Below are 57,671 nucleotides of genomic sequence, written 5' to 3' on the forward strand. Positions count from 1 at the left end.
TACTTCCGTACGACAGACATCACAGGTGCAGTAGAGTTACCTGAAGGTGTAGAAATGGTAATGCCAGGCGACAACTTGAAGTTTGTTGTAGAGCTAATCAACCCAATCGCGATGGACGAAGGTTTACGCTTCGCAATCCGTGAAGGTGGCAGAACTGTTGGCGCAGGCGTAGTATCAAAAATTATCGATTAATTTTTGATTAGCCAAGCTAATTAAAGAAAAGGGTCGCAATTGCGACCCTTTTTACATTTAAGTTCTGGCAGCTGAGCGGTGTTCCGTGAAGACCGAACAGGTAAAGAAAATAGTCCTAGTGGACTATTTTTAGTGAGTGAGGGTGAGGAGCTCTGCGACGAAGCTGAGAGTCGTACAGTAGGTGCTGGTGTTGTATCTAAGATCATCGACTAATATCGATATCTAGTTCACACCGAACATCTAAAGAAAGGTCGCGTAAGCGGCCTTTTTTTTTAAGACCACCGAACGGCGTGAAGACCGAGCACGTGTAGAAATTGGTCACAGTTGACCAATTTAAGTAAGCGAGGGTGAGGAGCTCTGCGACGAAGCTGAGAGTCGTAAAAGATAAAAGGGGTCAGGTACAATTAACCTTGCAATTAAATTGTACCAGGCCTCTTTAATTATTAATTACATGAAAGTATACACTTGAATGTTATTTGCAGATTCTAGTATTTCTAATAATCTGGATTGTCCTTGAATATACTTATCTCCCTCATCGGCGCGTTGCCACATGTCATTAGTTACATTGTGATAAAAAGCCACATAAGGTGTGTCAAATTGAATAACGTTTGTGACCTTTGTTATTTGCTCAATCGAAATATTTGGCTTGATGACGAGCTTTGCATAATGCCTAATGGTTGCTAAAAGTTCCTCGGTAAATTCGATTTTTGTGGCAATTGTTAAGTAATTAAGTACTTCTTGTTGTGTTAAATAACGTTCATTTTGCGTGTCGTAAATGAATAACGCAGGGAAGCTACGGTTTTTTCCGCTTTCTTGTAATTCATAAATATTATTAAGTTCTTGCATCGGCACTTTAATATGATCAGCCTGCGCTGAGTTAAAACTAAACAAAAAAATCAATAGTAGTGTAGATAATCGTTTCATAATTAAATCCTTTTAGTTTTATTAGTAGCTGGTTAAGCTTTTAAGTTACATGCCTTTACATTTAAGTGCTTTATAAATACATGTACAATCAAACTTGTATTTAAAAAATTTATCGGTTTAAGGTGAATGTTTATAGTTGAACTAATACCACGTTTTTATAACTTTAACTTTGCGTACAATTTATAACCTACACACCCAGTAACTATTTTGTCAACTAAATCTTTCGTACTTATTACTTGCCTGAAAAAAAGAGCATCGAAGGGCTCTGAATAATTTAAGGGGTCAGGTACAATTAACGCTTAAATTGTACCTGACCCCTTTTATCTCATTTATCTTAAACGTTGAAGTTGCTCTTGTAGGTGCTCTTTTTCAGAGGCATTTTTACTAAGTGAATGTGCGGTTTTTAAAGAATGAGTCGCTGCTTTTAACCGATGGGTGTGTTTGTATAAATACCCTAAAGCAATATAGTAAGGTGCGTAGTTTCTAAGGTTTTCTTGTATTGAAAGGAGTTTATCTTCCGCTTTGTCCCAGCTACCTACCTGCATCAATGCAACAGATTGATTTAAAATCGCAACGGGTGAATATTCATAAGACAATAATTTATCGTAAAGAAGAATAATTTGTTGCCAATCAGTCGCTTGATAATGTGAAGCCTGACTGTGCAAACCTGCAATAGCTGCTTGTATATGGTAAGAAGTAGGTCGGCCAAGTTTCAAAGATTTTTGTAGTAAAACATCTGCTTCCTCAACCATGGGATGATCCCATTTAGAACGATCTTGATTTTCTAAAAGAGTGATCTTTTCTGTTGCTCTCGCAGGTGCTCTTGCCTGAATGAATAACATAAGTGCTAATAAGGCAAGACTTGAAGCATTACCCCTGTAGGTTCTGCAAATGAGTCTCATTAGGTAGATTGCTTGCTTACATAGTGCATTTGATACCAATATACGCCCTGAACTACCAAAGTAGCCCTCATTAAACATTAAATATAATACTTTAATGACAGCATTTAATCGTATCGGTAAATGCGATTGAGTGGGTAAGCTGAAATCAATACTATTTGCTCTAAGTTTACGTTTAGTGCGCGTAATGCGTTGCTCTAATGTTTTGTCACTAACTAATAAAGCTCTTGCTATGCTTGTGTTGTCAAAACCCATAACCCATTTTAAACAGAGCGCTAGTTGATTCTCCTGTGAAATGCTTGGGTGGCAGCAGGTAAATATTAGCCCTAAAGTTGCGTCATCATATTGGTATGCCGTTTCGATAGGATCGGCTTTATCAAGATGTTCAAAATAGTCAGGTTTATGCTTTTTTACTTCATCGAGAATATGATTAGTTGCGACTTTAATAAGCCAAGCTTTGGCATTGAAAATATTTTCTGTTTGACTCCTCTCAAAGGCTTTCATACAAGCATGCTGTAATGCGTCTTCAACTTGTTGAATATCATGGAAGCGTTTGTTGAGGACCGCAAATGCGGTCCCGTAAGTTGTTCTAATAACTGATTCGAACGATTGCATTATTCAAACTTCATGACTGGCCTTACTTCTACACAACCATCCTTAGCCGAAGGAATTTTAGCTGCAATGCTAATAGCCTCATCTAATGTTGCTGCTTCAATAAGATAATAGCCGCCTAGCTGCTCTTTAGTCTCAGCAAATGGTCCGTCAGTTGTTAAGGTTTCGCCATTACGCACTCTAACGGTTGTTGCCGTTTCTGATGGCATTAAGGCTTCACCACCAATATGATTTCCTGTAGCTTCGATGTCATCGGTAAACTTTCCGTACTCTTCGATTAAAGCTGCCTCGGCTTGTTCATCACGTTGAGCTGCGAGTGCTTCAGATTCGAAAATTAAACATAGGTATTGCATTATCTTCTCCTTAAGTATTGTAATTAAAGAGCGAAGTGATTGCTCTCAACTATAAGACGATTATCTTAATCATTTCCCGACAACTATATTATATTTTTTTTAACGGAAAAAAAGAGCACCGAAGTGCTCTTTGAGAATTTAAGGGGTCAGGTACAATTGACGCTTTAATTGTACCTGACCCCTTAATCCATATAACTTTAATTGTACCTGAGCCCTTTAATCCTTGTTGTTTAAAATCCATTCAGACAATAAACGTACACCATAGCCTGTACCGCCTTTTGGTACTTCACCTTTATTAGATGAGGCTAACGCGTTACCTGCAATATCAATATGTGCCCATTTTACATCACCGGTGAAGTGTTGTAAGAAAGTAGCAGCAGTTGTTGCTCCGGGGCCACCTGTGCCTGTATTTCTTAAATCAGCAATATTACTTTTTAACATATCGCCATAGCCTAGCGGCAAGCGCCATAAGTTTTCATTGACTTGTTTGCCAGCAAAGGTGAGTTGTTTAACTAATTCATCGTCTTCAGAAAAAACCGCTGCATAATCATTACCGACAGCACGAACCTTGGAACCTGTTAATGTTGCTAAATCAACCAAAATGCTTGGGTTATATTTCTCACGTGCATACCACAGAGCATCAGAAAGTACTAAACGGCCTTCCGCATCAGTATTCGTGATCTCTACCGTTAGACCTTCAGCAGTACGTAAAACATCGCCAGGCGCTACTGAATTTTCAGAAACCATATTGGCTGCCATTGCCATAATGGCTACAACGTTAACTTTTTCTTCATTTAATGCTAGTGCTTTTACCGTACCTAGGGCTGCAGCAGCACCAGCCATATCAACTTTCATATGTGCAATAGAGCTGTGAGTTTTTATGTTATAACCGCCCGAATCAAAGGTGATACCTTTACCGGCTATAGCAATTGGTGCATCGCTGCTGTTCTTATAATGTGCGATAACTAAACGAGAACCATCAATACTTCCGCGGCCTACTGCTTCCAAGGCACCCATACCAAGCTTTTTAATCTCTTTAGGGTCAAGCACTGTCACTTTTACCCCTAATTTTTTAAGTTTTTTCGCTTCTTTTACGAAATCTACAGGCGTTAATTCTGTTGCAGTTTCACTCGTTAAATCACGAGCCAAAAATACCCCTGATTCAATATTGTTTAATGGCTTATATGCTTTTGCTGTGTCACTACCGTTATCTACGTCAAAGTAAAAAGATTTTTCTTGGCGTTTTTCTTTTCGGTACTCGTCAAAACGGTAAGCTCTAAGGCTGATACCATGGGCAATAAGCGCGGCAGTTTCTGCATTGTTTTCACCTACATTATCTGCTGCAACCGTGATGTTCTTGATGTGTTTTTGTTCTAACTTACCTGATAGATTTCCACCAAGTTTGGTTGCTTTATCTTTAGATAAGGCTTTATCGCCAGTGCCAACAACAATAACACGTTGGTAATCCAGGTTATTGGGCGCTAAAATTTCAACCATTGAGCCGTAGTCACCTGAAAAGTCAGCTGCAGCTATCGCCTTTTCTAGTTGACCATTTGTTTTTGAATTGAAGGCTTGAAAAGAACTGGTTGCAGAATCTTTAGCATGAAATACAACTAACGTATCAGTTGATTGTTTAACTGTTGTTTCAAAAGTAAAAGATTCTGCACTTGCTACGGCAGAAGCGCCTAATAATGATAGGCTAAAAGCTAATTTAGTGAGTTTAGTTGGCATGAAATGTCCTTGTTATTAATGGTTATTTATCTGTGAGTTTTATTGATAGTATTCTATCTAAGCTTGGATTAGTAGATTAGTTAGATGCGATAAACATCGGATTATTTACGACAGTATGATGTTGTAATTTTGCTAACGTGACTGTAAAGATCGTAATCGACTTACAAAAGTATTAAATTTAAGCGAGCAAGGCTCGCTTAAGTGGATGATGTTCATTGATATCAATGAACATCATCTATTTTAAAGTTAGCGAGACGAGCGCTAAACAAGTTGCTTTAGAAAGCGTGCGGTATGTGATGTTTTATGTTTAGCGACATCTTCTGGCGTTCCTGCAGTAAGTATTTCACCGCCACCTGAACCACCTTCTGGACCAAGATCGACAATCCAATCTGCGGTTTTAACCACATCAAGGTTATGCTCAATGACTACAATGGTATTACCGTGATCACGTAAGCGGTGTATTACTTCGAGCAACTGTTTAATATCGTGAAAATGTAAACCAGTGGTAGGTTCATCTAAGATATATAGTGTTTTGCCAGTATCACGCTTAGATAATTCTTTCGAAAGTTTAACCCGTTGGGCTTCACCGCCTGAAAGTGTCGTGGCTGATTGGCCTAATTTAATATAGCTTAAACCAACATCCATTAATGTTTGCAATTTGCGTTTAACTGCAGGAATAGCAGAGAAAAATTCAAAGGCATCTTCAATGGTCATGTCGAGCACTTCGTGTATATTCATACCTTTGTATTTTACTTCTAACGTTTCACGGTTATAGCGTTTACCTTTACAAACATCGCAAGGTACATAAACATCAGGTAAGAAATGCATTTCCACTTTTATTACGCCGTCACCTTGGCAGGCTTCACAACGACCACCCTTAACGTTAAAGCTAAACCTACCTGGCTTATAACCGCGTGAACGTGCTTCTTGAGTGCCAGCGAAGATATCACGCACATTGGTAAAAATACCGGTATAGGTAGCAGGATTTGAGCGAGGTGTACGACCGATTGGGCTTTGGTCAATATCAATCACTTTATCCAATAATTCTAAACCATTAATTGATTGATAAGGTGAGGGCTCAGAAGTGGTGGCTCCGTTTAATGCCGTATGGGCTAATTTGTATAACGTATCGTTGATCAAAGTCGATTTACCTGACCCCGAAACACCGGTAACACACGTCATCAAGCCAATAGGAATAGTAAGATCAACATTTTTTAAGTTATTACCACTAGCACCAAGCAATGATACAACTTGTGTTTTATCAAAAGGAGTTCGCTTTTGAGGAATAGCTATTTTCTCTTTTCCAGAAAGATATTTACCTGTTAATGAGTCTTCACTGGCTAAAATATCATCTACCGTACCAGAAGCGATAATATTACCACCGTGTACACCAGCTCCTGGGCCAATATCAATGACATGATCAGCTGCGCGGATTGCGTCTTCATCGTGCTCAACGACAATGACTGTATTGCCAAGATCACGTAGGTGAATAAGCGTGCCTAATAAGCGTTCGTTATCACGTTGATGTAGCCCGATTGAAGGTTCGTCAAGCACATACATTACACCCATTAAACCCGCACCTATTTGGCTAGCTAAGCGAATTCGTTGTGCTTCACCGCCCGATAACGTGTCTGCACTGCGAGAAAGGTTTAAATAATTTAAGCCTACATTGACGAGAAACCCTAAACGATCATTAATTTCTTTAAGAATTTTTTCAGCAATTTGTCCTTTTTGACCTGTTAATTGTAATCCTTGGAAAAAAGCCAATGCATCAGCGGTTGATTTTTCAGTAATGTGATGCAGTGGCGTATTGTCGATAAATACGTTTCTTGCTTCTAAGCGTAAGCGTGAACCATCACAATCTGGACAATGTTGACTGTTTAAGTATTTCGTTAATTCTTCTCGAACTGCATTAGATTCAGTTTCACGATATCGACGATCCATATTATTAAGAATACCCTCAAACGGGTGTTTTCTAATGACAATATCACCGCGATCGTTCATGTACTTAAATTCAATTTGTTCTGTGCCACTGCCGCGAAGCACGATATCTTGGTGCTTTTTGCTGAGAGACTGAAAAGGTGCGTCTACTGCAAACTTATAGTGTTCAGCAAGTGCTTGTAGCATCTGAAAATAATAGAAGTTTCGTTTGTCCCAGCCTCTAATTGCACCGCCTGATAAACTTAATTCAGGGTTGGTTATAACGCGGTTAGCATCAAAGAATTGTTGCGTGCCTAAACCGTCACAGGTTTGACAAGCACCGGCAGGGTTATTGAATGAAAAAAGTCTAGGTTCTAATTCTTGCATGCTATAGCCACAATGTGGACAAGCAAAATTGGCAGAAAATAACAGCTCTTCTTTGTCAGGCTCATCCATAAAGGCGACCTTAGCTGTGCCAGCCGTTAGCCCTAGCGCTGTTTCAAATGATTCAGACAGACGTAATTGAATGTCTTCACGTACTTTTAATCGGTCAACAACAACTTCAATGGTATGTTTTTTATGTAATTCTAACGTGGGTGGATCAGATAAATCGCAAACCTCACCATCAATACGAGCACGAATATAGCCTTGTGCAGCTAGGTTATCTAGTAACTTAACGTGTTCACCTTTTCTGTTTTGTAAAACAGGGGCGAGTACCATTACCTTGGTACCTTCTTCTAATGCCAGTACCTTGTCTACCATTTGCGAAACGGTTTGTGCCGACAATGGTTGGTGATGGGTGGGACAACGAGGATCACCTACCCGGGCGAAAAGTAACCGTAGATAATCGTATATTTCAGTAATAGTACCTACTGTTGAACGTGGATTGTGCGAGGTTGATTTTTGTTCTATGGATATTGCAGGCGATAAACCTTCAATATGATCAACATCGGGCTTTTCCATCAACGAGAGAAACTGACGAGCATAGGCTGATAGTGACTCAACATAGCGGCGCTGACCTTCAGCGTATAAAGTGTCAAAGGCTAATGATGACTTACCAGAGCCTGAAAGGCCTGTAATGACGATAAGTTTATCTCTGGGTAGATCTAAACTGATATTCTTCAAATTATGGGTACGTGCACCACGAACTTCTATTTTTCTCATAATGTTCCAACAGTAAATCGCAGCCAAACATTATGGCATAAGTTGCAGGTGAACTGCATTAATAATATCCATTTTTGTTACGTGAATAGCCGTGGTAAACTAGCGCGGTTTTCGTTATCTAGTCAGGTAGTTTGTTGTAAATATGGGTCACTCAGGATTAAATCAGATCGAGAAAAAAGCGGCATTTTCATTAGCTGCTGTGTTTGGCTTGCGTATGTTGGGCCTTTTTATGATCCTGCCTGTTTTTGCAATTTATGGTGAACAGTTAGTCGGTTTTAGTCCAATTTGGATTGGACTGGCGATAGGTGCATATGGCTTAACACAAGCGTTATTACAAATACCGATGGGCATGCTGTCAGATAAGTATGGCCGAAAGCCAGTGATACTGGGTGGTTTGATGGTGTTTTTACTGGGTAGTATTGTGGCTGCTATGTCAGAGACCATATATGGCGTTGTATTAGGTCGGGCACTTCAAGGTATGGGCGCAATTGCCAGCGCTGTGCTCGCGCTAGCGGCTGATCTAACTCGCGAAGAGCAGCGCCCTAAAGTAATGGCCACCATCGGCATGTTTATTGGTTTATCTTTTACCGCTGCGATGATTGTAGGGCCTATTGTGGCAGAATCTTTTGGTTTGTCTGGGCTATTTTGGTTTATTGCTTTTTTGACAATTGCGGCCATGATGATGATCCAATTTATTGTCCCGTTTTCCGTTAACAAAGCGCCTCGTGGAGATAATGTTGCTTTACCCGCGCAACTAGGCAAGCTCATACGTGAACCTCAGTTATTTCGATTAAGCCTTGGTGTGTTTATTTTGCACATGGCACTTACTGCGTGTTTTGTTACGTTACCAAAACAATTTGTGCAAGCAGGGTTGATGTTAGAAGATCATTGGCAATTGTATTTACCGGCGCTACTTGGTTCGTTCTTTTTAATGGTACCGTTTATGATCTTTGCCATTAGAAAGCAAAAAGAAAAACAGATGTTTGCGAGTGCGGTTCTATTGTTAAGTGCATCGTTACTGTTTTTTTGGTATTTACCTTCAACATTATTAGTTTTAACGATTCTCGTGGTGTTATTTTTTACTGCCTTTAACTATTTAGAAGCGACCATGCCTTCGCTGTTATCTCGTCTTGCTCCAGCAGGTCAAAAAGGTAGTGTGATGGGCGTATATTCAAGTAGCCAGTTTTTTGGAGCTTTTGCTGGCGGCTTTTTAGGTGGCGCAATTGCATCAACATTTGGTGAAGCGATGATTTTCTTAGTCATGGCTTGTTTCGGGCTATTATGGTTTATTGCAGCTACGGGTATGAAGCCACTTAAAAAGTCAAAAAGCTATAGTTTTGCTACCACTATTAACAACGAGCAACAAGCGAATGATGTTGTTAGTCAGTTGGTGGTTTCCCCGGGGGTTATTGAAGCTACCTTAGTGCATACTGAATCAGTAGCTTACTTGAAAGTTGACGATAAAATCGCAGATTTGGCGCAGATAAAATTATTGTTGAAACCACCAGTTAATGAATAAAGCGTTTAATTCTATTGTAATATTCTCTCTTGTTTTATTTTTCGTTATCCAGTACGGTTAGGTAACTGCAAATAGGAAGCAGAATAACATTAATAAAACAAGGAGCTGTCATGTCCTATAAATCTTTATTTATTACCTGCCTTTTTTGTATTACTTTCAGTTCGTTTTCAGCTTTAGCTGATAGACTTACGGGTGTCTTAGAAGGTACGTACCTTGCTGTATCAGGCCATAGCACGTCAAGAGAAGTTAGCCGCTTAACCATGGGGGAGTCTCCTCGACAGGTTGGCAAGTATAAGTTGGTGCTTGTCCGTGAAGGTTGGAAAGACCTTTCGAAAGAAGACAAAAAGCGCATCCGAAAACGATTAGTGATCAAAGGCGAATTTACTGGTGTGATGAATATGTCAACTCACACATTAAATCATACACTGGTTAACCAAGATAAATCAGGCACACTATATTCACATGGCGATTATTTAATACCTGAACAAGGTGATGCATACTGTAGTAACGGTGTACCTTTAGCAGGTATTGAGCATATCAATTTTGTTAACGGTTCAGGAATTTATCGGCATTTAATCGCAGGAAAGCTGCAATTAAAAGCACAAGTAAACAATTGCCCAACAGCAGAAAATTTTTTACAAAATGAATTTACCGTTATTGTTGGAAATGGCAGCTTAACCTTTGCTGCGGCTAGTGAATAATCACGGTAGTTCTTTGGTGAGTGATTGAATAATGGTCATTACACTATGCTGATAATTTCATCATGCATGTTGTTTCCGCCAATACCTACAATCACTTCATCTCCTTCTTCTTTGCCTATTAAAGCCGCACCAATTGGAGATTTAGGCGTAATAATAATCGTTGTTTGATTGGGTGCCTTAACTGTTAAGCCTCCTCCAGCTGGACTAATGAAGTAGTAATGCTTTTGGCTTGAAAGCTGTATTAAAGACGCCATTGCTATCGTGTGATGTGGTTCAATGATCAAATTTGATACTTGGTTAATGGCTAACGATAGTTCGTTTACGCGACGAGAGTGCCCCTCAGCTAGGTAACTTGCTTCTATTGCTAAGGTATCATATTGAGTTTCAGCCACTGATTGATCGTCAATGGCTGCCAGATGGGCGTTTTTTGCTGCCTGCTTTGCTGCTTCTAAAGCATTCGCTAATTGAACTAATAATGCTTGCTTAACTGTTTTTTTCTGAGAGATATCCATAGGAAAACCGTGTAGTTCACTTATTAGCCGATAACGTGACTTGTAAAAATAATGTTAGTTTTTTTATTGTTTTCCATGCTTTGGGCACTAAAATGCGCGTCCTTTTGAGTAGACATTTTGTTTGCAAAGGGAAGAATCAATTATAAAGGATATTCCATGAAAAAAATAACATTAGCCTCATTATTCTCATTATGTGCTTTTACCGCTTCCGCTGAATGGTCTGGCGGCGTTGGCTATGCAAATTTATCAAATGAAGACATCAGTCTTGGGGCGTTAGTAGGTGAAGTCGCTTATAACGCACATAAAGTAGAAAAGTTCTCTTTGATCACAGGTTTACGATACGGCATAGGCATTCAAGATGATAGTGTTCGCTATGCCAATACAACGATAGATATTGAATTAGATCGCTTTGTTGCTATCGATGTAAAAGTACAGTTTGCCCTTAATGAGCAAGTGTATGCGTATTTAATGCCTAGTTACGGTAATGCAAAACTTTCTGCATCAGCTGTTGGTGAGTCAGTTTCTGATGATGAATGGGAGTTTGGTTATGGCGGTGGTATTGGATATCAGTTTAATCAGCAGTCAGCGATTGAAGCGAGCTATCAACAGTTTGATGATACTGATGTGCTAGGTGTGAGCTATACCTTTAAATTTTAGGGTATTAAAATATTTCCTCTATTAAACGAGACTGTATGTTAAAAAGGGCTAACGCGTTGTTAGCCCTTTTTTGTGATTACAAAGAAACCATCTGACAGGTGTCAAAATAAAGCTTGAAATTTAATCGAACAACTACTACCTTATAACAACTGGTTAGACCTTTAAGAGATGCATCATGCCAAAAAAATCCCCTTTTCCACATATTTTTCAACCCTTAGATCTTGGTTTTACGACATTGTCGAATCGTGTACTGATGGGGTCGATGCATACCGGCTTAGAGGAAGAAAAAAACGGCTTTGATAAGTTAGCTGCTTTTTATCAAGAGCGTGCAAAGGGTGGTGTGGGCTTAATTGTCACTGGTGGTATCAGCCCTAATATTCGAGGGCGACTTGCCCCTTTTGGCTGCCAATTAAGTTATTTCTGGCAGGTAAATAAGCATAAAAAAGTAACGGAAGCTGTACATAAATATCCGACTAAAATATGTTTACAACTTTTACATGCCGGACGTTATGCTTATCACCCATTTAGTGTTTCAGCGAGTAAACTCAAAGCGCCAATAAATCCGTTCACGCCAAGCAAAATGTCAGTTAGACAAATTAAATCAACCATTAAAGATTTCGCGCATTCTGCAAAGTTAGCTGCCAAGGCTGGTTATGATGGCGTTGAAATTATGGGATCAGAAGGTTATTTAATTAATCAATTTAGTTGTGTACGTACCAATAATCGCTCAGATGAATGGGGCGGCTCAATTGAAAATCGTATGCGATTAGCCTGTGAAATTGTTAAAGCAGTTCGAGCAAAAGTGGGTGAAAAATTTATCATTATATTTCGTTTATCTATGCTGGACTTTGTCGAAGGTGGAAATGAATGGCAAGACGTAGTGACGATGGCTAAAGCCATAGAAAAAGCAGGTGCAACCATCATAAATACGGGTATTGGTTGGCACGAAGCGCGTATTCCTACTATTTCAACTTCAGTACCAAGAGCCGCTTTTACTTGGATCACGGAAAAAATGAAACAAGAGGTTTCCCTACCGTTAGTGACAACTAACCGTATAAATACGCCCGAAGTCGCAGAAAAAGTGCTTGCAGAAGGGCAGGCTGATATGGTTTCTATGGCGCGACCATTTTTAGCTGATGCAGAGTTTGTAAACAAGGCGGCGGCTAATCATAGTGATCATATAAATACCTGCATTGCTTGTAATCAAGCGTGTTTAGATCATGTATTTAAGCAACAGCGCGCTTCTTGTTTAGTGAATCCGCAGGCGTGCTATGAAACAGAACTTGTGCTTACAAAGGCACAAACAGTTAAAAAATTAGCCGTTATTGGTGCAGGGCCAGCAGGTTTGGCATTTAGCGTTTATGCATCGCAAAAAGGTCACCAGGTTACATTATTTGATCAGGCTGATGAAATAGGTGGCCAATTTAATGTCGCCAAACAAATCCCCGGCAAAGAAGAGTTTTATGAAACATTGCGTTATTTTAAAGTACAGTTGGAAAAGCATAATGTTGCATTAGTGTTAGGTGAGCAACAATCGGTTGACAGCATCGCCAAACAAGGATTTGACGAAGTGATTTTAGCCACCGGTATTACTCCTAGAAACTTGTCTATAGAGGGGGCAGATCATCCTAAAGTGCTTAATTATTTACAGGTCATAAAAGAAAAAATGCCTGTTGGAAATAAAGTTGCCATTATTGGGGCGGGTGGTATTGGCTTTGATGTTGGCTGTTACTTAGCAGAACAACATAGCTTGTCGAATGACGCAGATGCTTGGATGAAAAACTGGGGTGTTGATAAACAATATAATCAGGCAGGCGCATTGTTATCAAATGCTGCTCATCAACGTACTGAGAAAGAAATTTATCTATTACAGCGTAAAACCTCTAAGGTTGGTGCGGGTCTTGGTAAAACCACGGGTTGGATCCATCGAGCAACATTAAAAAATAATGGTGTTAAAATGTACAACGGAGTGTCGTATGAAAAAATTACTGACCAAGGTCTACATATTACGCATGAGGGACAAGCAAAAATTCTGGATGTAGATAATGTGATTGTTTGTGCAGGACAAGAACCACAAAGGCAGTTATATGATGGACTGAAAAACGCCAGCATCACTACCCACCTTATTGGCGGTGCTGATGTTGCAGCCGAACTTGATGCCAAGCGGGCAATTCGTCAAGCGCTAACACTTGCTATCACCGTATAATGTAAAGCAGTGATTATTTTCGCTGCTTACACCATCATTGTTTACCTGTGAGTTGAGGAGCAGCCGCTAATACTTGCGTTGGCCATGTTAGATTAATACACTCCACACATTGAATATTACCTAGTGGCCAACAGATTTTATGCAAATTAATGCGATTGAACTTCAACAGCAAGATATTAATGTTATTCCGTCGGCTAAAGCGTTTGCTGGGGTGTTTAATAACTTAATTGCTCAAGCGAAAAATCGTATTGTTATTTCAGCGTTATACCTTGAAAATGATCAAGCAGGTCAAGCTGTTTTGATGCAACTCGTTGCAGCCAAACAAAAAAATCCTACTTTATCTATTTCTGTTATTGTAGATGACCACCGTGCTCGCAGAGGGCGGATTGGTGATAAAACAGCTGCTGGCAATGTTGTTAGTTACCAAGCTTTATGCCGCAAATATGACGTTGATATTGCCTTTTACGGTATACGAGTTAAAACGCGCGAGATCATGGGAGTAATGCACCTTAAAGGCATGTTTTTTGATGATATGGTGCTTTATAGTGGAGCAAGCATTAATAATGTTTACTTACATCAGCATTCCCAGTATCGCTTAGATCGTTATTATCAAATAAAGAGCAAAGCTTTAGCTGATAGTATGTGTGATTTACTACTCACAAAATTAATCGGTAAAGGACTAGCAAGCTCGTTGTTAGACTCAACAGTCGTTGATAAATCACAATTAAAACAGTTAAGTCAGCGTACTTTTTCAATGCTACGTCATGCTCAATATCAACTTCCAAAGCAATCAAAAGAAGCTGAACTTTCGGTAACGCCTATTCTTGGATGTGGCAAAAAGCATAACGCCTTAAACGATTTATCATTATCGCTATTAAATGAGAGTAGCCGTTCTGTAGTGTTAATTACGCCTTATTTTAATTTACCTAAAAAGATGATTAAAGCTATTACGCTCGCAATGCAACGTGGGGTGTCAATTAAGATTATCGTAGGTGATAAAGTCGCGAATGACTTTTTTATTGCCGATGAAAATGCCTTTTCAACGATTGGAATTATCCCGTATTTATATGAAAAATTATTACGTCGTTTTGTTAAAAAATATCAAGAAGATATCAGTCAAGGGAAGTTAAACATACATGTGTGGCAAGATGGCGATCATTCTTTTCATGCTAAAGGTATGATTGTTGATGATAAATATCATTTACTTACCGGCAGTAACATGAATCCTAGAGCGTGGAATCTTGATTTAGAAAATGCGATTTTATTGCAAGATCACCAAAAAGTGATGATGAAAACTATCAGCCAAGAACTTGATAATATCTTGAAAAATACCCGAAAAATCACCGATGCGAGTATGCTTGATGAAGAACGACAATACCCAGAAAAACCTAGAAAAATGATGAAGAAACTGACTTTTTCTAGAATTGATCGAATATTAAAACGTTTCCTTTGATAAGTAAAATCTCTTACCTTATAACTGAATATTACTTCCGCCTACAGTGAACTGTGGTAACGTTAATTAAAATCAGTCACTTAAATAATATATATGAATTATAAACAGCTAGTTATCGGTAAATTTATTCTCTTAAGTTCTTTAGCATGTACAGCAGGAACAGACACCACAGACTGGATGCCCGAGCAAAGTTTCACTCAAGGTGTTGAAGGGCCTGCAGTTGATCAATCTGGTCACTTATATGCCGTTAATTTCGAAAAGCAAGGCACTATTGGTAAAGTTACCGCAAGAAATAATGCCATGGTTCATATCACATTAACTGATGGCTCTATTGGTAATGGTATTCGTTTCGACAAAGCTGGAACCATGTATATTGCTGATTATGTTAACCATAATATTCTAGCGTTAGAGAAAAATAGCGAAGATGTTAAGGTTTATGCTCATAATGATCAGATGAATCAACCTAATGATATCGCCATTATGGATAATGGCATTTTGTTTGCGAGTGACCCAAATTGGGCGGAAAACTCAGGTAATCTTTGGCGTATCAATACTGATGGTTCAACCTCATTACTGGAAAAAGAGATGGGTACCACAAATGGTGTTGAAGTAAGCCCAGATAATAAAACCTTGTATGTGAATGAAAGTGTACAACGAAATGTTTGGCGATATGACCTAGATGCTAAAGGGAATATTAGTAATAAAACGCTTTTTCATCATTTCGAAGACCATGGAATGGATGGCATGAGAACCGATAAGGCAGGTAATCTGTATATTGCTAGATATGGTGCCGGTGTTATTGCGGTTCTATCACCAAAAGGTAAGTTGATTAAGACAATTAACTTAACAGGCCAGCATCCAACGAACATCGCCTTTGGTGGTAAAGATGGTAAGCAAGTGTTTGTCACCATGCAAAAACGAGGCGCGATAGAAACGTTTAATAACGATATTGCAGGTAGAAATTATTAGGCTCGCGTAATTTCTTGGATAAGCGAAATAAGAAACCCCAGCAAAAGTGCTGGGTTTTTTGTTGGTTTTAGTTTTAATTGTGCCACCAATTAAAATGGTAGTTTACGTGTCGAAAATGACAGAGTGTGTGAGTGAGTCACACTCCAACACTTGGTTTTGATTGACAAAAACACGAATTAATTCAAAGAGCGGAAAAAGTTTATTTACACTTCTTTCGTAAATTGTAAATAAAAACAATAATTGCACCCAATTTATCCTCATTTTTGACACTTTTTGATGTTCATATCAAATTCAACTCCTCGTTCAACACACTCCAATTTGGATATTGTTCACAACCGAAGTGCATTAATTTACCGTTGAAATTTTCTTGACCAGCCCCGCAGATGTGGTCATCTATCAAAATGTCACCAATAAAAAGCCCTTTGTTTGGACTTATGATCAGATTTTCTGTATATCGAGAACCTAAGTGCTCTTCGATCCATACTCTTTTTTCTAGGTAACATAACGGATTTTTGATACTTGGGGCAGTGAGAATATATATGTCAAATTTCAATGATGCATCTAGAGTTTGTAAAGTCTCGATAGCATCTTTTACGGGAGCTAGTTTTCTAAAAAAATCAAATTGCGATTGGGGGTAGCGTATTTCTGGATTATTTTTCAAAGCTTTCTGATAAGCGCTGCTGTAATCGCAAATAACGTCATCCATATCTACGAATAGCCGCTTCATAAAATTACTCGCTTAGCATTCGTTTCACAGATAAGTTCACTCTCGAAATTCAATTTAAAGTCATACTGAATAAGGCGTCGAACAGCTAAATCAGAAAATAGTTTTTTGCTACACAAAAATGCAAAAAGATAGTTAAGTAATTCATTAAGATACGGAAGGTGAGGTTTTAGCTCATCTTGGCTCAGTTCATCAGATTCAGTTATGCGTAAAACATTTATCAATTGATTTACATCTTGTATGTTCAAATAGAATTTTTTCTTACAATCAATGTTAACTGAATTAATTACTATGTTGTAATTACCAAATTCTGAAAAGGCTTTAGCTGGTATTTCTGAACTTATTTTTAGTACATTATTTGGGGAAGATCACTTATGATGAATCAACTGACCTAGAAGCACTGAAACGTAAGGGATCACCTTTATTAAAGTATGCGGTGGAAAGTAAGTTTTAATACTTGCTGTCCACCTCAGGGCGTGTTGTTATATTTTAATTAAATCAACAAGACGTTGTGTAATGCCCCTTTCATCTGAGCCACCCGTGTCAGTTGGTATCCCACTTGTCGGGGTTATTGTGACCTCGATATTACCAATTTCATCTTTAATTTCTCTCAGCTTCTCTTGGAAGTCTCTTTGATGGCTTTCTAAAGCTGCTTCAATGTTACTATTAGATGTCCTTCTAAAAATCCAGACTATGACTCCCATCGATATCACAACTACAAACATAGGTAGAACATCCCAATAGTTACGAGAAGTGACGCCACTAAACTCAGTAATCTCGCTTTTCCCATTATCATCAATGTAATGAGTTTGGTAGCTAAGTTTGTTTTCCGAAAACATAACCAATTTTAGCTTTGAATTGTTAGCTAACCTATTAAGCGAGATTTGAAGTTTATGCTTACCTGCTTCTTTTTTTACTACATCTTCATCACTAAACAATTCATATTTTGGAACTTCACGTGAAAAAGTTAAAATTAACTTAATATCTTTCGATGTTTTATTCCCTATATTCTTAAGAGTTAAAGTATCTATATAGCCATTTTCACTTGTTAAAGAGTTTAAGTTTGTGGATTCTGTTATTGATATTACTTCTACGCTTTTACTTAAACCTAAAATACTCTCGCTAAAAATAAACCCTAAGAAAGCTACTAAAAAACTAAGAATAGAGACTATTAGTGTTATTTTTTCAGAAAGCTTCATTTTATTATTGTTAGCAGCCATGTATGTCTCCTTGAGCATATAAATCTAACACAACGTGCTCAGAAGGAACATCTTGCCTATTTGTGAATTCAATGTACTGAAGGTTTTTGTTATTTGTGGTTAACCTTTCTAAGAGCGTTATCGCGTTTGAATAGGTAAAGTTGTCATTTGAAGATAAATAGCCATCACTAACGATAAAGTTAGGGAAATTCAGGCTGCCCCCTTGAGAAACTATTGCAATAGATAAAATTATCAAAAACCTAGAGTAAGTTTCGGCTCCAAATGACATAAAGGTGCTTTTCTCTTTAATGAAATTTTCTAAACCTTCAAATTCTTCTTTATGAAATCCTGTGTGATTGTTAAGGTTAAGAAATGTAGATTCAATTTCAGATAATTTAATAGCCAACTCTTTATTGGATGTATCTTTAATTTCGTCAAACTTTAAGATTGCATTTAACAATAATTTCTCTTTCTCATCATAAGAATTAAAAAACTCCTCCTTAATTTCTCCGACGCTATTGATTGAGTTACTTAATTGATTGTTATTATTCAAATTAGTAACCAATTTATTTGAAAACTCTTCAATTACGGCTTTGTATTTTTTATTTTGATCTACTTCTTTCCTTAGAGCTAAAATGTCATTTTCCACAACTCTAAACATGGAAGTGTTAATTCCGCATATTGAATTAACCGTTTCCCATTGTTTACGTCGATTTGTAGTTTTCATTTCTGATAGAAAGCAAAAATCCAATATTGGTAGAGCCGATTCACTGTTACTTTGGTAAATATATTCAAAAGACAGGAGAGCCTTGAGGTACTTATCCCACTCCAAAGTTTGGGCTTTAATTTCTTGTATCAAATCTTTTTCAGTAGTTCTTATAAGTAGACTGCCCACTTCTCTGGTGAAACGAATTTCTCGTTCATTGACTAATATGACTAATTCGATACTAGAAAACGAATTATGTGAAAAAGACTTATCTAACCCAATTGCATACCTGATAGCATTAAAAATCGTGGTTTTACCAGAAGCATTCCTACCTAAAATGTAATTCAGTCCGCTATTGAAAGAGATGTATATCTTCCCCATCTTTAGTGATTTTAATTTTATGTTATTCACCAACACCTCTATCTCTTTGGAAACTATTGAAATTTTACAGCTTATTTGTGAGACCTTGCAAGCCATGCTACCTTGTGAAGTAGTATATGTTCTATGCATAGACAAACTCATAAGATTTCAAAAAATTACAGTAAATCATACACTAATCGAAACAATCACTCTTCACAACAAGAATGGTTTGTTCCCCTTCAAGATTTCCCAAAACTTAGAAGATTAATTTATGGACTTCCCAGACTTTACTAGACACCAAATAAGTTACATTGTAACTTCAACTAGAGGTGTTTATGAGCAAAGGCAAACGGTATACCCAAGAATTTAAAATAGAAGCAATTAAACAAATCACTGACCGTGGTTATTCAGTTGCTGAAGTATCAGAGCGATTAGGTATTTGTACCAAAACGTTATATCACTGGCGCAGCCAGTTATCAGAGAAACCTAAACAAACTAAATCATCAGATGAACAATTAAGAATCGCTAAGCTTGAAGCTGAATTAAAGCGAGTTACGGAGGAGCGGGACATTCTAAAAAAGGCCGCAAGGTACTTTGCCAGCAACCTCGAGTAAAGTACGGCTTCATACGTAATCACCGAAACGAGTTTTCTAGCAAAGCTATGTGTCGCCTTTTTAAATTAAACCGTAGCGGCTTTTATGCATGTTTAAAAAGCCCTTAAGTGACAGAGCAATCGAAGATAATCGTTTGCTCAAGCTTATTAAAAGGTTTTATGTGGCCAGTGGTGGTACTTACGGCAATCCTTGGATACACGCAGATTTGCGTGAAGCAGGTGAAACGTATATTGTCAATCGAATAGCTAGGATCATGCGCCAGCATAAACTCAATAGATGGTGCCTTTCCATAACCTACGTAGTCTAAAAGCAATATCATTTGTAGATTTTTCTTTTGACATAGAAATTCATCCTTATTTTTTCGTTTAACTAAAATAGTGATCGCCTAAGTTTATTTAAGTTCAGGCTCGGCTTTACTTACCAGTTTCTGATACCAAAATGATGCAGCTAAAATAAAGACACCTATTCCCATAAATAGAACCACTTTTTGCCAAAGTAGTGCATTAGCAGCATCTATCAATGCCAATTTAATGATACCTAATAAAATCAAACCAAAACTATACTTAACGGTAAAAACACGTCTGTCCTCCATAAACAAAATAAGAGCGCCATGAATAGCTAATGTTGGAGCAATTAACAAGTCCAAACGATAATCTACAAGCGCAACAAAAAGTGTGATATAGGTAATAGCAGCGATGGAGTGAAGAAATAACTCAAAATTTAGACCTAATGAAGTGCCTAATCGCGTATTTATAAGTAAGGAATTCTTTTGATAGAGGGCACCGATCATGAATATAACGGGTATAAACACGTACATTACATTTGAAGAAGTTAACCACCATGAAGCAAAAATTAATGCTACGTTGATAAAAATTATAAATACTTCATTTCTTTTTAAGTGTTCAAAAAGGTTAAGCGCCCCTAAATAGGTAACCCAAAAAATTGACGTTACAAGAAGCCCAATTAGTAAGCTACCACTTTGGAACCCGATAATACTTGGAATTGAAAAACCTAGAGATACAAGTCCCCAACTACAGATGAATTGGCAAAGTTCATATCCGGACATCTTTTTGTCAAAGTAGAAAGCAACACCATAGAGAACTATGAATCCAGCTAATGCTATTAGGCTATAAAAAAGCTTCAATTGTCCTACAAGTACGATAAAAGCAAGACTAGCTAACACAGTAAGCATTTTTGTTTCTTTAACTATTAATTTGTTCTTAACCCTTTTAGCAAGGAAGAATGCTAAAAGGGGTGACAACCAAAGAATAATTAAAGCATTTTCATCTAGCCTTCGTATTGTTAAACCAACCCAACACACAGGAAGCAACATATAGAATAAAATCCGTGCAGATTCTGCAACACCTTTTATTACGCTATCTGGCTTATATTTTCGATAAAATGCAGACCACAACCACAATTGGATAAAAGCAGAGATGACAGAAATCTTGGCAAAAAGTGGCAACATCATAAAACGATAACTATCAACCATTAATACTCCAATATAGGCGTAGAATAATGGAACTAAAATTAATGCAGCAGTAAAAATTTCGATGGATACTTGCTTGCATTGTTTTGCTCTAAATAACCAAACTAACTGCAATAAGATAACAAACGAACCAGTCCAATCACCTATCCATATATTTGAACTAGCGATTAGTAATATAGATAACCAAACAACTTCGAGTAGCTGTAAGAAAGGTTTGATTTTGTTCTGAGTCAGCTCATCAAAAACTTCTGAATTATTTAGCAGTCGCTGCCAAATACCGATGACAGCAACAATCACAATCGACAAGATCCAACCATCAACTGACCTTAACGCAGGTAATGGAAAATACATAACTAATGCTGACCAGCAGTATACAAGAGCCAGAGCTATTAAAATCTGACCTTGATTAGTTACCGAAGTCATTACATATTTTCGACCAATATAAAACAATAATAGCCCTTCAACTGCCCATGCGATTCCCCAATAGGCATCGCTAATTGTACTAATAACAGCTAAGACTACCCACAATGCAGATAATAAAATAAGAAAATGAGTTAGATTGTGTCTAATTTTAAAGAAGAGGATACTGACACCCGCAGCAACCACAGCATTCAGTGAAAGACTAGCGCTCATCTGAGTTGAAAATAGCTCACTCGCTTGAAAGAAAAAGAATACGGTTGAGCCGACTAAAGCTGCTAACAAGACTAGCACCTTATGATTTGATTCTTTATTTCTAAATAAAGTAATTGCTATGTAAGCAAAGAATAGTAAGTAAAATAAATCTACTAACCAAGCTGAAACGTTTACTGTTTCAACCCCAATGGTCCACTCTAATGCAACGATACAAAAAGCTAAACTTAAATTAGCAAGCCACGGCTCACTTCTTCGATAAGCTAATATCAAACTACTAGAGGTTACAAATGCCAAAGAAAATAAATAATAAAAAGGCTCTATTTGAATGGTATTCGACAAAATAGGCATGGTGGCAATACCTATAATCCCCAAACCAGCCACAATCTTAGTGTCCAACCACATAGCTAATAAATGGCAAACTAGCGCAATCAACAAGTATAAGAATAACACGGCAATATTAGGGATTATCCCGTAGACACTGCCTGAAAAATATATAGTGCTATATGACAATAATATGCCTAAAGTAACAATCGCAGTGGCAAACTCACCAAACCTAGTTTTGACCTTTAAGCCTATTCCTACTCCCATCACTAGTATTGCAGCAATACACATTAATAATGATTTAGAGCCAGCACCAAGTTGGTCAATGAGTAGTTGCATCAAGTAACCAAAGCCCGCTAAGGTTAACCCTATCCCTACAATAGTAAGAATAAAAATACCAAGCATGCCGCGCTCTTTATATGATTGATATATCTTAGTAACAGGAGAGAGCCAATCGAATAATGAAGATAGAATGACTTGGAAAAAAATAGTAATAAATGATGGCTTGGCAGGTTTTGAATCTTCTACTTGGCTATTAATCGCTAGGAATTCATCCGCTGTTTTAGCTAACAAAACTTCATTTACCTGAGCTTCACTTTGTATTGGAGCTGGGATACTTTTTTCAATCATAGTGACAGATTGATTTTGTTCACTCTGTTGATGACTTTCCTTTTCGATGAGTTCATTTAGTCGAGCTTCAACAGAATTTACTCTTTCACTAAACTGAAGTTTTACTAACGCTAGTTCTGATTTTAACGCCTTAACTTCATCACTCATTATTACGTCCTGTAATTTTATTATTTAATATTGCAAAGTTAGCTAGCTTTTAATTGACATTATATTTTTCAGATAGTTATGTCAATAAGATCATCCAATCGTCACCTAAATGTTAGTGCTATTAAATTACCTTGAATTCGAATTCAGTTAATGACGATACTAGCTGTGAGCTGTCGTTATTTATTGAAAGTCTAACGTCAGCTACAAGTGTTCATTAAAATCCCTAACTGAATATCAAGTATTATGATTGAAAAACAAAGACACTCTAAATGATATGTAAATCTTCCATATGAGGTTTTAGAAGATGAGCTTATGTTAGCGCTTTTCAGTGAGCTTCAGTATGAATAATGTTAATTCCCATTTATATCTAAATAATGGTACTTAGGTTTACTGCTTGATAAGGAATTTAGAATTACATTGAAAACTTAGTAAAGTTTACATTTATTTAAAAAGGTAATTATACATAAGTTATTGCTTATAAATGAAAAAAGGTGAGATTTCGCTCACCTTTTCTTTACACTCTGTAAATATTCCATTTAGAACGGAATGTCATCATCAAAATCAATAGTTGGTTCTTGAGGGTTTACCTTCGCGTTTGACTGATTTTGTTGCTGAAAGCCACCTTGCTGGGCAGGTTGTTGTGCAGGCTGCTGCTGATAACCTGATTGCGAGCCACTTTGTGGCGTACTTTGCGATGGTTGTTGGTAACTTTGTTGCTGTTGAGGCGCTGGTTGTTGATAACCCTGCTGTTGTTGTGCAGGTTGCTGATAAGCGGCTTGTTGCTGTGGTGCAGCAGGCTGCTGTTGCTGAAATCCACCGCTTTGTTGTGCCGAAGAAGACTGCTGATAACCACCTTGACCTTGGCCTCTTGAATCCAACATTTGCATTTCATTTGCAACAATTTCAGTGGTGTACTGATCTTGGCCTTGTTGGTTTTGCCACTTGCGTGTTTGCAAACGACCTTCTAAATATACTTTAGAGCCTTTCTTTAAATATTCACCGGCAATTTCTGCTAAACGTTGATAAATAACAATGCGGTGCCATTCAGTTTTTTCTTTCTGTTCGCCAGTTTGTTTGTCTTTCCAGGTTTCAGATGTTGCTACGGTAAAGTTTGCAACGGCATTACCATTTGGCATAAAACGTACTTCAGGATCTTGCCCTAAGTTGCCAACAATAATGACTTTATTTATCCCACGACTGGCCATGTAATTCTCTCACTTTTATAATTCGTACAACTTAATAAGTTGTTGATAATAAAACAATTGTAACTTTTGCGTTAGCGGTTGTTTTATTTGGGTTAACAGAAAAGAGATCCATTCTAACACTGCTCTTTACAATGCGATAGATCCAATTTTAGTTCTTTAAATATTCCGTCATTTTTCCAGCGATATCTGTAGGAATTTTCGCTGTTTTTTGTGTTTGATAGTCAAAATGTACCATTACAGCTGTACCTGATGCTTTCAATTCGTTTTGTTGCCATAACTCTTGATAAACGTCAAAGGAAGAACTGCCAATTCGGCCAATATAAGTTCTAACTTCCATTTCATATTCATAATACATTTGGCCATGAAAAGTGGCGTCTATTTTGGCTAATATTAGGCGCCATTTCTGTAAATTTAAATCGGGCGTGAACCATTTAAATACTTCGTTTCTTGCACCTTCAAACCAAATGGGGATCATCGTATTGTTAATGTGGCCAAGCGCATCTGTGTCGCAAAACCTAGGTTTGAATGATTCGTGAAAAAATTTATTTGCCATTTGTGTCCTTATTCTTGTGATCTCTAGCGTTTTTGGGGCGTAACTTTAATACGCTCTCAAATATGCTTCAACGCATTTTTATGCTTAACTGGCGATAGTTTTCATCGCAGTAAGCAGCGTAATCATCCTATTAAGATAGCATGATATCAATTTTGTGTTAGTCTTTTGAAAGTTCTTTAGCGCATATGACTTTGCTACTTTTAACTTAGGAAAAAGCCCAGTATATAGCAATTCAAAGGTTTTAATTAAAAGAGAATAATAATGAAAAAACTGACTATTTTATTTTTGACGTTTTACTGCGCTTTGGCGTTTGCCGGAGCAGGTGACAAAGCTCCAGATAGAAAAGTAGGCCAAGGGCCATATGAAAGATTAATACTGCGTGGCGGTATTGTGGTCAATGGTGAAGGAGCGCCTGCTCGAGGTCCAATGGACATTGTCATCGAAAATGATCGAATTGTTAGCATGGTCAGCGTTGGTAACCCTGGTGTACCCATTAAAGAAAGTGGCCGCCCTAAAGCGCGAAAAGGTGATATTGAGTTAGATGTATCTGGGCAATATATTCTGCCTGGGTTTATCGATATGCATGGCCATATTGGTGGTAGTGCGGATGATATACCTGCTGAATATGTGTTTAAGCTTTGGCTAGCGCATGGCATTACAACAGTAAGAGAGCCAGGAAGTTTTAATGGCGTTGACTGGGTGATGGACCATGTTAAACGGAGTCAAAAAAATGAAATTGCTGCGCCTAGAATAATTCCATATGTAGGCTTTGGCATGGAGAGTAAGCAAGCGATAACTACACCTGAACAGGCTAAAAAATGGGTGAAATATATTGCGAAGCGTGGTGCTAAAGGCATTAAATTTTTTGGGGCACCTCCAGCCATTATGGAAGCTGCGTTAACCGAAGCAAAACAGCAGTCGTTAGGTTCAATGATGCATCATGCGCAGTTGGAAGTAACGAACATGAATGTGATTGATTCAGCACGCTTAGGGTTAACAACCATGGAACATTGGTACGGTTTACCAGAGGCATTATTTGAACATCAGCGAATTCAAGATTATTCACCAGAATATAACTACAATGATGAACAAAATCGATTTGGTGAAGCAGGTCGTTTGTGGCAACAAGCAGCTAAACCTGGCTCTAAAAAATGGCAACAGGTACGTGACGAACTAATCGCATTAGATTTCACGATTAACCCGACCATGACGATATATGAAGCGAGCCGTGATTTAATGCGTGAAATGAACGCTGATTGGCATAACGAGTATACCTTACCAACGTTGTGGCAGTTTTTTCAACCCAATAAATATGCCCATGGCTCTTATTGGTTCGATTGGACAACAGACGATGAAATTGCTTGGAAGAAAAATTACCAACAGTGGATGACATTTATTAATGATTATAAGAATAATGGTGGCAGAGTAACCACAGGTTCTGATGCTGGCTATATTTTTAAAATTTATGGTTTCGGGTTTGTACGTGAATTAGAGTTATTACGAGAAGCCGGCTTTAATGCTCTAGAAGTTATCCAATCGGCAACGATAAACGGTGCTCAAGCACTCGGCTTGGAACAAGATATTGGCTCTTTAAGGGTTGGTAAGAAAGCCGATATGGTGATTGTGGCTGAAAACCCGTTGCGTAACTTTAAAGTACTTTATGGTACAGGCCATTTTCAATTAGGTGAAAATAACAAGCCTGTTAGAAAAGGCGGCGTGAACTTTACCATCAAAGACGGCATTATTTACGATGCTAAAGCGTTGTTATCAGAAGTACGTGCAATGGTAGAAAAAGCTAAACAAAAGCAGGGTTAAGTGGTTGTGGTTAATATGCGCCTCTACTTAAAAGAAGAAGGCGCTAAAAAGAAAAACCTCCTGAAATAAGGAGGTTTTAGCAATTTGGATTGGTGCGCAAATATTAATAGAAGGTATCTTCTCTATTGTGCGCTTGAGGATCTTCAATCAACTCATCAAAATTCACTTCAAAGCTATTATTGTCTTCGGTATTTGCAATGTAAATGGTACGTGTTGAACCATCAATCCAAGTGACAGTACCACTACCTTTTTTACTACCACACTTCATGCCGATGTGAATGTCATTAAACTCCATATTTCCTCCTCAAATGCTGATAAATGCAGCACAACTGTTTGACGCTTTATAAATGCAATAGTTCAATTTAAGAACAAGTTGCGCATGTTTTTTCTACAGCGGGATATTTATTATATGGTGAAAAAAAAGTAGGTCTATACAAAGTTAGGGGGTAAATTCAATTCCTAAGATTGTTTGTCTTGAGGCCCCCGTTACATCGGGTATCTGGTTATAGATTTTTTTGTCATAAGCGTAGGCGAGCCAAGCAAATGCGCTCGCTTCGAACGCTTGATTATTCAGGCCTAATGAATGAATATTATTGACGATGTGTTGTTTAAGTTGTTGTTTTAATAACTTATAACAGTGTAAATTGTTGATTCCTCCACCGCATAAATATACGAAACTCTTCGGGGATAATTTATTTACTTCATTGGCAATTGTTGTGGCTGTTAATTGCGCTAACGTTGCCTGAATATCGTTTGGTAACCATTCAGGGTTTAGATGCAACGCTAACCAATCTAACGTGAAATATTCCCGACCGGTGCTTTTAGGAGCAGGCTTAGCGAAGTAAGGATCAGCAAGTAAACTCGTTAATAATTCAGGGATCACATTACCTGAAGCTGCCCAATGTCCATCTTTATCATGTCTTTGCTGCGAATGCTTGTAACACCAAGCATCAAGTAGTGCGTTTGCAGGCCCAGTATCAAATCCAAGAACTTTTTTTTCTTTAGAACTCGGTAAGTAAGTGATATTGGCGATACCCCCTAAATTCACTATAAACGTATCATTATCACGTTCTTCAAATAAAAACTGATGGAATGCGGGAACAAGTGGTGCGCCTTGACCCCCTAATGCAACGTCTTTTGTTCTAAAGTCACCAATAACTCGTAGGTTGGATAAGCAGGCTAATGTTTGATTACAGCCGATTTGCAGGGTAAAAGGCACAGCATTAATATTGGTTTTTTCTGGTCGATGACGAATGGTTTGTCCGTGATTACCAACGGCAATGATTTGCTCACGAGTAATACGAAATCTTTCGAGTAACGCATTGATTGCCTGATGATAAAAGTGAGCAAGCTCAACCGATAAGCTTGCCATAAGATCAATATTGTCGCCTTTAGGCTGATATAAACTGGTCACACGAGAATGAAATGTATCGGTATAAGGGTGAAATACATGGCCAATTAGTTGGATCTTTTCACAGCCTTTCTTTGCTTCATCAAAAGCCACTAAAGCTAAATCGGCACCATCTGCACTTGTGCCTGACATGATGCCGATATAATAGCGTTGCATGATTAAGGCGCCTGATTACCTGACGATTCGAGATTATTTAACGCGAGTTTAGAAGTATTTAATTCAGCTAAACGTTGTTTCGCCACAAGAGCAAATTCATTGGCGTGCTTTTTATCGATAGGTTGAGCATCAGGTAACTGAACGGTTCGTGGGTTACGATGGATGCCATTCAACAAAAATTCATAATGCAGATGTGGTGCTTGAGACATACCCGTTGAGCCAACATAGCCTATAACTTGTCCTTGCTTAACGCGTTGGCCTTTTTTAACTGCACGTTTAGAAAAATGTAAGTATTTAGTAACAATGCCATTACCGTGTTGAATAAACACATAGTTACCATTGTATTTGTTGTAAGTTGAGTGTGTTACTTTTCCGTCGCCAGAAGCAACAACAGGGGTGCCAGTACTTGCGCGGTAGTCAGTACCTCTGTGGGCCTTCCAACGCTTTTGGATTGGGTGAAAGCGTCTAGGCTTGAAATTAGAACTAATATATTTGAACGACACAGGCGCTCTTAAAAATGCTTTACGCATACTTCTGCCGTCAGGGGTATAGTAACGGCCATCTTTATAACGGATTGCCTGGAAGGTATCACCTTGGTTGTTGAACTCTGCAGCTAAAATTTTTCCGGTGCCAATAAATTCACCTTCTACATAACGCTTTTCATAAACAACATGAAAGCTATCGTTTTCACGGATGTCTAATGCAAAGTCTATATCCCAACCGAAGATATTTGCTAGATTGATAATCTGGGCGTCGTCTAAACCAGCGTTAACACCAGCGGTCCAAAAATTAGATTTAATTGTACCGTGCGCAGTGAACTCAATGGTATCAACTGATTTCTTTTCTTTTCGAGCGACAAAACCTTGTACAGAGTCAGTGATGAATAACGTTTCAGTTTTTGATATTGAGTATTCTAAAGCAACTAAATCGCCATTTTCATTTTCGCCAATTTGTAAGGTGTCACCAACATTAATTTTACGTAACAATTTACCAAATTCACCTTTTGCATGACTGACTTTATGCGTTACTTGTGCGTTATGGCCAAATCTTTTTAATATTTTTGCTAACGAGTCGCCAGATTTTACTTTAGCGGTGTGCCAGCTTAAATGAGGGATACTGTGCTGTTCAATCGCATTTTCTTGCGCCGTTTGTTCCGACTCTATATCAATAGAAAGATCTGCGTTTTGTGTGTCAGCAGGAAGCGGTAACTGGTAACGTTCACCAATTTTTAGTGAAGAATGCTCTGATTGACGACTTGCTGTCGCCTTTTCAGACGGTAAAAGCAAGATAAAAAGTAGCAAAACGCTCGCAGCAGAAAGCAAAACTTTGTGCTGTTTAGGTAAGGAGAGATATAAATCTTTTATGTTTTTCAAATGGATACAGCCTTCACTACTAATTTAATTACAACATCCATCGGTTACTATAGCAAAATATTATACGGATAAACAATCATAGGGTTTTAACTTGTTGCGTATTTACAGTAGAATTCTGCCCTTATTTATTTTTTGAAACCACCAAATTGGAGCCAACCATGTTAGATGTCAGCCAAGCGTTTGCAGAATTAAAGCGCGGTGCCGAGGAGATCTTGCTTGAAGATGAGTTGCTTGAGAAGCTCAAAACAGGCAAGCCGTTAAAAATTAAGGCAGGGTTCGATCCAACAGCTCCAGATCTGCATTTAGGTCACACTGTTCTGATCAATAAATTGCGTCAGTTTCAACAGCAAGGGCACGAGGTTATTTTCTTGATTGGTGACTTCACCGGTATGATTGGTGACCCTACAGGTAAAAATGTAACCCGTAAACCACTCACTAAAGAAGATGTGCTAGCAAACGCCGAAACGTATAAAGAGCAAGTTTTTAAAATACTCGACCCTGAAAAAACGCGCGTCGAATTTAATTCAACGTGGATGGATAAACTTGGTGCTGACGGTATGCTTAAACTAGCATCACGACAGACTGTTGCGCGTATGATGGAGCGTGACGACTTTAAAAAACGCTATACCAATGGGCAAGCGATTGCGATTCATGAATTTATGTATCCATTGGTACAAGGCTGGGATTCAGTAGCACTTGAAGCTGATGTTGAATTAGGCGGTACCGATCAAAAGTTCAATTTATTGATGGGGCGTGAGTTACAAAAGTCTGAAGGTAAGCGACCACAAACTGTATTGATGATGCCATTGTTAGAGGGGTTAGATGGCGTACAAAAGATGTCTAAATCGCTGAACAATTATATCGGTATTACAGATTCTCCAACAGATATGTTTGGCAAGATCATGTCTACATCAGATGATTTAATGTGGCGTTACTATCAATTGTTAAGCTTCAAATCTATTGATGTAATTGAAGGCTATCAACAGCAAGTTGCAGATGGTGCTAACCCAAGAGATATAAAAATTGAATTAGCAAAAGAAATTATTGCGCGCTTTCATGATCAAGAAGCTGCCGAAAACGCCCATAAAACCTTTATCGAGCGTTTTCAAAAAGGGGCAATGCCAGATGATATGCCTGAGCAAACCATTGCAAGTGAGCAAGGGGAGTTGCCCATCGCAAACTTACTTAAAGAGGCAGGGCTTGTAACAAGTACATCTGAAGCGATGCGAATGATCAAGCAAGGGGCCGCGAAAATTGATGGCGAAAAAGTTGTAGATAATAAGTTGAAAATTCAAGCGGGTAGTACTGCTGTTTATCAAGTAGGTAAACGAAAATTTGCAAAAATAACATTAAGTTAATGAGAAAGTCGGCTTAGCCGGCTTTTTTTTACTTTTTTGTCAGATATTTTTACAAGTAGTGAACATGAGGAAAATTTTAATTTATATCCTTTTGATTTTTAAGTGTTAATTATAGTTGGAATGTAAACTGCTTGCTTATTTTATGACCGTACTTTTCATAAAATAACATTGAGAGCAGCCATGGAAGACCGCCTGTTTAGGGATCCATTGATTGAAAGAAGACATCAACAATGTCAACAAGAAGGATTATGGGAACGCTTGAGTATTGCACAGAAATTTTCAGCAAGTAGTTTAATTAAATACGGTTATAAACTGATGTGTATTCGTCACGCTGCGCATACTAGCTTAGCGATAATGTTACTTGATGAAAAAATTACCACAATAAGTAGTGATGGCGAAATAGACACTTCGCCAGATATACAGTTGAGATAAAAAGAGAATACTTGATATTTTGCTGTATCACTTTACCCTGTAGTAAAGTATTTAATTGTATTTGATAATGAAAAATAAGCTGTCGCTACTGATCATTTTATGCACGCTAATAGGGTGTAGCATAATGCCTACATACCAAGCAAAACATGCCAATAATGTCGATTTTTTCGCATTATCTACGTATAGCCTCTATGATAGAAATTCTGTTTTTAGTGACTATCAAAATATGTCTGATACAACGCGAAATAGCATTGAAATTGCCATTGAAAAAGCCTTTGATGATCAAGGGTGGCAATATAAATCTCCAGACAATGCCCAAGTCATCGTAGCGTATCACCTTGTTGATCGCTTAGCTGAATTAAAGAAATATAATAGAGGCGTTAAATATTGTTTGCCGTGTCTTCCGGTACAGGTGCCTGAAAAACAAAATAGGCATCAAGAAATGCAACCTGGCACATTGATACTTGATATGGTGGATGTAAGCCATAATCGAACGATATGGCGAGGTGTTAGTCATTTGAAAATCAATGAACGAGATCATAGCCTTGAAGCCCAAGATAAAATTGAACAAACAATTATTGGCTTACTTGATACCGTTCCACGTTAAACGGGTAAATCTATGTTGAAATGGTTAGTGATCATAATAGGGACTCTTATTGGTTTTTTATTGGTGATATCTGTCATTGGTTACCAGCTTAAAAACAATGAAGAAAAGAACCGCGCATACCTAGAACAAGAACACTTCAAACACGCAGACTCCGTTGAGCGTCAAGAGCAAAAGGTGCATGCTGCCCCGAATCATACAATACCTTTTGAGCAAACCAATAGTTATCAAATTATTAAACAGCATCTAACGTGTATTAATCATCAACAATGTAAAGCGGTGAAAGTATCGTTTGCTGATCAGTCTTGTGTGCTCGCGATCAACGGTATTGGCGCATCTCGATTGTTAAAAGCTGCGCCAGCTGAACAAGTAGGTTCGTGTCCAAACGTCAGTGTTAACACCGAAGCAGTATGTTTAGATAATGTGTGTCAGCTTAAAAAAATGCGTAACTAGCACTAGCGCCGCCATATAAGCAAGGTATACTAATGGGGAAAGCGTGAGTGGAGCTTTTTACCTCTTGGTATTATATCAATCACAGCGCACATTTATTTATAATAAGCATGTAACGAATCCCTATGACATTTCCAAACGACGATACCGGCCAAGTGTTAACTGAAATGCAAAATGCAGGCATTGATTTAAGCATTATTCATCCAGTAGTTTTTTTTCAACTTTTTGAAAAAGAAGAGCAAGCTCGAGCAATGGCGAGTTACTTAAAGCAAAAAGCGCCAGATATGCAGGTAAAGGTACATCCTGATCAAACCCCTAACGTTTGGGATGTTGATTGTACCGTTAACATGCTACCAGATTATGATGCCATTACTGCTCAAGAAGCACAGTTTGAACAGATAGCTGCTAAATTTGAAGGTTATAATGACGGTTGGGGAATTGAAGTATAACGCTAATCGTTATGATAATTTACCATGGTTTACGTTGATATACGATTAAAAACAAGTTTTACCATTACCTTCTCTGATTACAAATAAGGCACGCTTTTTTACAAAAATTGACAACTTGTCGACACTTGCACAACAGTGTTTTTTTGTTGCTATGGGCATAATGTTTTCCAATAATTACTTATAGGAAAACATGATGAAACACACTCTTATTTCTTTACTCGTTTTAGCGAGTATCAGCACACCAACTTTGGCAGAAAGTAATACTAAACATTCAGTTGGCCTACAAATTGGCGGTGGAGGCCTTGACTATAAAGGCAAAGATACTGATAGCCAAGGCGTTGCTAAATCTTACCTTTACTATAATTATAAATTTACCCATTATTTTTCTGCTGAAGTAGGTTTGGTCGGCGCAGAAGATATTGATGACTGGGAATGTAGTAAAAATGCTGATGATGAGTTTATTTGTTATTCAGATGACAGCGATGATTTTGAAATAGTCGCTGATGACTTTGACTTCGGCTCGGTAGTTGTCGCGATTCGTGGTGAACTACCTCTATCTAAGCACAATAGTCTGTATGGCAAAATAGGTGCTGAATTTTACGATTATGAATTCGGTCTAATGCGAGAAAAAACCTTTAAAGAGAATGGAACAGGCTTATTTGCTGAATTAGGTTGGCAATATCGTTGGAATAATGGCATGGGATTAAGCGCAAGTTATCAATTTCATAATGTGGGCGATTTAGAAATGGAAGGGCTAAACGTTGGTATTAGTTACGCATTCTAGTCATTTTTATGACTAGACTGTTGTTGATCAGCAATATTAAAGGCAGGTAGCGATACCTGCCAATAAATTGCAGCTAACCTTAAGGCCAAAGCACCAACGATGGCAATAATAAGGGAAATATTTTCGGTTAAGCCAATCGTTTGCAATCCAATAAATAATATACCACCGAGCATTGCCGCTAACGCGTATATTTCTTGACGAAGAATAAGGGGTATAACATTGCACAGTACATCTCTTATCATACCGCCAGCAACACCGGTGATCATGCCCATAACAATTGCAACAGTTATTGAACTACCTAAACTAAGTGCTTTTTCAGTGCCTAATACGGCAAAAAGCGCTAAGCCAAAGGCATCAGATATTAACAAAAATCTTTTTGGGATACGTGTAGGGCGGCGTATAAAAATAATGGTTAAAATAGCGGTAAGTAAAATAACATAAAGGTAGATTGGACTTGCCACCCAAAAAACAGGCGTGTCTAAAATTACGTCTCTGATTGTTCCTCCGCCAATGGCGGTGACGGCGGCAAGAACAACAACCCCGAACGGGTCAAGCTGGTATCGTCCTGCCATAAGAGCGCCTGAAAGCGCAAATACCACAATACCAAATAAATCTAACCAATAAAGCAAAAACGTTACCTCTGGGTATTTTCTGTCACCACAGGTAGATCATCAGCTTGCCAGCCGTTGAAATCACCAGACAGGTGTCGTAATTGAGAAAAACCGTGTTTGGTTAATATTGCCTCAGCGATTTGTGCTCGTCTTCCTGAACGGCAGTGCACAACTATCAATGAATCTTGATGCATGCTTAGTTCATTTAACCGCTTTTCGACTTCATTATGAGGAATGTTTATGGCATTGGCGATATGTCCGGCGTTAAATTCTTGCTCAGATCTCACATCTAAAATAATGAGAGGAGCGGCTTTCGGGGCATTTGCTATTGATAGTAATTGTTGAGCCGAGATGGTTTTAGTTTCATTAGCTTGTATTGAAGTTGTGAATATCAATACGAGCATAAATACACATAGTTGGTTAAATGTTTTCATCAGAGCGCCTTATGAAGCAATAGAAATGAACATAGCTAATACTAGCATACTGAAAATAATGCCAATGTTTAAGGCTTTTACTAACTGAAGCTGTTTAATCGTGTTTGATAGCTCTTTGGTGGAAGGTTGAGAACCTGTCTGATTAAAACTCACGCGCCTTAACTTTTGTCCTTGATAAAGTGCAACACCACCTAATTGAATGTGATTAATTTTAGCGGCAGTCGCGAGTAAATAATCGCTCGATAACCTTGATATATGTGAGCTGATAGATTGTGCGTTAGCTCGGTTTGTTCTACTGAGCATTAAGAAGTTTAATTCAATAGAAAGTATTAACGCAGGTAACCATTGTAATAACGATATAATTTTCCCTACAAACTTACCAAAATATTGATATTTTTCAATTTTCGTATTCCAGCTGTAATGTATCTCTAACAGAATGCGGTAAAAAATTGCGGCAATAGGGCCAATAAGCAAATAAATCACAATCACTAAAAATTGTCGTTGTAGATAATTAAGCCATAGCATTTCAATACAGGCTTTACATAATCCCATACTAGATAATGTTGAAGTGTCTCTTAATACCCAGGGCTGTAAGTGTGCTTTAGCTGAGTTGTTTTCTTGTTTATTTATTGACGTGATAAGCAGGCTGGCCATTCGTTGTGCGCCAGAGCCAGATAGAGCAAAAAAAAGTAACAAGCTGTGCCAAAGTACCGGTACTTCCACAAAATCTTCAAATAACCATAATATAATGATGATAGGAATTACCGTGATCAGTGTAGCTGCTGCACCTGCAATTTTTTGCTGTTGTGTGCCATTATGCTGATTGTTTACTTTTTCTGACAGGCGTTGGCAGTAAAAACGAAAGAAATGCGTGGTACCTTTTATCTGTACACTAGCAATAACAGACTGCAGTACGAGTACAACTAACACAATGATGAGTTGCAAAGTGAAAGGGGTAAGTTGGTTGATTAAGTCTGTCATCTGGCTTGTTTAGTTTAAGGTAATGCCTTGTAAATTTTCAATCATGTTCATGACAAGCTGGGAAGAATTTACTGATGCCGTTTCAAGGTATGCTTCAAATGACGTTGGAGACTCTTTACCCGCAATATCTGACATTGAGCGTATTACCACAAAAGGGGTTGATAGCTGATGACAGGTTTGTGCAATTGCGGCTCCTTCCATTTCCACGGCTGCCATCGTGGGAAAATTGGCACGCGCTTTTGCTATATCGTCATCTTTTGTCATAAAAGTGTCACCTGTTGTGATCAAGCCAACAAGTGTTTGAATGTCAGGCAATGAAGAAATACTCTCTTTTGCTGCTTCGACTAAACGCGGGTGAGGAAGGTACGCTGCTGGGTTTGCTGGTAGTTGGCCAATTTCATAGCCAAATGCTGTTACATCAACATCGTGATAACGTACTTCACTGCTAATAACAATATCACCTACTTTTAACGATTGTTCAAATCCACCGGCAGAGCCTGTATTGACCACATACTTAGGAGAGAATTCTTTGATGAGAAATGCCGTTGCAAGTGCTGCAGCAACTTTACCAATACCAGATTGTACGATAACCACATCGGTGTTATTTAGTTTGCCGTGGTAAAAAGAATAGCCTGCGATGTTTGTTGTTTGTGCATCAATTAATTTTGCTTTTAAAATCGCAACTTCTGGTTCCATTGCGCCGATAATACCTACGGTCATTTTCTTGCCTTAGTGAAAATATTAATGGCGAAAGTATACGATATCAAAAAAGGTTTTTACAGCGATGAAAAAGCGGAATTATTTCCGCTTTTTGTTATTGGTGCCTGGCCTAGGTTACGACGTCTGTACGTTTAGGCTTGTTCAGAATATGTTAATGGGGCAGTGCACTCATATTAGGCGCAGGTAATTTTCCGTTGTTTAACTGATTAGCAGCAAGTGCTGCTGTGGGCGTGATCACACCCGTTGAAGGTTGCACAGCCTTAGTTCGAGCTTTAACCATAGGAGCAGGGATCACTCGACCTTTCATTTTAGGCTCCGCTACTTTATTGGCAAATAAGCGTGTTTGTAAACAATGTTTTAATTCTTCAACAGAATAGGTTGCTTTCACCTTTATACGTAAGTGTGGAATTGATGCCGCTTCAAGCGCACCACTAACAAACCAATCTTTTTTTACTTTATATCCTTTACCTTGAGTGTCGACTAAATCGATGGTGCCAAGTAGCTTCATGCTATGACGATCACAAATGGCAAAGTCTAAATATTTATTATCGGCTTTATTACGTGCAGTTTGACTTGCTCGTTGTGAAACTCCGCCTCTTACCGTCACTATATCAGAAAGCTTTACTCGGTTAATAACACGACACTCACCACCAACAGCTTGTTCTAATAAACGATGGAAATTCTTTTCTGCGGAAGTAAAAACAGTGGCTTTTCTATCAAAAGGAAATGGGAAACTAGTATCATTTAAACGATTTGCTAATAAAGCAACAATAATGATCAAGCTGATCATCGCAAATAAAATGAGTTCCATAATGCGCTCCAAATTTACAAAATATTGACGGTTTTGTTAAAACAGTTTTCTTGTATCAGATGGAAGCATTTTTTGTGCCACAAAATACGGAAAAGATATTTATCTCAAGCAGCATAATTTTCGTGGAATGTACGGTACTTTAATGGTCTTCTTCTGGACAAAATAGCTCATAAAGCACAGATAAAAGTTGGATAACCTCTGGTTTTTTTACCAAATAATAAATAGTTTGTGCGTCTCGCCGAGTTTCAACAATTTGTTCTTTTCGTAATACGGCTAAGTGTTGAGACAAAGCTGACTGGCTTAATGGAATATGTTGGTTTAATTCACTTACCGACATTTCATTATTCATTAAAGTACATAAGATCATCAATCTATTTTCATTGGCCATTACCTTCAATAAATCTGCTGTTTGTTTGGCAGCATTAATTAGTGCGCTAGGGTCTTGCAATGAAATTCTCCGTAATGAGTAACGTTACTATTTATAGCAAAAAACCTTAATTAAGACAATGCTAAATTAGCATTGACTAATATAACTAAGGTGAATAAACTAGCGCTAGTAGTTATTAAGGAGTGTGTTGATGAAGCCTGTGGTTATTTCTTTTTTCCACGATGAAACTTGTACTTTCACCTATGTCGTGTTCGATGCAGAACAACGTAGTGGGGTTGTTATTGATCCTGTACTCGATTTTGATCAGGCTTCAGGAAAGGTCAGTTATGAAAGTGCAAACAAGGTATTAGATTATGTTAACGAACACCAATTAACGATAGAGTGGATACTTGAAACACATGCACATGCTGATCACCTGACGGCAGCGCAATACCTTAAAGATAATACCAACGCCCAAGTTGCGATAGGCAAAGGTATTGCAGTTGTGCAAAAAACGTTCAAAAAGATTTATAACCTAAGTGAAAAATTTCCTGTTGAAGGTGAACAATTCGATCGGTGCTTTTCCGATGGTGATAGTTTCTCTGTTGGTTCATTGACTGTTGATGTTATCGCAACGCCTGGGCATACCAATGACAGTGTAACGTATTTAATTGGCGATGCAGCTTTCATTGGTGACACGCTGTTTCATCCTAGCCTTGGCACTGCACGGTGTGATTTTCCTGGGGGCGATGCGGCAATGTTATTTAATTCAATTCAGCGGCTGTTCGCATTGCCGCAAAATACACGTATTTTCTTATGTCACGATTATCCAGAAGGTGATAGATCGCCAATATGCCAAGTAACACTTGCAGAGCAAAAAATAGCAAACATTCATGTTAAAGAAGGTAATAGTAAACAAGATTTTATTGCCTTTAGAACGGCTCGAGATCACTCATTAGCGGTACCTAGGCTATTACTTCCCGCCATTCAAGTGAATATAGCTGCTGGTCACTTTCCAACACCTGAAAGTGACCAACAAGTTTATTTAAAATCGCCGGTGACCTTTCCGCAAATAGGAGATTAATAATGGAATCACTGATCAGTTATTTACCTGCATTTTTAGGGGGTATGTTAATAGGTTTATCAGCCTTACTGTTGTTTATAGGCTTAGGCAGAATTGCAGGGATAAGCGGCATTGTTGGAAAGATATTACAACCACTAGAATCTGATAATCAGGCTAATGAAAAGCTATGGCGAGTGTTATTCATTTTAGGATTGGTTGTTGGCGCTGCGATTTATCACTTCTTTGATCCTTTTACACTGCCGTTCCGCCAGCCACCATCGGCTTGGTTTATGATTATTTCCGGATTATTGGTTGGTATTGGTACATACATAGGGAGTGGGTGTACGAGTGGTCATGGCGTATGTGGAATAGGGCGTTTTTCAATTCGCTCTTTGAGTGCCACGATTATTTTTATGCTGACCGCTGGCATAACCGTATTTGTTATTAAGCATGTGCTTGCGTAGGGGAAGGGTATGAAAAATGTAGTCGCCATTATTTCTGGAATTTTGTTTGGCTTAGGTTTAGCGATGTCTGAAATGATCAATCCAACAGTGGTAATCGCGTTTTTAGATGTTGCAGGAGATTGGAACCCAGCATTGATGTTTGTCATGTTAGGCGCGTTATTGGTAACGACCATAGGTTTTGCGCTTTCTTTAAGAAGAAAATCACCTCTTTGTGCCAGTAAATTTTATCTACCTATTAACACTGCGATAGATAAACCTCTGATCATAGGTGCGAGTTTATTTGGTATCGGCTGGGGAATGGCAGGGTATTGTCCTGGGCCTGCAATAGCAGGGTTGGCGTATGGTCAGCAGGAAACTATCTATTTTGTGATAGCGATGCTACTTGGTCTTAAAGGTGCTCAATTTTTCCTTGATAAAGTGAAGTAGGTGTTCATCATGGATGTTAATAAACTTGTAGCTAAACTTGCGATGATTAACGTAATGTTACCGCAAGAAAATTTGTTGGTGGGTGGTCAACCTACGCCAGCAGATCTGTTAATTCTGCAACAAATGGGGATCACTCAAGTTATCAACTTACGACCAACATCTGAGCCTATTGAGTATGATGAAAAGGAGACTTGCCGACAATTACAGCTCCGTTATCACGTCATACCGGTGACAGATATTACCAGTGTAACCCGAGATAAGGCTAAGAAATTATATCAATTGCTAATTGTAAATGAACCTACGTTAGTGCATTGTGCAAGTGGAAACAGGGTTGGAGCACTTATTGCCTTGATGGCATTCTGGATGCAGCATTGTAGCGCAGAAGACGCCTTTTTTTTAGGGGAACAATCAGGGTTGACGAAGTTAGCTCCTGAGGTTAAACAACTGCTACGTTTATCGAGTTGTTAATTCAAAAGTGTTATTGAGCAATTGAAATGTCTTTTTTTCTAATGTTTCCACGTTAACGGGTTTGGTAATATAATCACTCATACCCACGGCTTGGCATTTTTCTTGTTCGCCTTTCATAGCATTAGCAGTCATCGCCATAATGGGAATGGTTTTATAACGTTTTCCTGCATTGCCTTGCCTTATTGCTGTTGTTGTATCATAGCCGTTTAATATAGGCATATTACAATCCATATAGATGATGGAAAATGGTGATTCATAGTCAGAGTTTTGTAACTGTTCAATGGCATCTTCGCCATGAATTGCTGTGCTTACGATTAACCCCATGCCTTCTAGCATATGCTGTGCAACTTTGCGATTTATTCTGTTGTCATCTACCACCAGTGCGTGAATTTCTGTAGAAGATAATGGCTTCTTATTCAATTGTTCTTTATCGTATTTGCGACGCGATTGTACCGTTTCTTGTGGAGCATGATGGCGTTCATGAAGCACTGATTCTAGAAAATCAGCGCGTAAGACTGGCGATTCAATGATGGTAATCTCAGTGTTAAGTTCAGGGATACTATAACGTCCGCCATCAATGACTAACCATTGTGTGAAGTTACTATTTTTTAATGCGTCTTCAATGCCATTCACCACCTCATGTTCGTTAAATATTGCTTCGTCTGTGATGAGGAAATCTATCGCTTTGGTAAATAGAAGCTGATTAAGATCGCCGTTTAAAGGAGTAACCCCGCCGCCACTGTGAGCAATTAAATTTTCTATAATTGAATACTCGATAGGATCGATAATAGATACGCCAAAGTTTTTTCCATGTAAGCGAGTGCTTACTTGTATTTCAAAGTTTTCATATTGTTCAAGTGTTATGGTAACGATGAAAGTGCTTCCTTTTCCTATTTGAGATTCAACATGAATATCACCGCCCATTATGTTTGCTATTTGTTTACAAATTGATAACCCTAAGCCCGTACCACCATATTCTTCTGTGATGGTTTTATTGGCTTGAGAAAACTCTTGAAATAGATGAGCGACATCGTTTTCAGAAATGCCAATGCCAGTATCTTCAACGGTAAGCTGTAGTGTCGCTGTATCATCCGCTTTAATTGATTTTGCGGTTATTTTTACATGCCCTTCTTTGGTGAACTTTGCTGCATTACTAACGAGATTAGAGATTATTTGCCGTAAACGAAAAGCGTCGAACCTTGCTGAAGCGATGTCAAGACTACTTGTATCAATATAAAAAGCTAAACCTTTTTCCTGAACAACAACGCTTAAGGTAGAAATTAACGATTCTAAAACGTCGTGTATTTGGTGCCATTGGGGGTTTAACTCTAATTTACCTGCTTCGATTTTTGAGATGTCTAATATATCGTTAACCAGTGAGTTTAATGTTTCAATACTGCTTTCGGCCATCGAAATGTAATCATTTTCATCTTGAGAATGAATATCACGTTTTAACAACTGAATTGCACCGGTAATACCATTTAAAGGAGTACGCATTTCATGGCTAACGGTAGAGATGAAGCGACTTTTAATGCTGCTTAATTTTAATGCGTTATCACGAGCTACTTGTAACTCATTGGTTCTAAGTTCAACTTCATTTTCAAGGTTTATTTTTTGCGCCTCGATTAAATTATAAGCTTCATTCTCTGCGGTTACATCAGATAATAGCAATGCTATCTTAGGTGTTTTTTGCTTAACTGCTCTATGCACTAGCGGGATTACTTTACATTGCAAATACAAGGTAGAAGAATTTTTTGTCGCTTTTAAGGTTTTATGGCTGATTGTACTGCAAGCCGAAAATTCAGTTAACATCGAGAGTATATCAATGCTTAAATGTGTTTGAAGTGTATGGGTAATCACTTTTCCGATCAGTACACTTTCTGGCACGCCCGTTAGTTGTGATGCCGCTTTGTTACAACTAGTAATGATATGTTGGTTATTTAATACAAAAACGGCTTCATTAGTTGAGTCAATAATTCTTTGCCCTGATTCAAACTGTTTCGCTAAACGATGGGCTCTATTTGATAAGTTGTAAAAATATAGTAAAACCACTAACGCAATGATTACAACGGTAGATAATATAGTAATGCTTGAAGTTAGTGCTTGCGCTTTTTGTGAATTGATATATTCCTGAGGGACCATTAAGGCAACTTGTAACGTGTTACCTTTGCCGTTACTTGTTAATTGAAGTTGTTTTACTAAACCTCTAAATTGTTGTTCGCTTGATAAAGCGTTTATATATAAAGCATTATTATCATCGTTTTCGATAATATAATCTTTGCTAAATTGGTGTTCTGGGGCTAAATCACGTGAGTATTTTAATGTATTATCATCGTGCCAGAGGTAATAGCCTTCATCATCCATCAGTATTAGCTGCTGATGTTCAGTGATCAATCCGCGTACACTATTAAAAACTTTAGTAACATCAATGTTTGCGATCAATACGCCATATAAGGTTCCTTCATCTTGGTAAATTGGAATTGATAACCTAAGCGTTGGAATGTGTGGGGTTTCAATCGTGTTATTTTCTTTATTTAAAGAAATACGTGAAAATAACATTGTATTTGCGGGTGAATTTAACGCTTCAGTAAAGTATTCATGATGTGCTTTGTTTTGAAGCATGTTCTCAGCGATGGTGTGAATATTACCTTTATCGCGAACAACTTTTAAAAATTCATCACCATTATTTAAGAGAATGCGTAATTGAAAATATTCATCATAATTTTGTAAAAACCCAATAAATATTTTTTCTAATCGTTTACGCCAAAGTTCAGTGCTAGAGCCATCTAGAGTATCAATATCATTATTCATCTTAGCTCGCGCTAAGCCTCTAACTGGGGGAGTAAAATGTAAAAATGAAACTTCATTACTTAATGATAAAAACTCTGAGTTGAGTTCTTGCATGATATTTTCATGAACTTGATTTACTTCGCTGATACTACGTGTTTCTATCTTGCCTGTGTTGTAATAAATAATACCACTAGCGACGATGATCAAGCATAGTATTGAAATTGCACCGAAGTAAAACTTCCAATTTTTGTTTATCAACTTTGAACCACCGTAACTTCAATCAAGCTTTGCTACCTTTACATTAGCGGCTAATTTTTGCAATGAAATAAGTATACGTTAGTATAGACATGTTCTTCATTTATAGCCTATTTTTATTCGAGAATACACATTCGCATGATGTAAATTTAGTGTATGCTCCCAAAAAATCAAACGTAGTAGCATCAATTGAAGCTAATGTATTATTATGTTCATTGAAGAATGTGCATATCTGATGGTCATTTCCTTATGTTGGGTAATGGCTTTCTAACGTAATATAAAGTTGTTGTTGAAAGTCATCTGCGCTTACATCTAAGGTATTTACAACACGGGCTAAAACTTCATTGTCTTCTTCACCGTGCCATACTTTGATATAGCTTCCTTCTTTGTAGCCATGATCTTGACGGAAGAAGTTTAACGTGTTTTTCCCCACGTATTGACGAAATAATTCGTTTAGATCCATTGACATTAAACGCATACAATCAGCAAAAGCTGTAGCATCAAACGCTTTATCTGAAACTGCCGCTGAAGCGAGATTTTCTAATGCGATTTTAAAGTCTTGTTCTTCTGTATTTTGTGCAAGTTGCTCTACGAGTTCATTGGTTATTTGTTCAACAGATGAACCGGTCATTAAACGTAAACTTAAACCAAAATGAAAAATATCAACGAGCTCTAGCTGTACTTGTGCAATATCAATTTCTTGGTGTTTCCACCACTTCCAACCATGGTGGTCTAACATTTCAGCACATTCTACCCAAATTGCTCTATACCATTCATAGCCATTATCACGCCATGTTTCGCTAACTCTTGTGTTCATTGCATCTTGTAGAGTAAGCATTTGCTGAATTTGCGAGTGGGCAATACTGTGTTTAGTCATGTTTTTTCCAATTGATCTTGCGTAATTGTGTATAGTTTGCCGCAGCGGTTTATTTGGTACAAGTAAATAATGCTTACTGAGCAGTAAAGAGTTTTTTCTTCGCGATAATACGGTAATCTTTTGGCGTTGAAGCCATGTTTTTCTTAAATAAACGCGTAAAGTGACTTTGATCTTGATAACCAACATGAAAAGCAACTTCTTGTATCGATAAATTGGTCGATGTTAGTAACTCTTTTGCTGCTTCTAACCTTAACTGCTGCCAGTATTTATAGGCACTAATACCGTTCGCTTGTTTAAATCTTCGTGTAAGTGACCTTACACTAATCCCAAATTGTTCAGCGATCGATTCCAGTGAAGTTTCTGCACTCAAATTTGTTTGCATCCAAAACTGTATTTGGCTGATTAGTTCATCACTGTGACGATCAGCTGCGCCTTCTAAGTAGCGTTGTTCTTCGTACGGTTTTCTAATTTCGTGAGAGAAGTTTCGTTCAACTGTTTGTGCGGCAACTTTGCCATAAATTTGCGCAATAATATGCACAATAATATCTGCTAGTGCATTTAAACTTGCTGCACAGTAAATACGATCAGATTGGGTGATGAAAAAGTCAGGTTTTAGAATAACCTGTGGGTAGTCTCGTTTAAATTGTTCCACGTAATGCCAATGTGTAGTTGCGGGTCTTGCATTTAAAATTCCTGCTTCCGCCATAAAACATACGCCAGTGCCACCGCCTATTACGGTGCTTCCTTGATGCCAAATTGTATCTAACCACGAGATTAAATTGGGTAAACGTTTAAGTACTGGTCTTGGGTTTCGCCATAAGCTTGGAATAAAAGCAAAGTCTGGTTTAGAGGCCTTTTTGACTTCTACATCGGGAAATAATTTAATTAGTGCGCGAGTAGTGACAGGTTTTAAATGCTCAGCGACCATTTCAATAATTAACTTTGGCGCATTTTTATTTTGTTGCAGCCCTGCTGCTTCACCTGCGCGAAGCATTTCAACAGGTAAACTTACGCTTGTAGCCAGCATGTGATCATATAAGATCAAAGCAACTTGTACATTTTTACGATTTAATGACGAATTTTGTTCCATTTGTCTATATTGACATAATTTATGGCCAAATATAACAATTAAAACAATTCGATTCTTTTTACACTTAAGTTATTAACTGTATATGTATTTAGAAGAGGCATTTAGATGACTTCATTACCGGTAATTGTTGGTATGGGCGGCATAAACGCCGCTGGCCGTACTTCGTTTCATCAAGGCTTTCGACGTATTATTTTAGATAAATTATCGGAAGAAGCACGACAAGAAACGTTTGTTGGCTTGGCAACATTAATGAACTTAGTGTCATTTAAAGATGGTCTATATGTTGATCATTTAGGTGAGGCCATAGCTAGTAACAGTATTGAGGCCCGTTATGGTGAGAAAATATTAGCAGGTACGTTGATTCGTAAAATTGAATCAAATCATTTTGACCCTGATGCAACGCCATGGCAGCAAAAAATTGCTTTACAGGCAGAAAGCAATGGTTTGGCTTTTACCGCTAAAAAACGTGACTTGCCAAGACCTATACCAAGTACTTGGCAAGTGAGTGAAATTGACGAAAAAAACGTAAAAGTTTTTATTGAGGGAACGCTAGAAGTAAAGCACGACTCAACGCGTGATAATCCAATAAAGGCCGCGGGGCAATTTCCTACCGGCTTTAATCCAGCAGTTTTATATAACAGCCGCTATCAACCTAGAGGATTACAAGCGACGATATTTGGTGCAGCGGATGCCATTCATTCAACGGGTTATAGCTGGCCTGAATTAGCAAAACACGTTAGCCCAGATGAAATCGGTACCTATTCTGCTTCTGTTTTTGGTCAAATGCAGGCTGAAGGTTTAGGTGGTATGACACAAAACCGATTAAAAGGTGAAAGGGTAACAACCAAAAACCTTGCTCTTGGTTTAAATACTATGTCTACCGACTTTATTAACGCGTATGTAACGGGAAGTGTAGGTACTACGTTTACCTCAACGGGTGCATGTGCCACATTTTTATATAATTTGAAAGCGGCGGTGAATGATATTCAATCTGGTCGCATACGATTAGCGATTGTTGGCAGTAATGATTGTGCTTTGACACCAGAAGTTATTGAAGGTTTTGGTAATATGAGTGCCTTGGCCAACGAAGAAGGTCTTAAAAAACTTGATGGAATTACAGAAGGTGAAGCAAATCACCGTAGAACAAGTAGACCTTTTGGCGACAACTGCGGTTTTACTATTGGGGAAGCAGCACAATTTCTTGTGTTAATGGACGATAAATTGGCCCTAGAACTGGGGGCTAAAGTGCTAGGCTCAGTTGCAGATGTTTATACAAATGCTGACGGTATTAAAAAATCTATCACAGCACCCGGCCCTGGTAATTATATTACTATGGCGAAATCTGTTGCGTTGGCAAAAAGCATTGTAGGTGAAGAAGCGGTTCAACAACGAAGCTTTATTTTAGCGCATGGCTCAAGTACCCCTCAAAATAGGGTGACAGAATCACTTATTTATCACCGCATTGCTGAGTCATTTGATATAAATCAGTGGCCTGTGGCGGCGCCAAAAGCATATTTAGGGCATACTATTGGCCCTGCAAGTGGTGATCAAGTTGCATGGGCATTGGGTGTGTTTGAATATAATATTATGCCAGGCATCACCACAATAAATGCGGTGGCGGATGATGTTCACGATGAAAGGTTGAATATTTCGACTGAGCACTGGCAGTGCCATGAGATGGATGTTGCGTTTATTAACTCTAAAGGGTTTGGTGGCAACAATGCCACGGCAACGCTATTGTCACCTAAGGTTACGTTATCTATGATGGCAAAACGTTATGGTAATGAAGCATTGTCAACCTATCATGACAAACTTATTGAAGTTGAACAGGCGCGTGAACAATACCAAGACAAAGCAGATAAAGGTCAGTTTGAATTAATTTATAAATTCGGTGATGGTGTGTTATCTGACGATGATATTGACATTTCAAAAGATGAAATTGCAATGTCGGGCATGACTCAAACAATTTCATTACCAAAAGCTAACCCATTTAGTGACATGGTGTAATCGCTCATCAATAAAAATGTTCTATTTTTAAGGTCAGTGAAGTGCTGGCCTTTTTTATGTGTTAAATTTTAGGTTAAGAAGCGGCCTCATCATTTTCTATTTCTTCGCTGGTATCTGTTGGTAACGTTTCTAGCGTATACCGACCATGTGCTACCGCTCTTTCTGATTCGGGCGCGATCTCACCTAAGGGTAACATCGCAGGGCCTGTTGGTTCGGCTAATATATAAGTTGTCCCTTGTTCTGTGAGGGTTTTATCATTGCCTTGTGGTGTGTCATCAATACCTATTAATGCATGATTATCAATAAAAATGAGAACCATCTTCACTCTAGGCATTAACATACGAAGCATAGCTGCTACGAGCGTTACTTTACTGTCACAGTCTCCTTGATTTTCATAAAGCAGTTTTAATGGTGGGTTAAAGCCGGCACCTGAAGATGTAATACGCGACTCTAGTGTGGCATAAGGAATACTTTGTACAAAACCGATGACAAAATTAGTCACCCGTCTTATATTTTTGATAGATGACTTAGCCATAATTGTTGGCTTTAACGGTTTGAAATCTACAACTGATTCTTGTGCAATTCTGCTGTGATCGGGTTTTATGGCAAGTATATTATCTGGCGTATAAAATTCTTGATAATAGGTTTTTTGTAGATATTCAGCAAAAAAGCTTTCTTGTAAGCTAGCAATTTTCTGTTCTGCTGCTTTTATTACTGACGCGCTTTGACCTTTTATTTCCGCAGTTATGTTACTACCTTGGCGATTAAAGCGAATATAAACATCTGAAATAGGCTGTTTTCTAAGGTACTTTCGTAAACTGTTGTTGACAAACTCTTGAGCACGTTCAGGTTTATAGGTGTTAAAACTTCTATACTTATCAAAAACTTGCTTCTTTTCAAACTGAAAGTTTAGCGTCTGCGAAGTATTGTTATGATCAAGCCATTCAACTTGAAAATTTACCTGGTCTTGCTGTTCTTTTTTACTGAAATTGAGTTGTTCAGTATGAGCGTACGCGCTGAACAGTAGTGAAAAATAAAGTAAAAAACCATTAATGGCTATGGGTTGGTGCATTTGTACACTTAATTGCAATTTCATGTCTTATACTCACTTTAAGCAAGCTAACGCAATTCGACAAGTTATTTGCATTGCTATGCTTTACATTCTCAATAGTTTCGTTATATTCAAACGAGTGTTTGAATTAATTGTTTGAAATGAGGTTGCCGTATGGCTGAATATCACGCACCGCTAAAAGATATGAATTACTTATTATGGGATGTGTTTGCCGTTGATAAGGTTTGGTCAACATTACCTAAGCTAGCTGAGCATGTTGATAAAGAAACATCTCAAGCTATTTTATCTGAATGTGGGAAAATTGCTGAGCAAGTAATTGCACCAATTTCACGAGAGGGAGATGAAGTAGGCGTTAGCTTTGACAGTGGCAAAGTGACAACCGCCCCAGGATATAAAGAAGCGTTTCAAACTTATGTTGAAGGTGGCTGGAGTGCTTTAGGTGGTGATGTTGAATACGGCGGCATGGGCATGCCTAAGGCAATCACATCATTACATGAAGAAATGCTTTGTTCAGCAGATATTTCTTTTTCACTTTATCCGGGCTTGACTGCCGGTGCTGCACTTTCTTTGGCTAAACATGGTAGCGATGAGTTAAAAGAACGTTATTTAACGAGGCTATATGCAGGCGATTGGACTGCATCAATGTGTTTAACCGAAGCACATGCTGGTACTGATTTAGGCATGATCAGAACGAAAGCTGTGCCACAAGCTGATGGCAGTTATAACATTACCGGTAATAAAATTTTCATCACGGCAGGGGAGCATGATCTTACTGATAATATCCTTCATTTAGTGTTGGCAAAATTACCTGATGCACCTGCTGGCCCTAAAGGAATCTCTTTATTTGTGGTACCTAAGTATCAAGTAAATGATGATGAAAGTTTAGGTGAGTTTAATCACGTAAGCTGTGGCTCAATAGAGCATAAAATGGGAATACATGCCTCAGCTACTTGTGTAATTAATTTTGATGGTGCCACTGGTTTTTTAGTAGGTGAAGTTAATAAAGGGCTTGCTTGCATGTTCACCATGATGAATTTTGAACGCATTGGTGTTGGTATACAGGGCTTAGGTGCAAGTGTTCGATCTTATCAAAACGCTTTAGAATATGCCAAAGACCGTTTACAGAGTCGTTCACTTTCCGGAGCTAAAACTCCAGATAAACCTGCTGACTCTATTATGGTTCATGGCGATGTACGTCGTATGTTACTTAACATGAAAGCGCTTAATGAAGGTTCACGGGCGTTATCTCTTTATATTGCTAATCAACTTGATATCGCAACTTACGGTGAAGGTGAAGCGCAAAAGTCAGCAGAAGCCATCGCTGCATTGATGACACCAGTTGCTAAAGCCTTTTTTACTGACATTGGGTTTGATAATACCGTAGCAGGTCAACAGATATTCGGTGGTCATGGCTATATACGTGAATGGGGACAAGAGCAACTTGTGCGGGATACGCGTATAGCGCAAATTTATGAAGGAACAAACGGCATTCAAGCTATGGATTTACTGGCGCGAAAAGTGGCAGCTAGTAAAGGAGAATTGTTAACAGGTTTACTCACCGAAATTAAACAATTTATGGCGAATACTTCCAACAGTCAAATGGACGAATTTGTTAAACCATTAGCAGACGCTGTAGCTGACTTAGAACAAACGACTGAATTTGTTTTATCTCAAGCACATCACGATCCTGAAATATTAGGCACAGCAGCCAATGATTACTTACATCTTGTTGGCTATACTGCCATGGCTTTTGTCTGGTGTAAGATGGCTGAAGTGAGTTTCAATAACGAAGCAGAAGACCCTAGTTTTCATCAAAGTAAGCTACATACTGCTCGATACTATTTTGCTCGTTTATTACCAAGAAGGCTGTCGTTAATCGAAACGATCAAAGCCGGTTCATCACCAATGTTTGATATGCCCGATGAATTGTTTTAAATATTGAATGCAAATCATTGATATAAACCCGCTTAAATGCGGGTTTATTATTTGGCGCATACAGGAATAATGATTAGTATAGTTGCTCACTCAGTATGTTATCAGCAGAAAATGAATGAAAGGACAACAAATGAAATTATTAGGATCAACTACATCACCCTTTGTAAGAAGGTTACGTGTTTATTTAACCGATAAAGAATACGAATTTATCAATTTAGATATTTTTGCGGAACAAGATAGAGCGCTACTAACGACAAATAATCCAACGAAGAAAATACCAGCACTGATTGATGGTGAGCTCTGTATCTACGATTCTCGAGTGATCTACCGGTATTTGGCCAATAAATTTTCTGAAGATAGCTTGTCTTGGCAGCAGGAAAATCTATTAACTTTAATTGATTCGGTTAATGATTCGTTGGTTTCTATGTTGCTGTTAAAGCGTTCTAACATTGATACCGCACAAGACGCTTTATTTTTTAACTTACAACGAGAACGAACGGAATCTGTTTTGACTACCTTAGATAAAGCAGTCGCTGAAGGTCAATTTAACAACTGGCATTACCCGGCTATCTGTTTATGGTGCTTGCTTGACTGGGTTGATTTCAGAGAATTAGCCGAATGGCGGAGCTATACTCATCTTGTGCAATTTTTCGAACAAAATAGCACACGCGCTATATTAGCAAAAACAGATCCCAGAGTTTGAACCCTATTACGATATCGTTGAACAGGGAAACAAATTAAAATGAATAACGAGTACTAATAAGTGCCATTTGCGTATTATTGTGTTTTATCAACGGGCTGCTTGAAAGCGTATCGTCTAAATTAGTGGCGCTTAGCATTCCAAGTAGCTGCCAATCTTTAGAAATTGAATAGGTTGTCACAATACCTAAAGTGTAGTTCTTCGCTCTTGATGTAGCGTTAGCTGTGTTTAAAAATAGGTATTCTGGCGCACCAAAATAATGTCTAATTTGGTTTTCGCCTAAAGACTCTATTTGAGCGGTCAAAGCAACATTTAAGTTTTCATAAGAGGCAATGTTATAAGCCCCCTGTAAAAAGATCGCCGTTGAGTCGGCTGATATTGACTGTTGATTGATAATCGTTGTTTCTGCGCTAAAACGGCCATGTGTATAGGCAGCATTTACACCATGTTTGGTTTCATGAAGTTGAAAGTTATGTTCAATATCGCCTGCGTTTATGTACGAATTGTTAATGTGGTCAAACCAATAATTACCAGCTTGTCTTTTTTGAGCGTTCCAAGCTAGCGTTCTCGGACGAATTTGTTGATGTACTTGCTGGTTTTCAAGCGGTGGAAGTAACCCTAGCGATTCAGCACTATGCGTTGCTAAGCCATGTGGAATATCAAGCGCATCTCGTCCCCACTGTTTTGAAAACTGTGTTACCGTTTGCTTTTTTTTAATTGTGTCTTGACTAACGTTATTGTTAGCAACTGCAGTAACGCTTAGTAACATAGTGACTAAAAGTATTAGTTTCATTGACGACCCTTGTGTATCGGTGGCGTAAAATTTTGATTCGAAATACAGCAATTATTTTTACTACGCTACATTCTTAACTATAGCGTGAGTGATTAAAAAAGTGAGTTTTTTGAAACTAAATCTTTTCAAAATTTAATTAACGTTCTGTTTTTATGAGTAAAAAATATCGCATTTTTTTCGTTAACAATTTCGAATCTGGTTGATGTATAATTGCCGCAAGTTTCGTTATGAGAATGACAGTTGTTAGCATTTATTCGTATTATTTTACTCGCCATTGCGATTGTAGTTATTGCCTCTTTATCGATATTAATGTGTTTGTTCAGACCTTTTCATCGTAATAATGTTTATCGCACCGCCCAATGGATGGCGAAAGTTGCTTATATCGTGGGTGTGAAAATTGAGGTGAGGGTACCTGCATCAATATCACCTAACTGCTCTTATGTATATATAGGTAACCATCAAAATAGCTATGATCTTTTCACCATTAGCAAAGCAGTATTACCTAATACGGTCAGTGTGGGTAAGAAAAGCTTAGTTTGGATCCCTTTTTTCGGCCAAATGTATTGGTTAACAGGTAATATACTGATTGATAGAAACAATAAAAATAAAGCGTCAAATACGATTACAGCAACGGTAGCAAAAATAAAGCGTAAAGGTATTTCTGTGTGGCTTTTTCCAGAAGGCACAAGAAGCTACGGCAGAGGAATTCTTCCTTTTAAAACAGGAGCATTTAGAACTGCCCTGCAAGCAGGTTCAGCAATTGTGCCTTGTGTGTGTAGTAATTCTAGTGAGATCCGACTTAATCGTTGGAATAACGGCAAACTGATTATCCAGTACATGGATCCTATTCCGACAGTAGGGTTAACCATTGAAGATATAAGAAAGCTAGCAAATCAAACACGTGAACAAATGACGATTAAATTTGAACAACTTTCCCAAGAGGCTAACGCATGAATGACCAAGCACTAAATGAATTATACGAACACACAGAGTCTCTTGTTGAAGCGCTTCTCTCTGATGGTTCGAATGAAGAGGTTCACCACACGATTGAACATCACTTTTCCAGTGCTAGCTTTGAGCAACTTGAAAAAGCTGCGATCGCTGCATTTAAGTTAGGACTAGAGGTAGAAGAACCTGAAGAAGCTGAGTTGGAAAGTGGTGAAAAAGTCTTTGCTTTTGATATTGTAACAGAACAACCTCTTGAAATAGATATCTTAAAAGATGAAACAAAGTTCATGTTTGAGTTGGCGAAACAGAATGAAGTTGATTATGATGGTTGGGGAACATACTTCGAAGAATAATAAATTAAAAGGTATCCACTCATGGACTGGCTAGATAAAATACTCCGAGCAGACGTATTAGCGTTATTAATCCCTATTTTTGCAATTGTAGGTGCGTTTAGTGTTGCGGCATTAAAAGCACATCATCGTCATCAAGAACGAATTGAAAAAATTAAACAAGGTATTGACCCCGATAGCTAACAACAGGGGCATACTGGTCAGGTCAATCGTTGTTTAGGTTACGTTTGACGTAGAGTCTCTTACAATAAGTTGCGGTGTGTAGTGGGTGACAATTGATTTAGCCTGTTGCTTTCTTGATTTGGCAATTAATAATTTTGCTGCATCTTCCGCAATTTTAGGATTAGGCTGATGAGCCGTGGTGAGTCTTGGCCAGGTTTGTCGGGAAAACGGACTGTTTTCAAAGCCGGCTATCGATAATTGTTCAGGAATATTGATTCCGAGTAAACGAGCTGCAAATAATGCCCCTGCCGCGATTTCATCATTACAGCAAAAAATAGCACTAGGTTTATTTTTCTCTGCCATTAATTGTTTAGCGCCTTGAACACCCGACTCAAAAGAATACTCACCATTGACAATAAGTTGCGTATCCAATTCGATATCGTTATCTTTTAATGCTTTTTTATAACCCCTTAAACGCTCCACAGTAGACATATGCTCAGCTTCACCGGCAATAAAAGCAATATTTTTATGACCAAGATCTACTAAATGTTGTGTAATACTTAATGCGGCTTCATGGTCATTTACCATTATGCATGGCGCTATATCGTCAGGAGCAATATCTCCAGACATGATGCGAACTACCTCTATATCGAGGGTAAGAATATGTTCAACAAATTCTGGCATTTCTGAAAAAGGAGGCGTTAGCACTAAACCTGCGATGCGCGAGTGCTTGATCATATCAGTAATTTCTTCAATGAGGTTTTCAGATTTTGCTCGGCAAGGGTGAATTAACAACTCAAATCCTTGTTTCTTACAGGCTTCTAAAATACCGTTTTGCATATCTATAACATAGTACGCGTTCGGGTTATCATAAATAAATGCAATGCTATATGATTTTGTTCCAGCAAGGTTACGGGCGGCTAAATTAGGTTGATAATTTAGTGATTTTACTGCAGTCATTACCTTTTCGCGTGTAGGTTGACGTACAGAAGGCTCGTTATTTATCACTCGAGATACTGTTTTTATTGATACACCTGCCGCTTTAGCAACGTCAGTGATTGTTGTTTTCATCTAAAATACAGCCTTGTTTGTAATAGTTATAATTAATCGCGTAAATTGCAGATGCGTAAGAATATGTATTTATACTGTATGCAGCAAGTTTTTATTCATAAGTTTTATCAACAGCAATAATTCATTAATACGTCTGAGCCTGACAGCGTTGTCATTATTTGGTTAAACAACCTACATCAATCTTTAAAATAAGTGAATGCGTATTGTAAAGTCAAGGTCGAAATTTATACAGGCTGCAATGAGTAAACCGATTAATTTGGTGACATATAGCGATAGTTATGCGTCTATGACATATACGCTACTAATGACTGCTGATCTTTCGAGTTTAAATGTTGTTCAAACTAAACGTGAAAGTTCAACAGGCCCTAATGTATCCGTTGCTTTGATTATTAACAAAACTCGAGACAAATTTTAATCAATGAGCAAAACACCTGTGTGTCATTCATTAAAAGTAATGAATATTAACGTACTATTAACATTAACTGGTTTAAAAAGCGCTTTACTATGCATAAAAGCGTATTTTTATTCATTAATATCTTATAACTAAGCGATAAAGTGTAAAAAACTAACTAAAATTGTTTGTTTTTTAATTAATACTTAAAAATAATTTAAACTTAAATTTCATATTAAACAATAGCTTAGTTCTAATTATTGTTTAATATCATGATCAAGTATAGCCACGGTTGAAATTTTTGTGTATGGTTTTACGTAACCTATGACAACGCTGTCATCAAAACAAAAGACAGCGCTGTCTTTAACAAGGTTAGATAAACATAACTAAACATATTTATAAAAAACGTGTGTAAGGGAAAGTCGATGTCATCTAAAACATTTAAAAAAGGCGTGTTAGCGAGTTCAATCGCTATGGTTCTTGCTGGTGGTGCTGCGCCATTAGCAATGGCTGAGCAAGGCGCTAATCAAGACGTAGAAGTAATTGAAGTGACGGGTATCCGTGGCTCAACAAAAGCAAGTATAAACGGTAAGCGTTTCGCTGATTCGCAAGTAGACGGTATTGCCGCAGAAGATATTGGTAAATTACCTGATGTAACTATTACTGATTCACTACAGCGTATTTCAGGTGTACAGGTTGAGCGTACCGCTGGTGAAGGTGGACCAGTTCAAATTCGTGGCCTACCTCAAATTGACACCACTATGAATGGCGAATCATTCTTATCAGCAACCACTATTGATAGTTCAGGTGCTGATTTAGGTGATTTACCTGCACAGTTGTTCTCGGGAGTTGATGTATATAAATCAGCTACTTCAGATAATGTGGCTCAAGGTATTGCTGGTGCAATCGATCTAAAAACGCGTCGTCCGTTTGATATGGATGACGGTTGGACATTTGCTGCAGGCGCTGAAGCAACGCGTGGCTCTATTACCAAAGAAACTGATCCTACGTTACACGGTTTAGCTTCATACAACGATGGTAAGTTTGGTTTCTTAATTTCTGCAGTTCATACTGACTTAACGTTGGCAACGGACTACAACGGTCACAATGATACCTCTGAAAACGGCGGTGTAGGCTGGACCGGTGGTAACGGCGGTGCAGATTGGACTAACGGCGGCTCTGTGGTTTCAGGTGTTAACACAATGGTACCGCACGGTTTTACTGCATTTAGTAAAACAGAAGAGCGTGAACGTAAAGCATTGCAAGTATCAGCTCAACTTGATTTAGGTGAAGGTTTTACCTTAACGTCTGATTATTTTTACACTAATCAAGACCGCTTTAACTCTCGTTCTGGTTTCAACCATAACTCTCGCTGGCAAGGTAATGCAGGCTATGCTTTTGCAACGAATGGTACCGGCGATACATGGACGGATGTAAATGGCAACCCATGGGAAGCTGTTGATGCCTTTAGAATGCTACCTAACCGTATGCAAACGTTCACTCAAGTGAATATTAATGAAGAGAAGTCTCATAACTTTAACCTTCAATTAGATTACGATAATGGTGGTGCTTTAACCGGTCAAGTGCGTGCTACTTCAGCGCGTGCGACAGCTAAAATGCGTCACGGCTATGGTGAAGGCGATATCATGAGTGTTGATACTGGTGCTGTAGTATTAGGCCCTGGTGGTTTTACATCTGCTCAATATTGTAATGATGATAATAATATCATTGGTGATGACGGCGGTTGTTTTGGTCAGTACTCTCAAGGTATCGAGCAAAATGATTTTTATATCACTCATGACGCTTCAGGTGCGCATCCAACGTTTGGTGGTTTTGACCAAGTTGTTCAGGGTGGTAAAGGCCCTAGGTCAGTTGCTGATTATATGGCGGATATGGATTCATACCACATTGGTGCATTTTCATCAGAAGGTAACACTGATGATACTGGTGAGATGCAGACTATTAGTACGAAGTGGAACTATGCGTTAGAAGATAACGATGTTATCACCAGTGTTGATTTTGGTGTTCGTTATAGTAAGCGTACTATTGACCATGACCAATTTACTTATACATCTGATTTTGGTAATGGCTGTGATATTGCACAATGGAAAGCAGTTGACCAAAATTATAATGGTGACGTTGACCCAGTGACGGGCGGTGCAAGTGATAATCCTTGTTACGGTTTAGAGGGTACAGGTGAGTGGTTAACTGAAGATGCTGTTGATATTAATGGCAATCCTGTTATGCGTCCTGGTGATGCAGATGGTGACGGTGAAGTAAGTAGCGGTGAAGTCGTACAGCGTATGTCTGGTGAGTGGATGCCATATTCATTACTACCACCGACACGTTTAGACCAACATACAACCGTATCTTGGCAAGATAACTTTGGTAGTGTTCAAGGTATTCCAGGTATTTGGGTGATTGACCCAAGTAACTTCCGTGACCCACGTCAATTCCATTTAGATACCTTTGGTAATGTTGCACGTACCGAAAACGGTGGTTCGACTTACGATGTAGGTTTAGATGAGCTTTCTTATTTTGTTCAGGTGAACTTTGAATATGAAAACTTGAGCGGTAATATTGGTCTTAAAGTGATTGAAACTGACCTTTACGTGAAACAGAACCTAGTAGGTCCTAACTTACCACATTCAGGTTTAGGTCCAGATATTGGTGATTCTGTTACAGAGCGTACGTATAGAGACGAACTACCGTCAATTAACTTAGCATATCAAGCTGCTGATGATGTGGTATTACGTGCAGCATACTCTGAAAACATGCAGCCGTTGAACATGGCCCAGTGGGGCGCAGGTAAAACCGTTGGTTTAGTGTTCAACGAAGCTTGTAACTGTATGCGTGTTGAAAGGGGTTCTTTGAACGGTAACCCGGCGTTAAACCCATGGCGCTCAGAAAACTGGTCATTATCAGCTGAGTGGTATGCTGGCGAAGCATCAATGTTCTATGTCGCAACATATGGCATTGATATCGCAAGCTTTACAACGGGTGATACCATTATGGTTGATGAGCCAGATTCAGATGGCGTAAGACGTGGTCCACATCCTTTCTCTGCGAACGTTCAAGGCGAAGGTGGTGATGTATCAGGCTTCGAACTTGGTAGTAAAGTCGCATTTAGTGATTTCTTGGGTGAAGATAGTATCCTTGCGAATGTTGGTGTGGATGTAAACTACACTTACAGTGATAGCTCTCGCGAAGACAGAGCCATTGATGGTAGTGAATTACCATTTGAGGGGATGTCAGAAGATACGTATAACGCAGTAGTATGGTATGAAAACGATACGTTCTCAGCACGTTTAGCGTGGAACTCTCGTAGTCCTCGTTTAATTACGACGGGCTCTCCAGGCGCATTATATCAAGATGATTACTCACAATTAGACATCAATGCGACATATAACTTCAGCGATGATATTTCGTTCTATATCAATGGTTCGAACATTACAGAAGAAATTCAACAAACTTATATTCATGTACCGGCTCAAAAAGCCTTCCAAAATGAATATGAAGCACGTTGGACTGTTGGTACACGCGTTAAGTTCTAATCGAACAACTCTGGACTGAATCAAAAACCGTCGCTTATGCGGCGGTTTTTTTATCTATATAATGTAAAACACACTATTACAATATCGAGCTTAATCAAATAAGCGT

Annotated in this window: 53 protein-coding genes and 1 pseudogene; 27 read left to right on the forward strand and 27 right to left on the reverse strand. The window is 38.3% G+C overall.

What is annotated here, in order from left to right; translation table 11 throughout:
* Nucleotides 1-192: pseudogene (tuf, locus tag Q4489_RS14045) on the forward strand (elongation factor Tu); the annotation flags it as partial.
* 447 nt (nucleotides 193-639) lie between these two features.
* Here the strand turns inward: tuf and Q4489_RS14050 are convergent.
* The 5 genes from Q4489_RS14050 to uvrA all read right to left on the reverse strand — a co-directional run bounded on the left by Q4489_RS14050 (nucleotide 640) and on the right by uvrA (nucleotide 7,795).
* The gene (locus tag Q4489_RS14050; RefSeq protein ID WP_303481366.1) at nucleotides 640-1,116 is read right to left on the reverse strand and encodes a hypothetical protein; all 477 of its coding nucleotides are present in this window, start codon (nucleotides 1,114-1,116) and stop codon (nucleotides 640-642) included.
* Between the two features lie 329 nt (nucleotides 1,117-1,445).
* A complete protein-coding gene (locus Q4489_RS14055; RefSeq protein ID WP_303481368.1) occupies nucleotides 1,446-2,630 on the reverse strand; it encodes an RNA polymerase sigma factor in 1,185 nt (394 codons plus the stop codon).
* Entirely contained in the window at nucleotides 2,630-2,980 is a 351-nt protein-coding gene (locus Q4489_RS14060) for a YciI family protein (RefSeq protein ID WP_303481369.1), read from the reverse strand. Before Q4489_RS14060 ends, Q4489_RS14055 begins: the two co-directional genes overlap by 1 nt.
* 216 nt (nucleotides 2,981-3,196) lie before the next feature.
* On the reverse strand, nucleotides 3,197-4,711 hold the full coding sequence (locus tag Q4489_RS14065) for a leucyl aminopeptidase (RefSeq protein WP_303481370.1): 1,515 nt from the start codon (nucleotides 4,709-4,711) through the stop codon (nucleotides 3,197-3,199).
* 261 nt (nucleotides 4,712-4,972) lie between these two features.
* A complete protein-coding gene (uvrA, locus tag Q4489_RS14070; protein WP_303481372.1) occupies nucleotides 4,973-7,795 on the reverse strand; it encodes an excinuclease ABC subunit UvrA in 2,823 nt (940 codons plus the stop codon).
* Nucleotides 7,796-7,937: 142 nt separating this feature from the next.
* Between uvrA and Q4489_RS14075 the strand changes: the two genes are divergently transcribed.
* Nucleotides 7,938-9,314 (forward strand): MFS transporter, encoded by a 1,377-nt coding sequence (locus tag Q4489_RS14075; protein WP_303481373.1) that lies wholly within the window; start codon nucleotides 7,938-7,940, stop codon nucleotides 9,312-9,314.
* Nucleotides 9,315-9,424: 110 nt separating this feature from the next.
* Nucleotides 9,425-10,015, forward strand: a complete 591-nt coding sequence (locus Q4489_RS14080; protein ID WP_303481374.1) for a hypothetical protein — start codon at nucleotides 9,425-9,427, stop codon at nucleotides 10,013-10,015.
* A gap of 38 nt (nucleotides 10,016-10,053) precedes the next feature.
* On the opposite strand, the gene Q4489_RS14085 is transcribed toward Q4489_RS14080, so the two are convergent.
* Nucleotides 10,054-10,527: a GreA/GreB family elongation factor gene (locus Q4489_RS14085; protein ID WP_303481376.1), complete on the reverse strand. Its 474-nt coding sequence runs from the start codon at nucleotides 10,525-10,527 to the stop codon at nucleotides 10,054-10,056.
* Between the two features lie 156 nt (nucleotides 10,528-10,683).
* Here Q4489_RS14085 and Q4489_RS14090 point away from each other — a divergent pair, with 156 nt between their 5' ends.
* The 4 genes from Q4489_RS14090 (at nucleotide 10,684) to Q4489_RS14105 (ending at nucleotide 15,812) form a co-directional block, all read left to right on the forward strand.
* The gene (locus Q4489_RS14090; RefSeq protein WP_303481378.1) at nucleotides 10,684-11,184 is read left to right on the forward strand and encodes an outer membrane beta-barrel protein; all 501 of its coding nucleotides are present in this window, start codon (nucleotides 10,684-10,686) and stop codon (nucleotides 11,182-11,184) included.
* 175 nt (nucleotides 11,185-11,359) lie between these two features.
* Nucleotides 11,360-13,390, forward strand: coding sequence for an FAD-dependent oxidoreductase (locus tag Q4489_RS14095; protein ID WP_303481379.1), 2,031 nt, complete (start codon nucleotides 11,360-11,362; stop codon nucleotides 13,388-13,390).
* 139 nt (nucleotides 13,391-13,529) lie between these two features.
* On the forward strand, nucleotides 13,530-14,843 hold the full coding sequence (pssA, locus tag Q4489_RS14100) for a CDP-diacylglycerol--serine O-phosphatidyltransferase (protein ID WP_303481381.1): 1,314 nt from the start codon (nucleotides 13,530-13,532) through the stop codon (nucleotides 14,841-14,843).
* A 93-nt stretch (nucleotides 14,844-14,936) separates the two neighbouring features.
* Complete coding sequence (locus Q4489_RS14105) at nucleotides 14,937-15,812, forward strand: SMP-30/gluconolactonase/LRE family protein (protein ID WP_303481382.1); 876 nt, start codon at nucleotides 14,937-14,939, stop codon at nucleotides 15,810-15,812.
* A gap of 280 nt (nucleotides 15,813-16,092) precedes the next feature.
* On the opposite strand, the gene Q4489_RS14110 is transcribed toward Q4489_RS14105, so the two are convergent.
* From Q4489_RS14110 to Q4489_RS14120, 3 genes are all read right to left on the reverse strand, one after another.
* Complete coding sequence (locus Q4489_RS14110; protein ID WP_303481384.1) at nucleotides 16,093-16,518, reverse strand: hypothetical protein; 426 nt, start codon at nucleotides 16,516-16,518, stop codon at nucleotides 16,093-16,095.
* 500 nt (nucleotides 16,519-17,018) lie between these two features.
* Complete coding sequence (locus Q4489_RS14115; protein WP_303481386.1) at nucleotides 17,019-17,756, reverse strand: hypothetical protein; 738 nt, start codon at nucleotides 17,754-17,756, stop codon at nucleotides 17,019-17,021.
* Nucleotides 17,746-18,951, reverse strand: coding sequence for an ATP-binding protein (locus Q4489_RS14120; protein WP_303481388.1), 1,206 nt, complete (start codon nucleotides 18,949-18,951; stop codon nucleotides 17,746-17,748). The genes Q4489_RS14115 and Q4489_RS14120 overlap by 11 nt, the downstream gene beginning before the upstream one ends.
* A gap of 185 nt (nucleotides 18,952-19,136) precedes the next feature.
* Here Q4489_RS14120 and Q4489_RS14125 point away from each other — a divergent pair, with 185 nt between their 5' ends.
* Nucleotides 19,137-19,415 (forward strand): transposase, encoded by a 279-nt coding sequence (locus tag Q4489_RS14125; RefSeq protein WP_303481390.1) that lies wholly within the window; start codon nucleotides 19,137-19,139, stop codon nucleotides 19,413-19,415.
* A gap of 88 nt (nucleotides 19,416-19,503) precedes the next feature.
* Nucleotides 19,504-19,722, forward strand: a complete 219-nt coding sequence (locus Q4489_RS14130; protein ID WP_303481392.1) for an IS3 family transposase — start codon at nucleotides 19,504-19,506, stop codon at nucleotides 19,720-19,722.
* An 84-nt stretch (nucleotides 19,723-19,806) separates the two neighbouring features.
* Here the strand turns inward: Q4489_RS14130 and Q4489_RS14135 are convergent, their stop codons facing one another.
* The 3 genes from Q4489_RS14135 to Q4489_RS14145 form a co-directional block, all read right to left on the reverse strand.
* Nucleotides 19,807-22,635 (reverse strand): DUF2339 domain-containing protein, encoded by a 2,829-nt coding sequence (locus Q4489_RS14135; RefSeq protein ID WP_303481395.1) that lies wholly within the window; start codon nucleotides 22,633-22,635, stop codon nucleotides 19,807-19,809.
* A gap of 536 nt (nucleotides 22,636-23,171) precedes the next feature.
* Nucleotides 23,172-23,840 (reverse strand): single-stranded DNA-binding protein, encoded by a 669-nt coding sequence (ssb, locus tag Q4489_RS14140; RefSeq protein ID WP_303481397.1) that lies wholly within the window; start codon nucleotides 23,838-23,840, stop codon nucleotides 23,172-23,174.
* A 148-nt stretch (nucleotides 23,841-23,988) separates the two neighbouring features.
* Nucleotides 23,989-24,393, reverse strand: coding sequence for a thioesterase family protein (locus tag Q4489_RS14145; RefSeq protein WP_303481399.1), 405 nt, complete (start codon nucleotides 24,391-24,393; stop codon nucleotides 23,989-23,991).
* A gap of 261 nt (nucleotides 24,394-24,654) precedes the next feature.
* Here Q4489_RS14145 and Q4489_RS14150 point away from each other — a divergent pair, with 261 nt between their 5' ends.
* Complete coding sequence (locus Q4489_RS14150; protein ID WP_303481401.1) at nucleotides 24,655-26,208, forward strand: amidohydrolase family protein; 1,554 nt, start codon at nucleotides 24,655-24,657, stop codon at nucleotides 26,206-26,208.
* A gap of 103 nt (nucleotides 26,209-26,311) precedes the next feature.
* Here the strand turns inward: Q4489_RS14150 and Q4489_RS14155 are convergent, their stop codons facing one another.
* From Q4489_RS14155 to Q4489_RS14165, 3 genes are all read right to left on the reverse strand, one after another.
* Nucleotides 26,312-26,503: a hypothetical protein gene (locus tag Q4489_RS14155; protein WP_303481403.1), complete on the reverse strand. Its 192-nt coding sequence runs from the start codon at nucleotides 26,501-26,503 to the stop codon at nucleotides 26,312-26,314.
* 144 nt (nucleotides 26,504-26,647) lie between these two features.
* Nucleotides 26,648-27,775: an anhydro-N-acetylmuramic acid kinase gene (locus tag Q4489_RS14160; protein ID WP_303481406.1), complete on the reverse strand. Its 1,128-nt coding sequence runs from the start codon at nucleotides 27,773-27,775 to the stop codon at nucleotides 26,648-26,650.
* 2 nt (nucleotides 27,776-27,777) lie between these two features.
* A complete protein-coding gene (locus Q4489_RS14165) occupies nucleotides 27,778-29,148 on the reverse strand; it encodes a peptidoglycan DD-metalloendopeptidase family protein (RefSeq protein ID WP_303481408.1) in 1,371 nt (456 codons plus the stop codon).
* Nucleotides 29,149-29,306: 158 nt separating this feature from the next.
* Between Q4489_RS14165 and tyrS the strand changes: the two genes are divergently transcribed.
* The 6 genes from tyrS to Q4489_RS14195 all read left to right on the forward strand — a co-directional run bounded on the left by tyrS (nucleotide 29,307) and on the right by Q4489_RS14195 (nucleotide 33,225).
* On the forward strand, nucleotides 29,307-30,506 hold the full coding sequence (gene tyrS, locus Q4489_RS14170; protein ID WP_303481410.1) for a tyrosine--tRNA ligase: 1,200 nt from the start codon (nucleotides 29,307-29,309) through the stop codon (nucleotides 30,504-30,506).
* A 180-nt stretch (nucleotides 30,507-30,686) separates the two neighbouring features.
* Nucleotides 30,687-30,938 carry a hypothetical protein gene (locus Q4489_RS14175; protein ID WP_303481412.1) on the forward strand — a complete coding sequence of 84 codons (252 nt, stop codon included), beginning with the start codon at nucleotides 30,687-30,689 and terminating at the stop codon, nucleotides 30,936-30,938.
* Nucleotides 30,939-31,062: 124 nt separating this feature from the next.
* Complete coding sequence (locus Q4489_RS14180; RefSeq protein ID WP_303481414.1) at nucleotides 31,063-31,545, forward strand: DUF4136 domain-containing protein; 483 nt, start codon at nucleotides 31,063-31,065, stop codon at nucleotides 31,543-31,545.
* A gap of 12 nt (nucleotides 31,546-31,557) precedes the next feature.
* Nucleotides 31,558-31,995 carry a hypothetical protein gene (locus Q4489_RS14185; protein ID WP_303481416.1) on the forward strand — a complete coding sequence of 146 codons (438 nt, stop codon included), beginning with the start codon at nucleotides 31,558-31,560 and terminating at the stop codon, nucleotides 31,993-31,995.
* Between the two features lie 122 nt (nucleotides 31,996-32,117).
* Nucleotides 32,118-32,441 carry a ribonuclease E inhibitor RraB gene (locus Q4489_RS14190; protein ID WP_303481418.1) on the forward strand — a complete coding sequence of 108 codons (324 nt, stop codon included), beginning with the start codon at nucleotides 32,118-32,120 and terminating at the stop codon, nucleotides 32,439-32,441.
* Between the two features lie 190 nt (nucleotides 32,442-32,631).
* Nucleotides 32,632-33,225, forward strand: coding sequence for an outer membrane beta-barrel protein (locus Q4489_RS14195; RefSeq protein WP_303481420.1), 594 nt, complete (start codon nucleotides 32,632-32,634; stop codon nucleotides 33,223-33,225).
* Here the strand turns inward: Q4489_RS14195 and Q4489_RS14200 are convergent.
* From Q4489_RS14200 to Q4489_RS14225, 6 genes are all read right to left on the reverse strand, one after another.
* Nucleotides 33,222-33,854: a trimeric intracellular cation channel family protein gene (locus Q4489_RS14200; protein WP_303481422.1), complete on the reverse strand. Its 633-nt coding sequence runs from the start codon at nucleotides 33,852-33,854 to the stop codon at nucleotides 33,222-33,224. The genes Q4489_RS14195 and Q4489_RS14200 overlap by 4 nt on opposite strands.
* Nucleotides 33,855-33,859: 5 nt before the next feature.
* Complete coding sequence (locus tag Q4489_RS14205) at nucleotides 33,860-34,270, reverse strand: rhodanese-like domain-containing protein (RefSeq protein ID WP_303481424.1); 411 nt, start codon at nucleotides 34,268-34,270, stop codon at nucleotides 33,860-33,862.
* A gap of 9 nt (nucleotides 34,271-34,279) precedes the next feature.
* The gene (locus Q4489_RS14210; RefSeq protein ID WP_303481425.1) at nucleotides 34,280-35,251 is read right to left on the reverse strand and encodes a cobalamin biosynthesis protein; all 972 of its coding nucleotides are present in this window, start codon (nucleotides 35,249-35,251) and stop codon (nucleotides 34,280-34,282) included.
* Nucleotides 35,252-35,260: 9 nt separating this feature from the next.
* Nucleotides 35,261-35,971, reverse strand: a complete 711-nt coding sequence (gene mtnN, locus Q4489_RS14215) for a 5'-methylthioadenosine/S-adenosylhomocysteine nucleosidase (protein ID WP_303481426.1) — start codon at nucleotides 35,969-35,971, stop codon at nucleotides 35,261-35,263.
* Nucleotides 35,972-36,122: 151 nt separating this feature from the next.
* Nucleotides 36,123-36,782, reverse strand: a complete 660-nt coding sequence (locus Q4489_RS14220) for a DUF2726 domain-containing protein (RefSeq protein ID WP_303481427.1) — start codon at nucleotides 36,780-36,782, stop codon at nucleotides 36,123-36,125.
* A gap of 139 nt (nucleotides 36,783-36,921) precedes the next feature.
* The gene (locus tag Q4489_RS14225) at nucleotides 36,922-37,230 is read right to left on the reverse strand and encodes a metalloregulator ArsR/SmtB family transcription factor (protein ID WP_303481428.1); all 309 of its coding nucleotides are present in this window, start codon (nucleotides 37,228-37,230) and stop codon (nucleotides 36,922-36,924) included.
* Between the two features lie 130 nt (nucleotides 37,231-37,360).
* Here Q4489_RS14225 and Q4489_RS14230 point away from each other — a divergent pair, with 130 nt between their 5' ends.
* The 4 genes from Q4489_RS14230 to Q4489_RS14245 are packed head-to-tail and all read left to right on the forward strand — an operon-like array spanning nucleotide 37,361 to nucleotide 39,570.
* The gene (locus tag Q4489_RS14230) at nucleotides 37,361-38,233 is read left to right on the forward strand and encodes an MBL fold metallo-hydrolase (RefSeq protein WP_303481429.1); all 873 of its coding nucleotides are present in this window, start codon (nucleotides 37,361-37,363) and stop codon (nucleotides 38,231-38,233) included.
* A 2-nt stretch (nucleotides 38,234-38,235) separates the two neighbouring features.
* A complete protein-coding gene (locus Q4489_RS14235) occupies nucleotides 38,236-38,676 on the forward strand; it encodes a YeeE/YedE family protein (RefSeq protein ID WP_303481431.1) in 441 nt (146 codons plus the stop codon).
* A gap of 9 nt (nucleotides 38,677-38,685) precedes the next feature.
* Nucleotides 38,686-39,102, forward strand: coding sequence for a DUF6691 family protein (locus tag Q4489_RS14240; RefSeq protein ID WP_303481433.1), 417 nt, complete (start codon nucleotides 38,686-38,688; stop codon nucleotides 39,100-39,102).
* Nucleotides 39,103-39,111: 9 nt separating this feature from the next.
* The gene (locus Q4489_RS14245) at nucleotides 39,112-39,570 is read left to right on the forward strand and encodes a sulfur transferase domain-containing protein (protein WP_303481435.1); all 459 of its coding nucleotides are present in this window, start codon (nucleotides 39,112-39,114) and stop codon (nucleotides 39,568-39,570) included.
* Here the strand turns inward: Q4489_RS14245 and Q4489_RS14250 are convergent.
* From Q4489_RS14250 to Q4489_RS14260, 3 genes are all read right to left on the reverse strand, one after another.
* Complete coding sequence (locus Q4489_RS14250) at nucleotides 39,556-42,618, reverse strand: ATP-binding protein (protein ID WP_303481438.1); 3,063 nt, start codon at nucleotides 42,616-42,618, stop codon at nucleotides 39,556-39,558. The genes Q4489_RS14245 and Q4489_RS14250 overlap by 15 nt on opposite strands.
* 244 nt (nucleotides 42,619-42,862) lie before the next feature.
* Nucleotides 42,863-43,492, reverse strand: a complete 630-nt coding sequence (locus Q4489_RS14255) for a dUTP diphosphatase (RefSeq protein WP_303481440.1) — start codon at nucleotides 43,490-43,492, stop codon at nucleotides 42,863-42,865.
* Nucleotides 43,493-43,565: 73 nt separating this feature from the next.
* The gene (locus Q4489_RS14260) at nucleotides 43,566-44,582 is read right to left on the reverse strand and encodes a GlxA family transcriptional regulator (RefSeq protein ID WP_303481441.1); all 1,017 of its coding nucleotides are present in this window, start codon (nucleotides 44,580-44,582) and stop codon (nucleotides 43,566-43,568) included.
* A 105-nt stretch (nucleotides 44,583-44,687) separates the two neighbouring features.
* On the opposite strand from Q4489_RS14260, the gene Q4489_RS14265 reads away from it, so the two are divergent.
* On the forward strand, nucleotides 44,688-46,589 hold the full coding sequence (locus tag Q4489_RS14265) for a beta-ketoacyl synthase (RefSeq protein ID WP_303481442.1): 1,902 nt from the start codon (nucleotides 44,688-44,690) through the stop codon (nucleotides 46,587-46,589).
* Nucleotides 46,590-46,662: 73 nt separating this feature from the next.
* On the opposite strand, the gene Q4489_RS14270 is transcribed toward Q4489_RS14265, so the two are convergent.
* Nucleotides 46,663-47,685, reverse strand: coding sequence for a hypothetical protein (locus Q4489_RS14270; RefSeq protein ID WP_303481443.1), 1,023 nt, complete (start codon nucleotides 47,683-47,685; stop codon nucleotides 46,663-46,665).
* 129 nt (nucleotides 47,686-47,814) lie between these two features.
* On the opposite strand from Q4489_RS14270, the gene Q4489_RS14275 reads away from it, so the two are divergent.
* Nucleotides 47,815-49,596, forward strand: a complete 1,782-nt coding sequence (locus Q4489_RS14275; RefSeq protein WP_303481444.1) for an acyl-CoA dehydrogenase C-terminal domain-containing protein — start codon at nucleotides 47,815-47,817, stop codon at nucleotides 49,594-49,596.
* Between the two features lie 130 nt (nucleotides 49,597-49,726).
* Nucleotides 49,727-50,299 carry a glutathione S-transferase family protein gene (locus Q4489_RS14280; protein ID WP_303481445.1) on the forward strand — a complete coding sequence of 191 codons (573 nt, stop codon included), beginning with the start codon at nucleotides 49,727-49,729 and terminating at the stop codon, nucleotides 50,297-50,299.
* A 34-nt stretch (nucleotides 50,300-50,333) separates the two neighbouring features.
* Here Q4489_RS14280 and Q4489_RS14285 read toward each other — a convergent pair whose 3' ends face one another.
* Nucleotides 50,334-51,089: a MipA/OmpV family protein gene (locus Q4489_RS14285; protein ID WP_303481446.1), complete on the reverse strand. Its 756-nt coding sequence runs from the start codon at nucleotides 51,087-51,089 to the stop codon at nucleotides 50,334-50,336.
* A gap of 240 nt (nucleotides 51,090-51,329) precedes the next feature.
* Between Q4489_RS14285 and Q4489_RS14290 the strand changes: the two genes are divergently transcribed.
* From Q4489_RS14290 to Q4489_RS14300, 3 genes are read left to right on the forward strand one after another with little or no spacing between them, the layout of a single operon-like run.
* On the forward strand, nucleotides 51,330-52,043 hold the full coding sequence (locus tag Q4489_RS14290) for a 1-acylglycerol-3-phosphate O-acyltransferase (protein WP_303481447.1): 714 nt from the start codon (nucleotides 51,330-51,332) through the stop codon (nucleotides 52,041-52,043).
* Nucleotides 52,040-52,390 (forward strand): ribonuclease E inhibitor RraB, encoded by a 351-nt coding sequence (gene rraB / locus Q4489_RS14295; RefSeq protein ID WP_303481448.1) that lies wholly within the window; start codon nucleotides 52,040-52,042, stop codon nucleotides 52,388-52,390. The genes Q4489_RS14290 and rraB overlap by 4 nt, the downstream gene beginning before the upstream one ends.
* Nucleotides 52,391-52,411: 21 nt before the next feature.
* Entirely contained in the window at nucleotides 52,412-52,570 is a 159-nt protein-coding gene (locus tag Q4489_RS14300; RefSeq protein ID WP_175573055.1) for a hypothetical protein, read from the forward strand.
* A 33-nt stretch (nucleotides 52,571-52,603) separates the two neighbouring features.
* On the opposite strand, the gene Q4489_RS14305 is transcribed toward Q4489_RS14300, so the two are convergent.
* Nucleotides 52,604-53,620 (reverse strand): LacI family DNA-binding transcriptional regulator, encoded by a 1,017-nt coding sequence (locus Q4489_RS14305; protein WP_303481449.1) that lies wholly within the window; start codon nucleotides 53,618-53,620, stop codon nucleotides 52,604-52,606.
* Between the two features lie 816 nt (nucleotides 53,621-54,436).
* Between Q4489_RS14305 and Q4489_RS14310 the strand changes: the two genes are divergently transcribed.
* A complete protein-coding gene (locus Q4489_RS14310; RefSeq protein ID WP_303481451.1) occupies nucleotides 54,437-57,565 on the forward strand; it encodes a TonB-dependent receptor in 3,129 nt (1,042 codons plus the stop codon).
* Nucleotides 57,566-57,671 lie beyond the last annotated feature (106 nt).

Origin of the sequence: Thalassotalea sp. 1_MG-2023 (assembly GCF_030546745.1) — a bacterium.
Classification (GTDB): Bacteria; Pseudomonadota; Gammaproteobacteria; order Enterobacterales; family Alteromonadaceae; genus Thalassotalea_C.

Bases quoted from the DNA above. Each gene is read 5' to 3' on its own strand.
- Q4489_RS14050 (WP_303481366.1), bottom strand. From the start codon at position 1,116: ATGAAACGATTATCTACACTACTATTGATTTTTTTGTTTAGTTTTAAC.
- Q4489_RS14055 (WP_303481368.1), bottom strand. From the start codon at position 2,630: ATGCAATCGTTCGAATCAGTTATTAGAACAACTTACGGGACCGCATTT.
- Q4489_RS14060 (WP_303481369.1), bottom strand. From the start codon at position 2,980: ATGCAATACCTATGTTTAATTTTCGAATCTGAAGCACTCGCAGCTCAA.
- Q4489_RS14065 (WP_303481370.1), bottom strand. From the start codon at position 4,711: ATGCCAACTAAACTCACTAAATTAGCTTTTAGCCTATCATTATTAGGC.
- uvrA (WP_303481372.1), bottom strand. From the start codon at position 7,795: ATGAGAAAAATAGAAGTTCGTGGTGCACGTACCCATAATTTGAAGAAT.
- Q4489_RS14075 (WP_303481373.1), top strand. From the start codon at position 7,938: ATGGGTCACTCAGGATTAAATCAGATCGAGAAAAAAGCGGCATTTTCA.
- Q4489_RS14080 (WP_303481374.1), top strand. From the start codon at position 9,425: ATGTCCTATAAATCTTTATTTATTACCTGCCTTTTTTGTATTACTTTC.
- Q4489_RS14085 (WP_303481376.1), bottom strand. From the start codon at position 10,527: ATGGATATCTCTCAGAAAAAAACAGTTAAGCAAGCATTATTAGTTCAA.
- Q4489_RS14090 (WP_303481378.1), top strand. From the start codon at position 10,684: ATGAAAAAAATAACATTAGCCTCATTATTCTCATTATGTGCTTTTACC.
- Q4489_RS14095 (WP_303481379.1), top strand. From the start codon at position 11,360: ATGCCAAAAAAATCCCCTTTTCCACATATTTTTCAACCCTTAGATCTT.
- pssA (WP_303481381.1), top strand. From the start codon at position 13,530: ATGCAAATTAATGCGATTGAACTTCAACAGCAAGATATTAATGTTATT.
- Q4489_RS14105 (WP_303481382.1), top strand. From the start codon at position 14,937: ATGAATTATAAACAGCTAGTTATCGGTAAATTTATTCTCTTAAGTTCT.
- Q4489_RS14110 (WP_303481384.1), bottom strand. From the start codon at position 16,518: ATGGATGACGTTATTTGCGATTACAGCAGCGCTTATCAGAAAGCTTTG.
- Q4489_RS14115 (WP_303481386.1), bottom strand. From the start codon at position 17,756: ATGGCTGCTAACAATAATAAAATGAAGCTTTCTGAAAAAATAACACTA.
- Q4489_RS14120 (WP_303481388.1), bottom strand. From the start codon at position 18,951: ATGCATAGAACATATACTACTTCACAAGGTAGCATGGCTTGCAAGGTC.
- Q4489_RS14125 (WP_303481390.1), top strand. From the start codon at position 19,137: ATGAGCAAAGGCAAACGGTATACCCAAGAATTTAAAATAGAAGCAATT.
- Q4489_RS14130 (WP_303481392.1), top strand. From the start codon at position 19,504: ATGTTTAAAAAGCCCTTAAGTGACAGAGCAATCGAAGATAATCGTTTG.
- Q4489_RS14135 (WP_303481395.1), bottom strand. From the start codon at position 22,635: ATGAGTGATGAAGTTAAGGCGTTAAAATCAGAACTAGCGTTAGTAAAA.
- ssb (WP_303481397.1), bottom strand. From the start codon at position 23,840: ATGGCCAGTCGTGGGATAAATAAAGTCATTATTGTTGGCAACTTAGGG.
- Q4489_RS14145 (WP_303481399.1), bottom strand. From the start codon at position 24,393: ATGGCAAATAAATTTTTTCACGAATCATTCAAACCTAGGTTTTGCGAC.
- Q4489_RS14150 (WP_303481401.1), top strand. From the start codon at position 24,655: ATGAAAAAACTGACTATTTTATTTTTGACGTTTTACTGCGCTTTGGCG.
- Q4489_RS14155 (WP_303481403.1), bottom strand. From the start codon at position 26,503: ATGGAGTTTAATGACATTCACATCGGCATGAAGTGTGGTAGTAAAAAA.
- Q4489_RS14160 (WP_303481406.1), bottom strand. From the start codon at position 27,775: ATGCAACGCTATTATATCGGCATCATGTCAGGCACAAGTGCAGATGGT.
- tyrS (WP_303481410.1), top strand. From the start codon at position 29,307: ATGTTAGATGTCAGCCAAGCGTTTGCAGAATTAAAGCGCGGTGCCGAG.
- Q4489_RS14175 (WP_303481412.1), top strand. From the start codon at position 30,687: ATGGAAGACCGCCTGTTTAGGGATCCATTGATTGAAAGAAGACATCAA.
- Q4489_RS14180 (WP_303481414.1), top strand. From the start codon at position 31,063: ATGCCTACATACCAAGCAAAACATGCCAATAATGTCGATTTTTTCGCA.
- Q4489_RS14185 (WP_303481416.1), top strand. From the start codon at position 31,558: ATGTTGAAATGGTTAGTGATCATAATAGGGACTCTTATTGGTTTTTTA.
- Q4489_RS14190 (WP_303481418.1), top strand. From the start codon at position 32,118: ATGACATTTCCAAACGACGATACCGGCCAAGTGTTAACTGAAATGCAA.
- Q4489_RS14195 (WP_303481420.1), top strand. From the start codon at position 32,632: ATGATGAAACACACTCTTATTTCTTTACTCGTTTTAGCGAGTATCAGC.
- Q4489_RS14205 (WP_303481424.1), bottom strand. From the start codon at position 34,270: ATGAAAACATTTAACCAACTATGTGTATTTATGCTCGTATTGATATTC.
- Q4489_RS14210 (WP_303481425.1), bottom strand. From the start codon at position 35,251: ATGACAGACTTAATCAACCAACTTACCCCTTTCACTTTGCAACTCATC.
- mtnN (WP_303481426.1), bottom strand. From the start codon at position 35,971: ATGACCGTAGGTATTATCGGCGCAATGGAACCAGAAGTTGCGATTTTA.
- Q4489_RS14220 (WP_303481427.1), bottom strand. From the start codon at position 36,782: ATGGAACTCATTTTATTTGCGATGATCAGCTTGATCATTATTGTTGCT.
- Q4489_RS14230 (WP_303481429.1), top strand. From the start codon at position 37,361: ATGAAGCCTGTGGTTATTTCTTTTTTCCACGATGAAACTTGTACTTTC.
- Q4489_RS14235 (WP_303481431.1), top strand. From the start codon at position 38,236: ATGGAATCACTGATCAGTTATTTACCTGCATTTTTAGGGGGTATGTTA.
- Q4489_RS14240 (WP_303481433.1), top strand. From the start codon at position 38,686: ATGAAAAATGTAGTCGCCATTATTTCTGGAATTTTGTTTGGCTTAGGT.
- Q4489_RS14245 (WP_303481435.1), top strand. From the start codon at position 39,112: ATGGATGTTAATAAACTTGTAGCTAAACTTGCGATGATTAACGTAATG.
- Q4489_RS14255 (WP_303481440.1), bottom strand. From the start codon at position 43,492: ATGACTAAACACAGTATTGCCCACTCGCAAATTCAGCAAATGCTTACT.
- Q4489_RS14260 (WP_303481441.1), bottom strand. From the start codon at position 44,582: ATGGAACAAAATTCGTCATTAAATCGTAAAAATGTACAAGTTGCTTTG.
- Q4489_RS14265 (WP_303481442.1), top strand. From the start codon at position 44,688: ATGACTTCATTACCGGTAATTGTTGGTATGGGCGGCATAAACGCCGCT.
- Q4489_RS14270 (WP_303481443.1), bottom strand. From the start codon at position 47,685: ATGAAATTGCAATTAAGTGTACAAATGCACCAACCCATAGCCATTAAT.
- Q4489_RS14275 (WP_303481444.1), top strand. From the start codon at position 47,815: ATGGCTGAATATCACGCACCGCTAAAAGATATGAATTACTTATTATGG.
- Q4489_RS14280 (WP_303481445.1), top strand. From the start codon at position 49,727: ATGAAATTATTAGGATCAACTACATCACCCTTTGTAAGAAGGTTACGT.
- Q4489_RS14285 (WP_303481446.1), bottom strand. From the start codon at position 51,089: ATGAAACTAATACTTTTAGTCACTATGTTACTAAGCGTTACTGCAGTT.
- rraB (WP_303481448.1), top strand. From the start codon at position 52,040: ATGAATGACCAAGCACTAAATGAATTATACGAACACACAGAGTCTCTT.
- Q4489_RS14300 (WP_175573055.1), top strand. From the start codon at position 52,412: ATGGACTGGCTAGATAAAATACTCCGAGCAGACGTATTAGCGTTATTA.
- Q4489_RS14305 (WP_303481449.1), bottom strand. From the start codon at position 53,620: ATGAAAACAACAATCACTGACGTTGCTAAAGCGGCAGGTGTATCAATA.
- Q4489_RS14310 (WP_303481451.1), top strand. From the start codon at position 54,437: ATGTCATCTAAAACATTTAAAAAAGGCGTGTTAGCGAGTTCAATCGCT.